This window comes from Gilliamella mensalis, assembly GCF_900103085.1.
GTDB classification, from domain to species: domain Bacteria; phylum Pseudomonadota; class Gammaproteobacteria; order Enterobacterales; family Orbaceae; genus Gilliamella; species Gilliamella mensalis.
Genome location: NZ_FMWR01000012.1, coordinates 1 through 57,671, shown reverse-complemented (window position 1 = coordinate 57,671; position 57,671 = coordinate 1). Strand labels below are relative to the sequence as shown.

The following is a 57,671-nucleotide window of genomic DNA, read 5'->3' as shown; positions in this document are numbered from 1 at the left end:
CGCCTTTTTGTAATTTACCATTAGAATCATAAATCTTAGAACGACCAAAGGCATCTAGAACCACTGTTTTATCATCATAAATTGCTGCAATGGTATTTTCATCACCCGCAACGAGCCATGGTCTAAATTTTCGCTTAAATAGATTCCTACCTTGACTATATTGCTGTGGTGGCGTAGTCACATGAAATACATCTTGCATTAATGTAAGCATAATATCAGTTTGTGAGGTTGCTTGCGTTATTTGAGCACTTTCTTTATTAGGCCATGACACAATCAATGGTACTTTTAATGATTCACGGTTAAAATCACTACCAGTGTTGCGCAGTGCTATTTTTTTTGCTTTATCAATTTTAATATCATTCGTACCAGTAATGATAATAACCGTCTCATCATAAGCCTTAGCTAATTTTAAATAAGCAATTAATGATGCAATATACTGATCTAATTTTTTAGCTTCAGATTGGAGGGTGGAAATCGAAACATTTCTATTTTTATCACCCAACGAATACTGGATGATAGAAAATAAAGGCGCATGATTATCAAGGCTATTTTGTGCTTCATGCCACTTCATCCAGTTTTCGGTTATTTGTTTATTAGACTGTCTTTTAGGCTCAGGGATTGAAAAGTTAGATAGCAACGCAGAACGATATAAAGGTTCTGCAAAACCACCTGTTGAAAATAACCCCAAATTGTAATGCTGTTTAGTCACAACCTCGAGCAATACAGACGGTTTATGTCCAACCAAAATACTATTGTAGTAATTTGGATCTAATCCATAAAACAATGAAAATTCATTCAAATATGACTGATTACTTGCACCATAATGATTAGTAAAGGTAATATTATTTTGAGAAAATGCCTTTAAATTCAACATATTCTTAGATAACAAGTTAGTATTCCATCCATCAATAACTATCATTAACACATTATTTTTTATTGATGACTGAACATAACTCATACGCCCCAGCGGATACTCAATTGCCATCGCAAAAGGATTTCCTTCCTGAGCAACACGATCGTGATAATCATTTTCTTTCATAAAACCGTAACGTTCAAGAAAATGGCGAGCAGTTAAAGGATAAGAAAGCGGAAGGCTTGAGCGTTGCATGGTAATGGGTCGATAAAAATTAGCATCAGCCCAGCTATGAATCAAATGCGAGGCAATAAAGCAAACAATAAAAAAAATCACTATTGGTTTTGCATAGCGTTTGCGTTTACTTAAGCTACGTAGTTTTTTCCAGCTCCAAACCGAAAATAAAATCTCAATTAATAAAATAAAGGGAATGGCAATAAATATCGTACTTAAATAAGAAACTTTTTGCGAAGAAAATACTTGCCAAATCGACAAATTCAGATGCATTCTAAAATGCGAAAAAACTTCAATATCAATAATCAGTAATGAAAGACCGACTGTTGCAAAAACAGTTGCAATAATTCTTTGCCATCGACACGAATGAATAAAAAAACTTAACGGAAAAAGTAAAATTAGATAAGCGACAAAAGTCAAATAACTAAAATGACCAATTGCACTGATAATTGCATAAAACCGCCCCATAAAAGTACGAGGCCAATCTGCAATAAGTAAATATTGACTACCAAGCAAAATTACAACAAAAATATTAAACAACGTAAACCAATGTCCCCAGCTAACAATTTGCAAGGTACGATCATCTTTGAAGTAAGTATTTTTGATTTTGAGCATGTTTAGTCGTTGATAATGGTGATAGTGAAGTTAAATAAACAATAGGGTTTGGCTTAGTTTACCTGATTTTAAAAAATCTTTCTGTAATTTTTTTATTCGTTAGCATAAAGATTTTGGTAATCTGTTGGCGATACATCGGATACTTGTTATAATTTCAAGATGAAATAAGCTAACAAAAAGACAATAATTTTGGCCATTACACAACTCAACGCACAACAGATCCAACCTGATTTATCTTATTTTTCTAAACACAGAAACACAACTAATACTTCAACAGTATTAGCGTCAGAAAAATCAGAACATTTACTTATGTGGCAACCTCGTGTCGCCTCTGCCTTGTCACTATTATGTCCCAACAAAAGAGTATGTTATAGTCCACGTTTTATGTTGCTTAAGGCATCTGAAAGCGAACTCTTTTTTGATTTATTCCAGCATGCCATTAAATGTGATTTACCTTCATCCCCACTGGGTTACAGTTATTTTTTTAGTGAAAACAAAATTACACTAACCGAAGCAAAAAGCAAACAAGATAATTTTGCAGCTCAAGATAATTGTTTATTTGCATCTTCTATTGATGCTGAAAAACTTTTTGGTTGTGTTAGACAACCAGAAAATGGTCCAATAAAATTACAAGCAGGACTGGTTCATCGTGCTAATGGTGGCGTTTTAATTTTAGGTCTTCGCTCTCTCCTTAGCCAACCATCGCTATGGACAAAGCTAAAGCAAATGGTAATAAAACAAGAATTTGAGTGGATTTCAGCTGATGAATCTCATCCTTTACCTTTATCTATTCCGCCTATGCCACTTGATTTACGTGTCATTTTGGTCGGGGATAGATTAAGTTTAGCCGAATTACAAGATTTCGAACCTGAATTTTATTCAACATCTATTTATACTGAATTTGAAAATGAATTACAGATCAAAGCACCCGAACAATTTGAACACTGGATTAACTATTTAAAATTTATTGCCCATAAACAGCAATTACCCGATATTGATACCTCAGCTTTTGCAAAAATTTACAAAGAAGCAACACGCTATACTGGTGATCAATATTACCTACCACTTTCGGTCGACTGGATTAATTCGCTATTAGTCAATGCGACTCATTTTATGAAAAATAGTGTAATTGACGAATCAGCGATCACAACGGCTATAAAACAAAAATCATGGCAAGAAAATTATTTGCACGAGCGACTACACGATGAGATTTTTAGCAATCAGATAATGATTAACACTAAAGATCAAGTCGTTGGTCAAATAAATGGCTTATCAGTCATTGAATACCCGGGACATCCAAGGGCTATCGGTGAACCAACACGTTTAAGTTGCCTTATCCATTTTGGCGATGGTGAGCTAATTGATATTGAACGCAAAACAGAATTAGCCGGCAACATTCATTCAAAAGGCATGATGATAATGCAAGCATTTATTATGTCGGAATTTGCGATTCATCACCAATTACCTTTTTCAACTTCTTTAGTATTTGAACAGTCCTACAACGAAATTGATGGTGACAGTGCTTCGCTGGCAGGGCTTTGTGCAATCATTAGCGCGTTATCCCAGCAACCTATCGATCAGCAATTAGCTATAACTGGTTCAGTGGATCAATTTGGTCATGTTCAAGCAATTGGTGGAGTGAATGAAAAAATTGAAGGATTTTTTGCTGTTTGTCAGCATCAAGGTTTAACAGGTGCACAAGGAGTAATCATACCCGCCACAAATCAGCGCCATTTAAGTTTAAGTGATGAAGTTATTGAAGCTATCGAACAACAGAAGTTTTCAATCTGGACAGTTGAACATATTGCCGATGCGCTTTATTTGCTCACGGGGATTCCTTATAAAGATAAAAGTAGTATCAACCTTTACCAATTAATTCATGCGCGTATGCAAGCGGCATTATTACAAGACAAAAAACAAGATAGTTGGCTAAGTAAATGGCAAAAATATTGCAAAAAGTAACAATACCCAATAAACTTTAGTCCAAAATTTTATTCATTATGGAATAAAAAAGGACGCTAGGTAACTTTTAATTTTTCAAAACATGTTTTAATTTACATAAAATAAAAGGTTTTTTTATGACATTTGAACGTAAATCATCGTACGATAAAGCTGATTTAATTAAATCAGGAAATAATGAACTATTTGGCCACGATGGACCACCATTACCATCTGATTTAATGTTAATGATGGATCGTGTTATCGATATGAATGAAAGCGGTGGTAATTTTGGCAAAGGTTTTGTCGAGGCAGAACTTGATATTAATTCTGATTTATGGTTTTTTAAATGTCATTTTAAAAACGATCCAGTTATGCCTGGCTGCCTTGGACTTGACGCTATGTGGCAACTAGTGGGATTTTATTTAGGTTGGATTGGCGGCAAAGGTAAAGGACGAGCTTTAGGTGTTGGTGAGGTTAAATTCACCGGACAAGTATTACCAACCAATAAAAAAGTGACTTATAAAATCCATTTTAAACGCGTAATTAATCGTAAATTGATTATGGGTATTGGTGATGGTGAAGTTTTTGTTGATGGAAAACTAATTTACCAAGCATCTGATTTAAAAGTAGGTTTATTCAAAGATACCAACGCTTTTTAATCACTACCTCTTGTCAGTCTTACTTAATATGAGTAAGACTGCGTTTAATTTCCAATTAATTGATAAATAAAACACAACGAAATATTCTCGCGTTATTTACTGTTATTTTGAATAAACGACGGTAATGAATATACATAAAACACAAAACTGATGCCTTATCATAAGTATCAGATATGGCAGCTACATTAATTATTCTAAAGAAACAACACTCCAATAACCAGCTTTAGTCGCACTACCTAAACGTTTTAATAATCCTTGCTCCTGAAGCTGTTTGAGATTACGTTCAATCGTTCTAGTGCTCACACCTAATTGTGCTGATAGATCGGTGATAGTTGCAGTTGAATCATTTTTTAGTATCTTTAATATATTTTTAGCTGTTTGAGTAATTTTAATTAAAGGATGAATATCTGTCTGATGTAACCAATCAAAAAACGACTGCATTAATATTGGTACACGATCAGCCTGAGGAGCCATATGAATAAGCTGATTTTTTCGATAGATCCCAACACCACAACTACGCCAATTCACTGAATATTCAACTAAACCTTTAGTAAGTAGCTTATGTGCTTGTTGAAAATGTTTTATATTGCCACTATTCCATTGTAGAAGTCTTTCATAAGCAAGTATTGCATTACGAACTTCCTGAACATCGCCACAGGAACTAAAACATGCTTACCATCCATAATAGCGGTAACTTGTTCTATGGATAAACTATTATGCTCAATTGCTAAAGATGCTTGAATAGTTCTGATACGGTTTTCTTTACGTAGTTGTGGTGATGCAAGCTTACCTGTTGTAGACCAATGCCCTAATAATTCACTTATTTCAGAAATAGAATTTACAATTGCAGGCGTAATATTATAAGGTGATGAATATTTGCTCATTATAAATATCCTTTCTTACTTTGAATTTTGCAGTAATTCATCTAAATAATCGCCCCACTTTTGTAACCATTCTCTACACTCATTATCATAACTATATAGAATAAGTACCTTCAATACCTTTACGTGAATGCCCTAATACAGCCGTAGCGACCTCACTCGGACATTGTAATCGAGATAATCCTGTGCGTACAATGCGTCGTAAATCATGAGGTGACCAATGTGGTATATTTAGCATTCCATTATCTCTTCATAAACACCAATTATATTCGGTTAATTTCTTTTGATATAGTGGTTTACATGTAATGGGGAATATGAATAAATAGACATAATTAGATCGATCATAGCTTGTATAGTAAAAGCTGTCGTTTCTTGTTCCTGTTTTTGAACACTCAACCCCTGTTTTCTTTAATATCGGTTAGTGCTTTATCATTAGGTTTCATCTTGAGTATGGCTTGGTAAGATAACACCTTTTGTTCGGTTGTTGACATAAAATTGCCTCTGCTACAAAACAATAATCGGTTATAATGGATCAGTCACATTAGTATGACCAGTTAGTTATACCACAAAAACCATTAATTCATACTTTTAGTCATACCAATAATTGCGTTTAAGTGTGATTTTATGAGAATTGATGATACTTAATAAGATAAGCATTAAATAATAACCAATTGAAATAAAACAATATATAGAAATATCACCATGATTAAAGACGAAAACTTAACTAACCACACACCAATGATGCAACAGTATTTAAAACTTAAAGCTGAAAACCCTGATATTTTGCTTTTTTATCGCATGGGTGATTTTTATGAGATGTTTTATGATGATGCCAAGCGTGCCTCGCAGCTTTTAGATATTTCGCTCACAAAGCGTGGCTCGTCAAATGGTGAACCGATTCCTATGGCGGGGGTGCCGTATCATGCGGTTGAAAGTTATTTAGCCAAGTTAATCTCACTGGGTGAATCGGTGGCTATTTGTGAACAAATAGGCGATCCAGCAACAACCAAAGGGCCAGTTGAACGTAAAGTTGTTCGTATTGTTACTCCGGGCACAGTCAGTGACGAATTATTACTAGAAGATCGCAAAGATAATTTACTTGCCTCAATCTGGCAACATAAAAACCATTATGGTTATGCCACACTTGATATTAGTTCTGGTCGCTTTTATGTTTTTGAATGTGATAACTTCGAAGCAATGCAAGCTGAACTGCAACGTACAAGCCCTGTTGAATTGCTATATCCCGAAGAATTTCAATCCATGCCATTAATTGAACATCGCCATGGTCTGCGCCGTCGTCCACAATGGGACTTTGATCTTGAAACGGCAAAACAACAGCTTAATTTGCAATTTGGCACCAATGATTTAGTTGGATTTGGTGTAGATACGTGCAATTATGCACTATGTGCAGCAGGTTGCTTATTACAATATGTTAAAGATACCCAGCGCACCGCTCTGCCCCATATACGTTCCATTATTAAGCAATCGACAATTGACTTTGTCGTGCTAGATGCTGCAACTCGCCGTAATTTGGAAATCACCGAAAACCTAACGGGTGGAACACAAAATACTGTTGCTGAAATTCTTGATAAAACCCAAACACCAATGGGTAGCCGAATGCTTAAACGTTGGTTGCACTCACCAATCCGTAATTTGGCAATATTACAAAATCGACAACAAGCGATTAGTGAATTACAAAATTATATTGATGATGTTAATCCGTTATTAAAGCAAATTGGTGATTTAGAACGTATTTTAGCAAGGCTGGCACTGCGTACCGCTCGTCCTCGTGATTTTGCCCGTTTGCGTGATGCTTATAATCTGCTACCGCAATTACAAAAACTATTGAGTTACCTAACCTCCCCCGCATTAATTGGCTTGCGTGCCAAGATAAATCAATTTGAAAACCTCGCCAATCTATTAACTCGCGCTATTGTCGAAGCACCCCCCGTAATTATTCGTGATGGTGGCGTGATCGCCAGCGGGTATAATGCAGAACTAGACGAATTGCGAAGTTTAGCTGATGGGGCAACCAATTATTTAGAACAGCTTGAAATCCGAGAGCGTGAAACACTTGGCATTGATACGTTAAAAGTCGGATTTAATGCAGTGCATGGTTACTATATTCAAATAAGTCGCGGACAAAGCCATTTAGCGCCAATTCATTATACTCGCCGTCAAACGCTGAAAAATGTTGAACGATATATCATCCCTGAGCTTAAAGAGTACGAAGATAAAGTACTCACCTCTAAAGGGCGAGCCTTAGCACTTGAAAAGCAACTTTACGAACAGCTTTTTGATCTATTAATGCCAGATCTAGCCGATATGCAAATCAGCGCTGAGGCTATTGCCGAACTTGATGTGCTTACCAATCTAGCGGAACGGGCATTAACCCTTAACTACCAAAAACCGACACTATCAACCAATTCCGGTATAGAAATTAAAGATGGACGACATGTGGTAATTGAGCAAGTTTTGCAAACACCATTTATTGCAAATTCATTATCACTATTGCCAAATAGGCGAATGTTAATTATTACTGGCCCAAATATGGGTGGTAAAAGTACCTATATGCGCCAAGCGGCCTTAATTGTACTACTGTCTTATATTGGTAGTTTTGTCCCTGCATCTAAAGCAGTAATTGGGCCTGTTGATCGCATTTTTACCCGAATTGGTGCCTCTGATGATTTGGCATCTGGTCGTTCTACCTTTATGGTCGAAATGACCGAAACGGCCAACATTATGCATAATGCTACAGAACAAAGCCTTGTTTTAATGGATGAAATAGGTCGAGGCACTTCAACGTATGATGGGCTTTCTTTAGCTTGGGCCTGTGCTGAGAATTTAGCCAATCAAATAAAATCAATGACGCTTTTTGCAACCCATTATTTTGAATTAACCCAGTTACCAGAACATATGCAAGGCGTTTATAACGTCCACTTTGATGCCATTGAACATGATAACAACGTTGCTTTTATTCATGAAGTTTCTGAAGGTGCTGCAAGTAAAAGTTTTGGTATTGCTGTGGCAGGGCTTGCAGGTGTACCTAAGGCTGTATTAAAACGAGCTAAACAAAAATTGAAAGAGCTTGAAATAATATCAAAACAGTCAGCTAACAGTGGCGTTGATAAATCGCAACTTTCTTTGATCGACAAGCCTGAACCGTCAGAGGTAGAAGAAGCGTTAAAACAGATCGATCCCGATGCTTTAACACCAAAACAAGCATTAGAGATGTTATATCAATTAAAAAAATTACTATGATTTTAATAACGCAATAACTGTTGTATCGCGTTATTATCCATCTAAAAAAATTCACAGGTGTTGATCAATAAAATACCGTCAGATAGTATTTTCTGGTGGTTAAATTTCAATACTTGATGTCTAAAATTTAACGCTACTCAACCATGCATTAAGTCCAATTTTTCTTCTTAGATGTTTTACCTATGCCCGGATTAAGACTGTTTGTGGGATCAAGCTCTTGATAGAATTTTTTCAGATCTGCATTGGCGTGATACAAATGCCCCACATTGTGCTCAGCAGGGTATTGCGCGCCACGCTGATCAAGCAATGCTAAAATATCCTCCTTAACTTTATCGCAATCTACTCCTTTTTTAGCAATATAATCTTGATGAAACACATAACAGAAAAAATGCCCATAATACATTTTGTAAATAAAGTTTTGATCAATGTTTTGTGGCAGTGTTTCAAACCAATCGGTATCATTACGCCTTAGTGCAATATCTAATGCAACAATATTTTCCACGGTTTTGCTATGTACATTTCGGTAAGAAGTTGCAGCCCCCGCTGCCGCAAAACGGTGTAACATTGCCGCTTCGGCTTCTTTTTCATTACACAAAAAATAATTACCATTTTTATTTTGAAAATAGTCTTTCAAAAAAGCCTCAGCTTCAGCAATCCCATCATCCGCCATTTTTAAAATAAGATGATGTTCATAACGATCACGATAATCACGCAATGACTTTGGTAAATGATTAGGTAAAAATTTGCAGGCGAAGATAGAAAACCTATCTGAAAAATTTTTAGGAAAGAATGGAATTTTCGCCGTAACACGATCAACAATGTTTTTAAAAACGAACATACGAGGCATCATATCAGTACCTAACTTTTTAATGGCTAAAAAGGTCGGTTTTCCATATATAGCGGCAATATCAAAAGCCACACGGTGCATATATTCGCCCGACACAGGCAAGGTTTTAAACTGCCCTAAAATATGGCGACGAATACCATTTAATTCTTCAATATTATTAGTGCCAATATAAAATACAACTGATTTTTTCTCTAACGGGAATGTATCAAGACGCACTGCAAAAACCATTAAGCGCCCTGCACTGCCTGATGCTTCGTAATGACGAGCGGGATCAGCATTAAAGCGAGCAGGCGTATTAGCATCAATTTCACGAACATGATCACAATAATGATGATCATGCCCTAAACCAGCATCTCGTCTAATATCTTTATCGGTATAGTTATGATTTTGTAAGTTCTGTAAAATCGTTTCTGGATCATCCCCCAGTTCAATCCCTAAATGATTCACTAAGCGCAATTGTCCTTGCTGGTCTAATTGTGCAAACACAGCCATTTGCGTATACGCAGGTCCGCGCTGAATAAGTGCCCCCCCTGAATTATTACAGACCCCTCCCATAACAGAAGCACCAATGCAAGATGAGCCAATGACCGAATGCGGTCCACGATGATATTTTTTTAATTCCTTTTCTAAACGAAAGAGTGTGCTACCTGGCAAGCAAACAACTTGCTCACCATTTTCAATCACTTTAATGCCATCTAATCGACGGGTACTGACAATAACAATAGGACGATCATAATCATTACCATCAGGCGTAGAGCCACCAGTTAACCCCGTATTGGCTGATTGAGTAATAACAATAATATCCGCTTCCACACAGGCTTTTAAAACCAGCCACTGCTCGACTAACGTCCCGGGTAAAACAACAGCTAACGCATCGCCTTCGCCAAAGCGAATCCCTTGGCGGTAAGGTAACGTGCGCGCTGGATCGGTTAAAGTGTGTTTAGCACCAACAATTTCTTGTAACTTCTTAATAAATATAGCTGATTTGTTGCTATTCATAGGGGGTCCTTTGCAATGTTAAATGGTACTGGTGATTTTATAATCAATACATCTTAATCGAATCACCTACAATTTACTATGCAATTTTTAGCCAGCAACGAGACTACAGGCGTTATATTTTATTAATATAAACAATTAAATATAAAAAAAAAGAAACTAATTTATGAATAAAAACAACAAAGATAGGTTTATACTATCAATCGTTAAAAAAGAATAGTCATCAATAGCAAACCTTTGAATTATTTATAAAATCATTGAAAACACAAAATAAAAAATTCAATAAAATCAAATATCTACCTGAGTGTTTTTTATGCATTTCTGTCTATCTTCTTGACTAAAAAAACTCCACGCTACAAATCGGCTTACTTTCTGCCCTTGAGCCATGGGCACAATTTTACTATCAGTCACCCTAACCGCTGCTAGCTGTTTTTTTATCAAATCCAATGAGGATTTTTTAGACACTAACGAAGTAAACCACAAACATTGATGTTTAAATGCGACACTTTCGTTAATCATATTAGTAATAAAAGTACTTTCACCACCTTGACACCACAGTTCGGCATGTTGTCCTCCAAAGTTAAGAACGGCTTTTTGATTTGGATTGGTTAACTTACCCAAATTGGTTAGTTTTTTTCGTGTACTTGCTAACGCATCTTGTGCCGAAGCATGGAAAGGCGGATTGCACAGTGTTAGCATGTAAAATTCGTTAGGTTTAATAATATGCTTAAAAATCGCCGTACTGTCTTTTTGCAAACGGCACTGCACTGCCCCATTCAACATACGATTAGATTGGCAAATTAACGATGCGGCTTTAATGGCGGTAGGATTAATATCGCTACCGACAAACGCCCAGCCATATTCAGCCCGTCCAATAATTGGGTAAATGACATTAGCGCCAATACCGATATCTAAAACACGAATTTGCTTACCTGCCGGAATGTTATTTTGATTGTCTTGCGCCAATAAATCGGCTAAATAGTGAATATAATCCGCTCGACCAGGAATGGGGGGGCATAAATAACCATCTGGAATATCCCAATAATTCACCTGATAAAACCTAAATAACAAGGCTTTATTTAACATTTTAACCGCCAGCGGATCGGCAAAATCGATCGACAAATTGCCATATAGATTCTGCTTTACATATAAAGACAGTTCAGGCAGTACTTTGATGAGGTTTGCAAAATCATAACCATTGTGATGTTTGTTTCGGCAATGTAATTGGGGCTTTTTTAATGAGGTTTGCACAATTGTCCTATTTTATCCAAAATCAAATAATCGCTATTATAACGGCTTAACAACAATATACGGAAACCAAACCTACAAATTAGTCAGAATTGCCATGAAGGTGAGTGTTTTTTTAATAAAAAACGCTCAGAAAGAACATTGATTTTANNTAAAATCAATGTTCTTTCTGACAGCTTTTTAGGGTGTTTTTATATAATAAAACTTCCCGATATAACTATTGTTACCTAATATCCATATTTCAAATACTTAACATTCGATAAATTAACAACACTTTGTTATAATCCCTCATCTCTTTAAAATCAAAAAATTCCACAATGAAAGCCCTTATACCTATTGTCATCTTAACCCTAATGCCTTTTAAGCTTTTTGCAGCGGGTTTTAACGGTCATGATTTATCACTCTTTTGGGGTATTCCTTTTGTGGGAATTTTGCTTTCAATTGCGCTAATGCCACTATTTTTATCGCGACTTTGGCATCATCATTATGGCAAAATTATTACTTTTTGGACAATGCTGTTGTTGCTGTTTGCTTTGTATGCATTTGGTTTACAAACTACCGTCAACCTTATCGCTCATGCAGTGATAGCCGAATATATTCCTTTTATTTTGTTACTGCTAGCACTGTTTACTGTGTCAGGCGGAATTTTAATTAAAAGCGATGTGCTTAGTACGCCCAAGCAGAACGTCACTTTACTAGCAATTGGTACGCTATTAGCGTCGTTCATGGGCACCACAGGCGCTGCCATGTTAATGATTCGACCGTTGCTCCGTGCCAATCGTAATCGAAATTGTTCTGTGCATACTGTTATCTTTTTTATTTTTTTAGTGGCTAATATTGGCGGAGGATTAACACCTCTGGGTGATCCACCGTTATTTATCGGTTTTTTGAAAGGGGTTAATTTTGGCTGGACTGTTATGCACATGCTATTGCCAGTGCTACTTAGCTCACTACTGTTATTAACAATTTACTACACTATTGATTGCCACTACTTTCGCTTGCAGTATGGTCATCGGCCTGCACTAACTTCGGCTTCAAAAACCAAAAATGTTAAAATTTATGGAAAAAACAATATTCTTTTATTAGCGGTGATTATTGCCTGTGTATTAATGTCTGGCATCTGGCATTCATCAGTTAGTTTTACAGTTTTAGGTACACATGTTGCTTTACCCAATTTAGTTCGCGATAGTTTGTTTATTATCATTACCCTCATTTCAATGCTAATCACTCCCAAACAGGTGCGCGCAGGTAACGAATTTAATTGGGAACCTATCATCGAAGTTGCCAAGTTATTTATTGGCATCTTTATTACTATCGTTCCGGTACTGGCTATTTTACGTGCAGGTAGCCATGGTGCATTAGCTCCAATCGTATCACTGGTAACCAATGAGCAAGGTGAGCCTATCAACAGCATGTACTTTTGGTTATCAGGTTTACTTTCTGGCTTTTTAGATAATGCACCAACCTATTTAGTCTTTTTTAATCTAGCTGCGGGCGATGCCACGACCTTAATGACCATGCAAGCAAAGACCTTATTGGCTATTTCAATAGGGTCGGTTTTTATGGGGGCACTTAGTTATATAGGTAACGCACCTAACCTTATGGTTAAAAACATTGCAATGCAAAATAAAATTAACATGCCAAGCTTTTTTGGCTATATGAAATGGTCGATATGCATTTTAATTCCAGTGTTTATTATCAATAACTTAGTGTTTTTTGTGCTCTGTTAACAAGCCCTCACTCAAATAATGTTGAAACCCAAAACGCACTGTTCTGTATTCACCAAAATTAAGTAACCCGTTACTTGATCCAATTTAGCCATGTCATGTAATTTTTATTATATAAGATTTAAATAACTAGCGTGGTTGATATTTTTAATTGTTACCATTTACTTTCCTAAGCATCGCAAGTCGTTTTACACTTTATGTATAAATCTTGGTATAATGTCGCATTTCTAACTTTACTTGAGAGTTATGTATGTTAAATCAGTTAAAAGCAATTATTCAGTATCTTCTTCCTAAACAGCTATTAACCGTTATATTTGGATGGCTAGCAAAAAAAGAGTTGGGTACATTGACTACATGGATGATTATCGGCTTTTGTAGACTATATAAAGTAGATTTGAGCGAGGCAAAAATTAGCGATGTTAAAGAATTTAAAACCTTTAATGACTTTTTTGCCCGTGAATTAAATGAGGATGCACGCCCGATTGATACTACCGATAGTGCCATTGTTATGCCGGCTGATGGAGTAATTAGTCAGTTTGGTATCATTCAAGATACCCAGCTATTACAGGCTAAAGGGCATTTTTATTCTTTAGAATCACTACTTGCTTGTCATCCTGATATGATCAAGTTTTTTAAAAATGGTTTATATGCCACAACTTACTTATCACCTAAAAATTATCACCGCTTTCATATGCCTTGCGATGGTATTTTACGTGAGATGATTTATGTGCCAGGTTCGTTATTTTCAGTCAATAAGGCGACAACTGAAAGCATTCCGAATATTTTTGCGCGTAATGAACGTGTAATATGCCTTTTTGAAACCGAGTTTGGACCAATGGCGCAAATTTTAGTTGGCGCAACTATTGTCGGTAGCATCGAAGTACAGTGGGAAGGTATCATTACTCCACCGCGTGAAGGTGTAATGAAACGCTGGACATATTCAGGTGAAATCAAACTACAAAAAGGGCAAGATATGGGATGCTTTAAATTAGGTTCGACCGTAATTACCCTATTTGCATCAAATGCAATTGAGTTTGAAAGCGATATTAAAGTAGGCGATGTTGTACGTGTAGGTCAAAAATTAGCTAATAGGATATAACGTTATGTGGATTCGTGGTTTCGTATGCTTTGCTGCTGTGTTGTTCTCTTCACTAACCTTTGCTGAAGAAACCACGCCCATCATTAATAATGAGGATGATCTTTCACAAGTTGTTCATCAATTGAGTGATCAAAATGATGAGCTTCGGCAAAATATGGAGTTACAAAAATCGCATTTAACCAGTATTGTTAACGAGCAAAACAATATCACCACACAGATTTCACACGTACAAAATACGCTGGCAACACTTGACGAGCAAGGCGAATGGTTAAGTTTTTCAACCGCTCTAGGTGAGACTTTGCGCCAACAGTTATTACGCTTACCCGAAAAGCCTAAATCGCAAGCACTGGATGCCGAAATTGCCGAAGCAAAAGCCCAACAACTAAATTATAGTAATATTTTAACTGCTTTAGATACTTATCCGACCTTAACAAGCCCACTTAATAACGTCAAAGAAGCAACATCATACCGCCGTTTAATTCGAGAACAAGCCGAATTACTTAAAACACTTATTTCAGGCACTGATACTACCATTTTAGAGTTAACCAAATTAAAAATTGCTAATAAACAATTAACTAATGCGATTGATGAAGTGAACGATGCCGCACATAGGTACTTCTTTTGGGTGGCGGATGTCAATCCAATATCCTTGAGTTACCCAATCAACTTAGCTAAAGATGTGGTTTATGTCATTTTTTCGATCGATACCCTTTCACAACTTTATAATGCCAGCACAGAAGTACTAAGTTCACCAAAACCATTATTTTTAATTATTTTATCATTAGTGTTTGTATTTACGCATTTTAAGATGCGTACTCAATATAATACCTTTTTAACTAAATCAGCCAGCCGCGTGGGTAAAGTCACGCAAGATAGTTATTCTTTAACCCTAAAAGTAGTTATCTTTTCATTAATTATGGCGTTACCAGTGCCAATTTTGTGGGCTGTGTTTGGTTATGCATTGCAAATTAATTGGGATTATCCTGTTGCCTATGCATTAGGTTATGGTGTAAATGCGGCAGCACCTATTTTATGGGTATTTATTATTTCAGCGCATTTTGCATCATCTAATGGGCTGTTTATTAGTCATTTTGGATGGTCTGAACGTAGCGTGCGCTCGGCAATGAGATATTATCAGCTTTCAATTTGGCTTGTAATTCCATTAGTAATGATAGTGATGAGCTTTGACAAGTATAACAATCGCCAATTTGCCGCCACAATTGGTCGTACGGCGTTTATTTTTCTCTGCTTTGCTTTAGTGTTTATGACTAACGCCATCCATCGTGCTGGAGTGCCTTTTTATATTGATAAAAAAGGATCGGGCGATAATTTATTAAGTCATATTTTGTGGTTTATCTTATTAAGTGCACCATGGCTCGCCATTATTGCTGCTTGTTTGGGCTATTTATCAACGGCACAAGTGCTATTAGGTCGCCTTGAAGCTTCGGTTATTATCTGGTTTGCACTGTTAGTTATTTATTTTATGATTCGGCGTTGGATGTGGATCCAAAAGCGCCGTATTGAATTTGAACGCACCAAACAACGCCGTTTAGAGCGTATGCAGCGGGCGAAATCACAGGAAGAAGATATTAACTCACTTAACGAAAGTGTCGATGAACCTGTTATTAATTTAGATGTCATTAGTGCCCAATCTTTACATTTAGTCAGATCCATTATTATGATGATTGCACTCATTACAATGATTTTGCTGTGGTCTGAACTGCATTCGGCTTTCGCATTTATGAATAATATTAAACTATGGGGAACCAGTGTCATTGTTAATGGTACCGAAATCGAACAATACATCACCCTTGGTGCAGTATGTATAGCCATTTTAGTGATGACAATTACCGTGCAACTCGTCAAAAATTTGCCGGCTTTGTTGGAGTTAGGCATTTTACAACATTTAGATTTAACCCCGGGAACAGGTTATGCGATATCGACGGTTTCAAAATATATTATCTTAATGATAGGCAGTATGATTGCGTTTTCGTTTATTGGTATCGACTGGTCAAAAATTCAATGGTTAATTGCCGCACTAGGTGTTGGGTTAGGTTTCGGTTTACAAGAAATTTTTGCTAATTTTATCTCTGGTTTAATCATTTTATTTGAAAAACCAGTGCGCATTGGCGATACAGTGACAATTCGTGATTTGACCGGTAATATCACCAAAATTAACACCCGTGCAATTACTATTGTTGATTGGGATCGTAAAGAAATTGTGATGCCCAATAAAGCCTTTATTACCGAACAATTAGTGAACTGGTCGTTGTCAGATTCAATCACTCGAATTGTATTAACTATTCCCGCAACTATCGATGCTGATAGTGATCTGGTTATCAAACTTTTACAACAAGCCTCAGACGAATGTGAATATGTGCTTAACGATCCTGAGCCACAAGTATTTTTGGTCGATATCCAAGAAGGCATCCAGTTGTTTGAATTGCGTGTTTTTGCCGCTGAAATGGGACACCGAATGGTACTGCGAAGCGCCATACATAAATTGATACTTGACGCTTATCGTAAACATCATTTAACGCTACCATTCCCACCATTGCAAACCAATTTAGAAGCACTGGGGCGCAAAAGTGGACGGCGTAGCTATACCATCGGCACGCTTTAGCCAAAGAATGTTTCTAGCCAAGGCACGCCAAACGCACCTGGTGCAAGCAATACAAATGCCCAAACTGGTGCAGAAGCAATATTGGCTAAATTAAATTTGGTAGCAGGCATGTGCATTGCGCCGGCTATCAATGGCACAATTGCGCGTAGTGGTCCAAAAAAACGACCAATAAATACCCCTAACGTTCCATAACGCTGAAAGAACTGCTCAGCGCGATAAACTAATTTAGGGTGCTTATTAAGCGGCCATGAAGCAATCACTTGTTGATGATAGTGTTTACCTAACCAGTAAGAAAGTAAATCGCCCAAAATAGCGCCCGCTGTAGCAATAATTAATACCGGTACAAACGATATTACCCCCCCACCAATTAAAGCCCCTATTCCTAATAAAATGGCGGTTGCAGGCACCAAAAGCGAGATGATGGCCAGTGATTCACCAAATGCTAATAAAAATATAATTGGTAATGCCCAAAGTTGATGATGCTCAATAAACTGCATGGTGGCCAGTGTTATTTCGTGTAATGACATAGGCTTAGTTTTTGAATTATGAATTGATTATGGTGAACTATTTTACCATAATATTGGTTGCTTAGCCTAAGCATGCTATCCATTGATAGAATCTTACACGGCGTTAACGTTTGTTAGGTTTATTCACGTTTGAGTTTGAGCTTGTGCTTATATAGTAGTTTTAATTACAACCCAATTAACAAGAGACAAATAATGGCGATCGGTATTGAATCAATTTTAGTACACAAATTTAAAAATAGTGAATTACAAAGTTCTCAATCTGATGTGATCGCTATCGAAAAGCCTGTTGCGTTAATTTATAACGGAATTTCGCATGTCGTGATGATGGCTACCCCCAAAGATTTACACTATTTTGCAATGGGATTTTCGTTAACTGAAAATATTATTCAATCGGTTAATGATATTTATGGCATTGATGTTATTGACACCCCCAAAGGCGTAGAAGTCCACCTTGAGCTTTCATCGCGACGTTTTAGTGAACTGAAAGAAAAACGCCGTAATTTAACAGGACGCACAGGTTGTGGTATCTGTGGTACTGAACAGATAGATCAAGTCTGCCAAGCCATTCCCTCTTTGCCAAGAATAAATCAAATTAAGTTAGCGGATTTTAGTGACAGCTTAAATGCCTTATCGCAAGTTCAACATGTGGGTCAACAAACGGGTTGCACTCATGCGGCTGTGTGGCTAGATTTGAAAGGACAGTTTATGGCGGGATTTGAAGATATCGGCCGGCATGTCGCATTAGATAAACTGCTTGGTTTTAGAGCTATGCAATTGCCAAATAATCCTAAATATCAACATGGTGTGGTGTTGGTATCAAGCCGCGCCAGCTACGAAATGGTGCAAAAAACGGCCAAATGTGGGGTGGAATTTTTGTTAGCGGTTTCGGCTGCAACCTCAATGGCCGTTGATTTGGCTAAACAGTGCCATTTAACTTTATTGGGATTTTTTAGAGGCGATAAAGGGGTAATCTATTCTGGCGATGATCGTCTATCTTAATGGCAATTTTAGGATTACCCTATATTAATTGGTCAAATTAATTTTCAACTTAATAAATTGAATAATAAAAATAAAAAAACTCATTATTTAATTGATTTTAAGATATCGCAATTCGTATCTTTCTTTATTAAACGAAAATCTTCATAATATACATCATATAGCATAAATTACTTTTTTTAATTATTTTATAAGTTTATTGTCTAACTGAACTAATTAATCGGTTAAAACTGTTTATTTATTCATCCTGTTTTACTTTGTAACATTTAATTTTTTGAAAGGATACTATCATGCATCAAACTTCTGATATTCAACAAGCCGCTAACTATATTCAAAAACACACGGACCAAAAACCAACTATTGGGATTATTCTAGGTTCAGGTTTAGGGCCTTTTGCCGATACACTTGAAGATGCGATTCATATCCCTTATGACACTATTCCACATTTTGCCAAATCAGCAGCGGTAGGTCATGCTAATGAATTAGTTATTGGCAAATGCGGTAACAAAACCGTCGTGGCAATGAAAGGACGCTTTCACTATTATGAAGGATTTTCATTAGATCAAGTAACTTTTCCTGTTCGTGTGATGAAGATGCTTGGCGTTGAAAAATTAATCATTACCAATGCATGTGGTGCAGTCAATACCAGTTTTAAACCGGGTGATTTAATGCTCATTACTGATCACATCAATCTTACTGCTAATAACCCGCTCATTGGACCAAATAATCCTGATTTAGGTGTGCGTTTTTTAGATGTGAGTGAACTTTATAACAAGCAATTGCGTTCAACCGTAATGGATGTAGCTAAAGAACTTAATATTAACTTACAACAAGGTGTTTATGCTTGGTGGACAGGTCCAACTTATGAAACACCCGCCGAAATTAGAATGATTCGCGTGTTAGGTGCTGATGCAGTGGGTATGTCAACCGTACCGGAAGCAATTATAGCGCACCATTCAGGCATTAAAACCATTGGCATTTCGTGCTTAACCAATATGGCTTGTGGCATTTTAGATCAACCATTAGGGCACGAAGAAGTCATTGAAACGGCAGAACGCGTTAAAGCAACCTTTTTACAACTTATTACAAAAACGATTGAACGTTTTTAAGCGATATATTTATATTTGATTTTCTATAAAAAGTTCACTTTATTTTAGGAATAAACAATGAACATAAAAAATAGATTAAAAATAATGATGTTTTTCCAATATTTTATTTGGGGAAGTTGGCTAGCCACTTTTGGTGCTTATCTATTTAATACATTACACTTTTCAGGTGTTGAAGTATCGATGATTTTTAGTACTAAAGGGTTAGCTGCATTAATTACACCATTTATTATTGGCATCATTGCCGATAAGTTTTTGCAAGCTAAATATCTTTATCTATTTTGTCATTCTGTTTGTGCTATTGCGCTTTTTTATGCCGCATCGGTAACTAATTCAGCCATTTTATTTTGGGTGATGTTAGCCAATGCGTTAGCATTTATGCCAACTATTGCCTTATCTAACTCAATTAGTTATCACTGCTTAGATACAGCAAACTTAGATACTGTCGCTGTCTTTCCTAAAATACGAGTATTTGGCACAGTAGGCTTTATTATCGCAATGTGGACTGTTAGCTTATGCAAATTCGAGTTGAGCAATGCTCAGCTTTATGTTGCTTGTGCTGCTTCAGTATTACTTGTGATTTATAGTGCAACATTACCCAATATAGCTGTATCTAGAAGTCAAAAACAGTCTTGGATTTCTTATTTAGGGTTAGATGCTTTTGTGTTATTCAAAAAACCAGTCATGGCAGTATTTTTTCTTTTTGCTATGTTACTTGGCGCAATATTACAAATTACTAATACTTTCGGTGGCGCTTTTTTGCATGATTTTGGTAAAATTCCAGAATTTAAAGATAGTTTGATTGTACATTACCCAGCTATCTTATTATCTGTTTCGCAAATGGCTGAAGTTGTCTTTATCTTGACTATCCCATTTTTTCTCAAAAAATTTGGCATCAAAAAAGTCATAATGATAAGCTTAATTGCCTGGACGCTAAGATTTGGTTTATTTGCATTTGGCGATCCAACACCTCTTGGATTTGTGCTGCTAATGCTTTCAATGATTGTCTATGGGTGTGCATTTGATTTCTTTAATATTTCAGGCTCTATTTTTATTGAAAAAGAGGTCAATTCAGATATTAGAGCCAGCGCTCAAGGGCTATTTATGACAATGGTTAATGGTATTGGCGCATATTTTGGCTCAATTTTAAGTGGTATTGTTGTTGACATGTGTACACATGATGGCAACAAAGATTGGCAAACAATTTGGCTAATTTTTGCATCATATGCACTTGTGTTAGGCATTGTTTTTTATTATTCATTTAATTATGACCATACTAACAGCAATTCAGCTGGATAATGACTAATCCATTTAAATTAATCGATTTTAAAATATTACTTATCGCTTAATTATTTAATTTAACTTGTTAAAAAGTTTTCAGGGTGTTTGAAATAACCACTCCTGAAGACTTTTATTGTGTTTTTGTGTCGATAATTTTCGACAATGTTATTTTTTAGTGTAATGAGATTTTGATATGAAAGATAATTTTTTAGGTGGTTTTCTGGTTTTTCTAGGCGCATGCAGTTTTGGTGTGCTATCTTCAATTGTAAAAACAGCTTATAAAGCGGGCTATACATTAGGAGAAGTTACAGGTATCCAGTGTTTTTTAGGTATGCTAATGTTGTGGAGTATTCATTTTATTGTTAAAGCTATACACAAACCCAAAGTATCTGCATCAACTAACACGCAATTAGCAACATCGACAACTCAAAGTCCTGAATCAACAAAGAAATGGAAAGTTTGCGTCGTTGGTCTCTTTCCTGGATTAGTAGGTATTTGTTATTATCAATGCGTTCAGTTAGTACCTGCATCAATTGCGATCATTTTATTAATGCAATATTTGTGGATTAGCATCATTATCGATTTTGTTATTTTTAAAAATAAACCTACGATTATTCAACTTGCAACAGTAATTGTAATTATATTGGGTAGTAGCTTGGCTGCTGGCATGTTTAACCAAGATATTACTTTAAATTTAAAAGGTTGTTTTTTTGGTTTTTTAGCTGCACTAATGTATTCGCTCTTTATTAGTACTAGCAGCAATATTGGTAATGAATTACCTAAACTTGAAAAAAGCGCATTGATGATTACTGGTGCATGTTTTATTACATTTTTAATTTTTCCACCTTTGTTTTTCTTCAAACTTGATATTAACGATAAACTGTATCAATTAGGATTTTTATTAGCATTACTTGGAACGGTATTGCCACCTTTTTTATTTTCAATTGGAATTCCTAAAATTGGTATTTCATTAAGTGCGATTCTTTCAGCTGCTGAATTACCTGTTGCTGTGACATGTTCGTTTTTTTATTTGCATGAAGCAGTCTATTTTACCCAATGGATTGGGGTGATTATCATATTACTCGCAATTGCTTTATCTAACTTAAAACATATCAAAAAAACTGCTTAATTGTAGATTATTGGGTAGGAGCAATCCCCTCCTACCTTTTTCTTTATTTTATTTTTGATAATTTCAGTTCAAAAGTAATTGAGGCTCACATTCACTCTATTTAAGTCAATCAAACTGACATTTACAAACAAATTTGGAATTTGTTCTGCTTAATTTTAAATATTCTTGAGTTATGTTCACATCGTTGAATCAATCTAATGCCCTAGAAGTTCATTATTAATTACTTACAAAATACTTAACAAAAAATGCTAATAACTTAGCGTATTTATTATTTAGCAAAAAGTGATATAAAGTATCCTTTTTATCTTAGTTGATAATAATCATTATCGAATTTTATTGGCTAAAATTGCAAAAGGAATAAAGTAATGATAATAAAGGTGTTGAAAATTAAATCTATCATCGCTATATCTATGGTCGTCTGATAAATATAGCTAACCTTATTAAGGTTTACTTAAAATTCAAATAATTCGATAATTCGCACTATTTTTAATAGCTTGAATAGTGTAAATAGCTTTAATAGTCAAATATATTAAAAATTATTATGGTACACTCATCAATCTTACTGCGCATTTATCAGTAAGATTTTAGGAAAAATTTTTACAAAAAAAATTAAATCTAGCAATATTATTGAACTTTCCAAAATTAAATGTGTCTTATAGAAATATAGCTACTGTGAAATAGTATTAGTTCACTATTTAAAATAGTTGGTTATTCGCTTATTGAGATGTTTTTCTAGTATTAAGTAAAACGTCTTGCTGTATTGATAACATCCCGTATTAGCCTTTAGACAAGACTTATAAGTAAATAAGACTATTTACAATCTAACTATTTTTCTGAAAGTAGCCGTTTCTAATGGTATTTTATGTTTTAAGCTTGTGTGCTTTGAAATTTAAATTAATTTGAATATCTAATGAAAATATCATTAACCATTTGAATTTTTGTTTATTTTTATATTTAAGCATTATGTTAACCTGAAACATTTTACATAAAAAAGTAATATTCGTTTTCTTCATTGGAGGCCTTATTACCTTTTTATCTTAATTAAAAAGGAAATTACAGAATGAAGACATATAAAAAACCTTTATTTACCTTAGTACATAGTAACGATTCAATACCTGAGCACAGAACACTTGCTTATTTAGATCCAACATTAAATTATTATACTGATCATATTGATGAGATTATCGCTTTGCGTGTTAAGGAACTTAAATTACACCATTCTGAATATAGAGAGTATCATGATATGCACAAGGGCAATAATAAAGGCGGGTTTTCTTTTATCTTTCATGAGATATTTGAGTCAGAACACCATAAAAAACAAATTGGCATGTTAAAAGACGACATCGCCATTGCCAAAGAGTCAAATAAAGTAAAGGAATTAATAAATACTCGGATAAAAGAAATCGCTAATGTTTATCCTGAATTACAATTTAATTTTAATGATATGCAAGTTTTACCGACAAAAGTAAAAGAGTACCTTTTTGCTCCACCTTTAATCTTAACTGAAGATAATGCAATTATGCTTTGGGATGATTAAAAAAGATGTTTTTAACAATAATTAATAAAAGCCATAATTTACAGGGGTCATCCCTGTAAATTATTTTTAGTTTAAGTCATTTCTTCTTATAGTAATGGTTAATTAATGATAAGTTTACTTAACGATTAACTATTAAAAGCACTTTCACCATGGCTGTTTATATCTAGACCTTCTCGTTCATGTTCTTCCGAAACACGCAAGCCAACACATATATCAGCAATTTTATAAGCTATATAAGCCACCACAGCAGTCCAAATCACGCAAGTAACAACGCTCATCAATTGTATTCCTACTTGAGTTGCCATTGTGATACCTTCCCCATAGCCAACACCTCCTAATGATTCTGCTGCAAATATACCAGTTAATATACAGCCCACAATACCACATACGCCATGTACGCCAAATACATCACAGGTATCATCAACTTTTAGAATTCTTTTGAGTGTTGATACGCCCCAAACACCAGCCAAACCACAAATAAACCCAATTAACATAGCTCCACCTACACCAACAAGCCCAGCAGCTGGTGTTACACCAACTAATCCCGCTATGACACCTGATGCAGAACCAAGGCATGATGGCTTGCCTCGTAAAAACCATTCAGCTAATGTCCATGCTAAAACTGCAGCTGCAGTTGCAGCAACTGTATTAATGAAAGCTAAACCTGCGATCTCATCAGCATGTGTTGATGAGCCTGCGTTAAAACCAAACCAACCAATATAAAGAATTGCTGCGCCAAGATAAACATAAGGCAAGTTAAATGGTTTTAGTGGTTCACGATTATAACCAATACGATTTTTAATTAAATAAGCGCCGACTATTCCAGCAATCGCAGCGTTAATATGCACAACTGTCCCCCCCGCAAAATCGAGCGCGCCTTCATCACCTAAAATTCCGCCACCCCACACCATGTGTGCCATGGGAATATACGAAAATGTAAACCATAACACCATAAAGATTAATACAGCAGAAAAGCGCATCCGTTCGGCAAAGGCACCAGGAATTAAACAACAGGTAATACAAGCAAATGATCCTTGGAATGCCACCCAAATGAGTTCATAAATCGATTCTGAAACATCGGTAATCCCAATACCCGTTAATAAAAAGTTGTTAAAATTGCCATAAAACCAGTTACCTTCACCAAAAGCAAGTGAATAGCCATAAGCAATCCATAACACAGCAATAAGCGAAAAGGTTACCAGCACTTGTGTTAACATCGATAACACGTTTTTAGCACGCAATAAACCACCATAAAATAAAGCAATACCAGGTACAGACATAAAGAGCACTAAAGCAGTGCAGATCATCATAAATGCATTATCTGCTTTATCAACTATGGTGATCTGACTTGCAAAGGCTGGATATGAAAACAAAGCAACTAAAGGCAAAATAATTTTTTTCAACATAGTTATATCCTTTACAATAAATCAAAGCGCTGAGTCATCGGTTTCACCTGTACGTATGCGCACGACATGCTCAAGTGAGGTAACAAAAATTTTGCCATCGCCAATTTTGCCCGTATGTGCTGCTTTAGCCACGGTACTAATGACCTCGTCAAGTTGATCATCACTAATGGCTAAATCAATTTTAACTTTAGGTAGAAAATTGACATTATATTCGGCACCACGGTACAGTTCAGCATGACCTTTTTGTCGTCCAAAACCTTTGACCTCCGTGACAGTTAATCCAGTAACACCTATATCGGATAAGGCCTCTCGAACTTCTTCTAATTTGAAAGGCTTTATAACTACAGTGACTAATTTCATCCTTCGCTCCTAATAAATATGAGATACAAGGTAAACATTGCAAAGAGTGTGCCAAGAAATGATAACTCGAATTAAAGCTAGTTATTCAAGATGAATTTATGAGAAAAGATAAAAGGTAGCCGTTATAAAATTTAAGTTCAGTCGTTTAGTTTGACAGATGAAAGAGCAAAATAATGACGGATTGCTTTGATATATTGTTATTTAGTCGCGCACTAATTTGGTGCCAATGCGTAATATTAGTGCCTAACCATTGTAATCAGTTAATATGCGTTAGAATGTCACCATTAACTTGCGATACTCGTCATAAGCAAAGTGATCTGTCATGCCGCTAATATAATCTTGTAGTAAGCGACATCGGTAATAAAATTCCATGCAAGCAAAATTTGCTTCATCTGATGACTTCAGTTTGCTAACTGCGTGCTCATAAGCAACGCAATGTTTTGAAGATAATTTATGATATAAGCGCGTTTCAATAAGATAGTCCTTGTGATATTTGTCCTCAACCAATTTTAAAAAATCATCGGTAGGCATATCAAGCAGTGGGCTATAAATATCGAGCAATCCGCTAATAATTCGGTATCCTTGAAGTTCGATATTTTCGACCGACTCATGATTAAACACATGTTTAAAGCCAACTGTCTTAAAAATATTAAGTAATTTATATTCTGCGCCATTATCTTCAAGTAAGGCATGATTAAACGAGCCACAGTAAATGGCTTCAATATTTTCAATAACGCGCTCAGCTGCATGTGGTACCAATCTAGCTATCGTATTAACACGCAGATACATAAAAAACTGATCGATACCAATTGCATCAAATTCATTCTGTGTTAGGTTTTCATAAGGGCGTTTAACCACTGTGTCAAACAAATCACCTTTTTTAATTGGACCCCATGCTTCTGCTAGATAAGTGTAAAGCTGTTTTACTGTTAGAATTTTCTTTTCAACAGCATCTTCCAGATCAGCAATACAGTATGAGATATCGTCAGCTGCTTCCATAATATAGGTTAATGGATAACGATGAAACGGTTTAATATCAAGCTGTTTAGACAGTTCTTTTACAAATAGCTCTTCTGATAAATAATAGCCCGGTTTTTTCATTAAGTAAGAAAATTCAGCGGGCACCTGACTGGACCAATAAGCTGGTTTAGAATATTTAAGAATCGAGGCAATTTGTGAATAAGTTAAATTTAGACGTAAGATGGTATGAACTAAACGAATTGCTTGCGCGTTACCTTCAAAATTTGATAGATCTTGGCGAATTTTGGTTTTAATTTCTTTTATTTTGTCATCATCGTTATCATGGATTTCTAGCGCTGGATAATCTGTTGATTTACCAAGACCTAAGCGCTGTGTAAACCATTTATTGATAGCGGCCTCACCAAAATGACCAAATGGAGGATTACCAATATCGTGCATTAAACAAGCCATTTCAACTAAACTTTCTATCGCCATGACATAATTATCAAGCCCATATTTTTTTAATTTCCCAGCTTTAACTAGGCGATAGATGATTTCTTTGACAATGTATCGCCCGACTTGTTGTACTTCCATAGAGTGAGTAAGCCGCGTTCTAACCACTGAATTACGTTCTAATGGAAAAACTTGCGTTTTTTGTTGTAGACGACGGATGGCGGCTGAGTTTATGATGCGCCCACGATCACTTTCAAAACAACGTACTATGGAGTACTCATCAGACAGTGGTTCACGCTGTTTGCTAGCGTAACGCTTATAATTTATTTTTTTGCCAAAATCGATCATGCCATATCCTTAATTTAATCGCCTTAATTGGTTTAACTAACTAAATTACTGTAATTTTTGTTTTGCCCATGCAACACTTTTTTGATAATAATTAGGCAATAACGGTAATAGTTCATCTAATGCTTTCAATAATCTGTTAGATTGGTTATGTGTTATGTTTAAATGCCCAACTTTACGTCCTATGCGGACTTCTTTTTCATACCAATGTAAGTGCACTAAATCAATGGCTAACCAATTGAAATTCAAATCTGTACCAATTAAATTAACCATAACTGAGGTAGTAAATACATCAGGCTTAGGTAGTGGCAGTCCCAATATTGCGCGAAGGTGTAGTTCAAATTGGCTTATAGAGGCACCATTTTGTGTCCAATGACCGCTATTATGTACTCGAGGTGCAAGCTCGTTGATCAGTAACTCGTCACCAACAATAAAGCACTCCATTGCCATTACGCCAATATAATTCAATTTATGCATAATAGCAGACAGCATCTGTTCCGCGCGTGTTTGCAATATTGGGGCTTCGCTTGGCTTAGCAACACTTATTTTTAAGATACCATCTTGGTGTAAGTTATTGGTAAGCGGATAAAATACCATTTCACCTTTTGTATTACGGGCTCCGACTAATGACATCTCTTTTTCAAATGGAATGGCCTGTTCAACAATTGCGTTCTGGTAAATATCATCCGGTACAATTATTGGATCGTTCATTGCTATACGCCATTGTCCTTTTCCGTCATATCCGCCAGTTCTACGTTTAACAATTAATAGATTACCAAGTTCACTAAATAGCTTTGACCAATCTTGAGATTGATTTAGCACAAACCATTTAGCTGTAGGTAAACCAAGCTCATCCAACAGCTGTTTTTGCGTTAAACGGTCAGCAATAACCGGAAAAACATCTCGATTAATAAAATGAGGATGCTTAGCTAAAATTTGTGTAAAGGGGGTATCTGACCATCGTTCAATTTCAGCTGTTATTACCGACTGTTGATATGGAATGTCTTTCGGATGAACATCGAGTCCAACTGGGTAGACTTTTATACCTAATGGTTCGCCAGCTTGCTTAAGCATTCGTCCTAATTGTCCGTTACCAAGTACACAAACGGATTTAAGTTTCATATTATGCATTCACTCTTGGATCAGGATGATTTAATACATCATCAGTTTGAGTTAGTCGCCATGTTGATAAGCGTTGATAAACCGTTTTATCATGTAAAGCGAGGATCTGTGCAGCAAGCAATGCTGCATTAGCTGCGCCTGATTTACCTATTGCTAAACAGCCAACTGGAATCCCTTTCGGCATTTGTACAATAGAATAGAGGCTATCTACCCCACTTAGTGCAGCACTTTGTACAGGAACACCTAACACAGGAACGAGTGTTTTAGCCGCTAACATGCCAGGTAAATGAGCCGCACCACCGGCACCAGCGATGATCACATTAAAACCTTTTTGCTTAGCATCTTCAGCAAAGCGAAATAACTTATCCGGTGTACGGTGAGCTGAAATGATTTCAACATGGTAGGAAATAGTCAATGCATCAAGGACATCTGCAGCGTGTTGCATGGTAGCCCAATCACTTTTAGACCCCATTACAATGGCAATTTTAGGTTGAGTATGCATAACAAATATTTGAATAATTAAAATGGGATGTATGTAAAGTATACACTAAAATTTAGGGGATTGGGATAGTAAGGTTTTTATCTCTTGGCAATAAAAACACTTAATGTTGTTAGCTATTAGAATAAAGTAAATAATCAAGGTTATACCGCCGACTAGTACCGGCGGTAATGTAAAAGTTAAGCTTTTACTGCAACCATAATTGTAATTTCGACCTGATACTTCTTGTTAGGTGAGCCATTAAGACACTTTAATAAAATCAGCACGCAATTTTTTTATTTCATCCCGAAGTACACCCGCTTTTTCAAATTCAAGATTTTTAGCCGCTTCATACATCATTGCTTCAAGCTCTTTCACTTTTTCCTGTACATCTTTAACAGATACATACTGATACGGTTTACCTGGTTCAAACGCTTGTACTTTAGCTGTTGATTTCTTGGTACTTAAACCAGCTTCTAATACATCTTTAATTTCTTTGCGTACTGATTTCGGCGTGATGCCATGTGCTGCATTAAAGTCTTCTTGTTTTTGACGACGGCGAGCAGTTTCGTCAATTGTTTTTTGCATAGCAGGGGTAATTCTATCAGCATATAATATCGCTTTACCATTCACGTTTCGAGCGGCCCGCCCTACGGTTTGAATTAGGGAACTTTCAGAACGCAAAAAACCTTCGCGATCAGCATCTAATATTGCTATTAGAGAAACTTCAGGTATATCTAAACCTTCTCGTAGTAAGTTAATCCCTACAAGCACATCGACTTTTCCTAAACGTAAATCTCGAATAATTTCCATTCGTTCGACCGTGTTGATATCTGAATGCAAATATTTGACTTTAACATCATGTTCTGACAAATAATCAGTTAAATTTTCTGCCATACGTTTAGTGAGTGTGGTCACCAATACACGCTCGTCACTATTCATGCGAATTTTGATTTCAGATAACAGATCATCAACCTGTGTAGCTACCGGCCGAATTTCAATAATAGGATCTAATAGTCCGGTAGGTCTAACCACTTGTTCAATAATTTCGTTACCTGATTTCTCAATTTCGTATTTGGCAGGTGTTGCTGACACATAAATGGTTTGTGGCATAATTTTTTCAAATTCTGAAAACTTTAAAGGTCTATTATCTAACGCTGATGGTAAACGAAAACCGTATTCAACCAGATTAAGTTTACGTGAACGGTCACCGTTATACATTGCCCCAAGTTGTGGAATAGCTACATGCGATTCATCAATAAATAATAATCCGTCTGGCGGTAAGTAATCAAATAACGTTGCTGGCGGATCGCCTGGATTACGCTGAGCCAAAAAGCGCGAGTAGTTTTCGATCCCTGAGCAATAACCCAGTTCGGTCATCATTTCAATATCAAAAAGTGTTCGCTGAGTTAAACGTTGTTCTTCTAGTAGGCGATTATTATCTAACAATACTTTTTGACGTTCTTTAAGCTCTTGTTTAATTTGCGCAATGGCATTTTCCATAATGTTTCTTGGCGTTACATAGTGCGTTTTTGGATAGATTGTGATCCGCGATACTTCATTTACGCTATTACCTGTAAGTGGATCGAACATGACGATACGATCGACTTCATCATCAAATAACTCTACACGCACAGCAAGTTCATCTGAATCAGCAGGAAAGATGTCTATTACATCCCCCCGAACACGAAATGTACCACGGCTAAAGTTTATTTCATTACGCGTGTATTGCAATTCGGCCAAGCGCGTTAAGATTGAACGCTGATCAGTTATAGTGCCTTTTGTTAAATGCAATATCATCGACATATAGGTTTCTGGTGCGCCTAAACCATAAATGGCCGATACCGAAGCTACAATTACCACATCGCGCCGTTCTAGTAGCGATTTAGTGGCTGAAAGACGCATCTGTTCTATATGCTCATTAATTGAGGCATCTTTTTCAATAAATGTATCGGTTGAAGGTACATAAGATTCGGGCTGATAGTAATCATAATAAGATACGAAATATTCAACCGCATTTTCAGGGAAAAAAGCCTTCATTTCGCCATATAACTGAGCGGCTAATGTTTTATTAGGCGCTAAAATAATTGTCGGTCGATTATGCTTAGCAATGACATTTGCCATGGTAAAGGTTTTACCTGATCCTGTTACACCCAATAACGTTTGATGAGCAATCCCATCTTCAAGATTTTGATTAATTTTTTTTATTGCTTCAGGTTGATCACCCGCAGGCTTAAATTCGGAACATAATTTAAATTTTTTCATTACATCTCAACCTAATATTTTACCTATTAATAAAAATTATCCCCAAAAGGACTTGACCTTTAGAAATCTTCTATTTTTCGTTCAGTTGCCTTTCTAAATTATAAAAAAGACAGTTAATTTACGGCTTGATTTATAGTAACATATTGATATAAAACAAAAATTAATTTAATGATTAAGTTGCAATCAAATCAAGAAAAATCCAGATATAGACTGAGGTTAGCACTTTTTTCAATAAACTACTCACAGAGTTATCCACAGGTAACGGGGATAACTTCATAAGTATAGCCTTTATAAACTTTTTTCAATTATCAAGATAAATTTTCAAAAAAAAATTCCTTTTGTTTCGACGTTTATTTCTATTGTTAATTCAACATTTAATAGATTTAACTAATCATTTAACTTAACTCTTCAACTTGATATTGATAGCTACCATCACAGTTGCGGACAAATATTAATCGATGAGTGATGCATTTTGGTGCGTCTTCTGCATGATGAGATACAAATAGCAACTGCGTATGCCCTTCTCTAATTAAACGATCTATCCAACATTTTACTAATTCTCGATTAAGATGATCGAGTCCTTGCAAGGGCTCATCTAAAATAAGCAACGTTGGATGTTTGACCAAAGCTCTGGCAATCAACACTAATCGTTGTTGTCCCCAAGAGAGTGATTGAAAAGGTTTATCCGCTTGCGCTTGCAAACCTAATAACTGTAGCCATTCATCTGCCAATTTAGCTTGTCTATCACTGGTAGTTTGATAGATACCAATCGAATCAAAATAGCCAGACAATAGCACTGTTTTAACACTAGAACTAACGCGGTAATCCAAATGTAAACTACTACTGACATAACCAATATGGCGTTTAATATCCCAAATCGTTTCACCCGAACCACGTTTATGACCAAATAAAGTAAGCTCATTGCTATACCCTTGTGGGTGATCACCAGTGATTAAACTTAATAATGTTGATTTCCCAGCACCATTAGGTCCAATAATGTGCCAATTTTGTTTGGCTTTGACTTGCCATGTTAATCCATTAATTATTGCTTTATCATCATAATAAACATAGCCATTATTTAATGTGACTCGATCTAATTGATCCACTAATTGCGTGGGTGATTCGTCTGCTTCTGGTAATGGCTTATTAAGAATATTTTCTAAATTTGCTAATTGCTTAATTGTTGCATCGTTTAATATTGTGTTCTTTGTATCAATTTTCAATAGTTGGCAATCAGCTAATATACCAATATTTTCGATAAAATCAGGAATTTCATTAAATCGATTTAAAACAAGGACCATAGTGATACCCTGCTTAGCAAGGTCCGCAAGTATTTTTGCTAAATTTGCACGAGATGCCACATCTAAACCATCAAAAGGCTCATCTAATATCAGAAAATCAGGATGCTGCATCAAAACTCGGCAGATTAAGGCTTTACGTGTTTCACCGGTTGACAGATATTTGAAGCGTTTGGTTAATAGGTGTTTAATTCCAAGCTGTGTTGCTAATTGTTGACAAAGCACTTGATTAAAATTATTTTCTTGAATGATTTGCTCAGTGGTTAATCCAGTATCATTTTCACCTTCGCTTAGCAGGTCTGTATTATTACGCTTCCATTCATCATCAATCAGTTTTTGTAACTGTTCAAACGATATATGAGCTATGGATTTAAATTGATTAATAACGTTGCCAGATAATAATGTTTGCTCACCAGCCAACGCTTTAACTAGTATAGATTTACCACTACCATTACGCCCCACAAAAGCGACATGCCCCCCTTGCTTGATTACCAACGATTCAATGATAAAACCTTGGTAATCACTAATTTTAAACTGTGCGTTTTTTATTTGTAGCATGATAACCTCATATTGCTAAACTAATGTTGCAACAATAATATGTTGTGGATTAATACATAACTTAGTTTGTTTACCTACAGTTAGAGTGGCTTGTTCAACTTCTTTGGCTAATTTGCTAGCATAAAGTACGATGCCAGAAGATAATGAAAAAGCAATTTCACTCCATTTACCATCTGTTGTGATCTTTTCAACGGTAACCGACAAGAGATTTTCATTCGCATTCTCTTTTGTATTTACCCATTCAATCAGAGGGGTTTTAATTAGCAACAAGACTGTTTTATCAGTACTCAACTTTAACCGTTCAATACTTGGCTGAGTTATGTACGCTGTTAACTCAGTTTGGTTATCACTGAGCAGTACAGTAATAAAACCAGCAACATCACTTGTGTGAATTTGCTTAACTGTGCCATATAACTGATTTCGAGCACTAGTTTGCAATGACAATCTTGCAGTGGTTTTCAAAATATCATCTAATGGGACTTTGTCATCACTCAGTATGTTAAATGCATTTTGTTGCAACTGAGTTAATAGATCATAAAGTTGAATGAACCTAACAGCATAAGCACTGAGCTTTGTGCCTCCACCATTTTTGCCACCAATTACGGTAATTAAAAAAGGATTAGGTGCTAATTTGTTAATTTCATTGATAGCATCCCACGCTGTTTTATAACTAACGCCAATTTGCTTGGCAGCCTGACTTAATGATCCGGTTTGTTCAATTGCTTTTAACAGCGCAATACGCCGTGGATCAGTAAATAACTGTTGTTGAATATTCAATGTCAATAAAATTTCAGGAGACAACATAATTTAACACCATGCAGGACCAACCAATTGGGAGGAGATAAGAGTGTTTATTGTAGACGCTTTTTAGCATTACATCAAAATATGCAACAAATCTTATTGATTACTCCGTGTCATCAGTTTAATTGTACTTTATAAATAAATTTTGCTAATATCGATATGTTTTTTTTTACATAGCGATTGTTAGGCAATTTATCAAATTAATGGAAATATCCCATTTATAGCCAAATATCTACAAAAACATGAATCATCAAAACTAACTTACTAGTATTGTGAGAAAAAATGAAAAAATTGATTGGAATAGTTGGAGCTTTAGTAATGATAACGATGGCTTTTTCAGCAACAGCAACTAAAAAATTGACTGTTTTTGCCGCCTCGTCATTAACTAATGTAATGCAAGATATTGCGACGGTCTATAAAGCTCAACATCAAGATGCTGACATTGTATTTTCATTTGCTTCATCATCAGTATTAGCAAAACAAATTGAACAAGGTGCCCCTGCCGATATCTTTATGTCAGCTGATCAAAAATGGATGACTTACCTTATTGAGCATAATATAGCGAAAAATAAACAAGACCTATTAAAAAATGCATTAGTTCTTATTGCCCCAAAAAGTTCATCATTAGATAACGTCTTAATTAATACCAATACCAATTGGCAAGCGATTTTACCTAAAGACGAAAGAATCGCTATTGGTGATCCAGATCACGTTCCCGTGGGGCTTTATGCAAAACAATCTCTCATTAATTTAGGCGTATTTGACAAATTATCACCACAATTTGCCCCTGCTAGCAATGTGCGGGATGCTTTGATGTTAGTTGAGCGTAACGAAGCCATCCTTGGCATTGTCTACAGCACCGATGCCAAAATAAGCGATAAAGTGAAAATTGTAGGGACTTTCCCTGCAGATACATTTAGGTCTATTGAATACCCAATCACGTTATTAAACTTAAAAGCAAATGATTTTTATCAATATTTAAACTCACCACAAGCTAAAACCATTTTTGAGAAATATGGATTTATAACTAAGTAACTTAACAAGTGAGTGATCTGATACAAATATGTTATTAACCGAATTTGAATGGCAAACATTACTACTTAGTTTAAAAATAGCCACTGCAGCAATTGGCTTTAGTTTACCAATAGGTATTTTAACCGCTTGGATATTGGCACGCTGTCAATTTTTTGGTAAATCGCTATTTGATAGCATTGTGCATCTTCCTCTTGTTTTGCCACCGGTAGTATTAGGTTATGTATTATTAATAACAATGGGTCGACGAGGTGCGATTGGTGAGTGGTTAAGTCAAAATTTAAATATCAGTTTTAGCTTTAATTGGCAAGGTGCAGCTTTAGCTTCAGCAGTGGTTGCATTTCCACTCATGGTACGTTCTATTCGCTTAGCCATTGAATCGATTGATATACGACTTGAACATGTGGCTCGCACCCTTGGTGCCCATAAATGGCGAGTATTTCTAACTATCACTTTACCTTTAGCCTTTCCGGGTATTTTAATGGGAATTGTGCTAGGCTTTGCACGTTGTTTAGGAGAATTTGGTGCAACAATTACATTTGTATCAAATATTCAAGGAGAAACCCGCACTTTACCGCTTGCAATGTACACGTTGCTACAAATCCCTAATGGTGAAAACAGCGCCTTACGGCTATGTATCATTTCGATTGTACTGTCAATCATTGCACTTTTTTTATCAGAATTGTTAAATCGATGGCATAAAAAGAAGCTAGTAGGATAATCAATATGTTAAAAATACAGGTTAGCAAACAACTTGCTTCGTTTTCGTTCCAATTCAATCATGCGATAGATTGCCAAGGTATTACCGCTATTTTAGGCGTTTCAGGATCGGGAAAATCAACGCTAATCAACCTTATTAATGGATTAATTAAACCCGACCAAGGTTATATCAAACTCAATAACACACCACTGGTTGATTGCGATAAACGCCTATTTGTTGCCCCAGAAAATCGGCAAATTAGTACTGTATTTCAAGATCCATTACTCTTTCCTCATTATAAAGTAATTAAAAACCTAACTTATGGAACTAAACACCTCAATCCTTCAAAATTTGAGGAAATCGTGAATATGCTTAATATTCATCCATTATTAAATCGCTATCCCGCGATGTTATCGGGTGGTGAAAAACAGCGGGTGGCAATCGGTCGAGCACTATTAACTAATCCTTTATTACTATTGATGGACGAGCCGCTTTCTGCCCTTGATATGCCCAGAAAAAAAGAGTTATTAACATATATTGATAAGTTAGCCAATGAGTTAAATATACCGATTATTTATGTAACACATAATATTAATGAAGTTAAAAAGATAGCCCATAATGTGGCCATTTTAGATCAAGGCAAGCTGATTGAGTTTGATAAAGTCGAGCATGTTTTACAAAGTGATTATTTAAAAGAATGGTTATAAAGAGCTAAAGTATTACTATTTTGTGCTTGTTTAATATATGTCACGCCATCATGCCATGCACCGAGCACAATACGAGTTGCACGGTTACCTTCAATTTGAAAGTGGTGTGTTGCAGGTTTGTGCGTATGTCCGTGTATTATAATATCCGCATTATATTCGACCATCATTTCAACCACCGCTTGTTGATTGACATCCATAATAGATTCAGATTTAATTTGATTATGCAGGCTACTTTTTTGCCGTAACTTAGCTGCAATGTTAAGCCGAACAGAGCGTGGAAGTAATAAAAACAGTTTTTGCAACCATTTATTATGCATAAATTTTCGAAATTTTTGATATTGAGGATCGTCAGTACACAATAAATCGCCATGTAAAAAAACAATATTCTTATCTTGATTAAGCAAACAATTAATCTCGGGCAATAAAACCATATCGCACTGCTTAGCGTACTTTTTTCCTAACAAAAAATCACGGTTGCCATGGACAAAATATTTTTTGATATTACGTTGTGATAAAGCTTGTAATGCCTGCGCAACTTGGTAATGTAAGTTTGTTCTCACATCATCCCCTACCCAATAGTCAAACAAATCACCTAAAATGTAAAGTTCACAATTATCGGGGAGAGTATGTAAAAAAGACAGAAAGCCTGCGGTTATACTCATATAACCATCAGGCTCATTATCTGCTAGATGAATATCAGCGATAAAATAACGAACAGGATTACTCAACCGTAACACTCGTAATAATGACATCTTCTACAGGAACATCTGAATGCATACCACTACGCCCTGTTTTAACTACTTTGATTTTATCAACCACATCAAGCCCATCAATAACTTGCGCAAAAACACAATAGCCATAGCCATTCACATCAGCGGAGCGGAAGTTAAGATAATCATTATCAACCACATTGATAAAAAATTGCGCTGTTGCAGAGTGTGGATCTGATGTGCGTGCCATCGCTAAAGTGCCACGATCATTTTTTAGTCCGTTATCCGCTTCATTTTTTATTGGTGATTTTGTTTTTTTCTGTTTCATACCGGGTTCAAACCCGCCACCTTGAATCATGAAATTATTAATAACACGATGGAAGATTGTGTTGTTGTAAAAACCGTCTTTGCAATATTCAACAAAATTTTTAACGGTTTCTGGCGCCTTATCGTCAAAAGTTTTGATTTTAATATCACCTAAATTAGTGTGAAATATAATCATAACAGATTCCTTTTTTTATTTAATATACATATTTCGAGCAAAAGTAAGCTTTAATCAATTTGACTTACTTACTAAATTTTTCACATGCTTCAAGGGTGTTACTCATTAACATAGCAACAGTCATTGGACCAACACCGCCAGGAACTGGAGTAATCCATCCCGCACGTTTAACAGCTGTTTCGAATTCGACATCCCCAGCAAGCTTACCATTCGGTAAACGATTGATACCCACATCGATAACAATTGCCCCCGGTTTAATCCATTCACCTTTGACATAATTGGGAATGCCAACGCCAGCAATAACAATATCAGCATTACTCACGTGTTTCGCTAAATCGACGGTACGGCTATGAGTAATGGTTGTTGTACAACCTAATAACAATAATTCTAATGCCATTGGACGACCTACAATGCTTGAAGCCCCTACCACTGTTGCATTTAAGCCTGATAGATTTATACCCGTGGATTGTAGCATTTTGACCACTCCATAAGGAGTACATGGCCGTAAAATCGGATCGCGTTGTAATAAGTGACCAATATTGTAAGGGTGAAAACCATCAACATCTTTACTTGGATCGATACGTTCAAGAACCTTGGTTTTATCAATATTATCAGGTAAAGGGAGTTGCACTAAAATACCATGCACATCTGCGCGTTGATTTAGTTCATCAATTAATGCCAATAATTCATCAGTGGTCGATGATGGGAGGTCATACGCAAATGAAATAAAACCCACATCATCACAAGCTTTTTGCTTATTGTTGACATAGATTTTTGATGCGGGATCTGCCCCAACTTGAATTACTGCAAGCCCTGGAACAGATAGACCTTTTTCAATACGTGAATTCACTTTATTAGCAATGTCAGTTCGTATTTGTTGTGCTAATGCTTTTCCATCAATTATATGTGCAGTCATAAGCTTCCGTTTAGCTATTTTAATAGAGGTATCATTTTCGCAAAAGTTTTTATTAATGTCTATTTAGTTGTGAATTGTTTGATTAAGTTGAGTTAATATTTGTTCATATTGTTCATCAATACTTGTAATGACTGAACAAATATGAGCATCAAAAGCTTTTAATTTAGATTTTTGAGCTTTCCACTCATTTTTGGAGATTTGTTTGATTCCGCCCAAATTTTTAAAAAAATCAAGATGTAAAATACTACCACCTACAACATTATAAAAAACACGTTGGCCGATATCTTCGCCATCTTTTTTTAGATTATTGAAATTTTGGTAAGAAAACCGTGTATTGCCATTTTCTGTAATAAGTGAAGCATGTAGCAATCTGACTAAACGTTTATATAATTTGTTTAATTCAATTTTTAACGTATTATCATTGTTCAAGTGATTTTTTATTGCTTTTTCAAAATTTTCTTTAACTTCAGCTAAAAAATTTAACGATTGCTGTTCTAAAAGAGGTAACTGCTGGCGTAAATCTTGTTGAAATAGAACCAATTTTTTTTGTAATGGCGGATTAAGTGTTACTGACTGTTTATTAAAGATCACATTACCATTTGGCATAATAGTTAAATCATTTTTATTATTAAACACACGCACACTTTCGTTGCTAATTGTAATGTCATAACTAGGTTTAACCTTACACTCTTTTTTAGCAGCAAATACGGTGATAGGAAGCAATAAAGCAATCAATAACAATTTTTTGAACATATTCGTATCCAGTTAGTTAATTAATGAAGATTATAACGCCTACCAAACAATAAACATAATAAAGTTGAATATTTGCATGTAATTAAAAAAATAAACAAACCAAAACTAACATATGCTATATAGTTAATATTTAGTAAAATATGATTGACTGGATTATATAATCCATATAAAAAATACAAAAATCAACAATCGTCTTGAAGTTTTTTATGGGAATAAAGTTACTTTTTTTGGTAACAGAAAGGTATAATTCAGTTAAATTTTTTTGGGGCATTTTGTTTTTGATGGTAAAACCGGCTAGTAGGTGGTATACGCTCAATTTTAAACTTGCTGCTATACTAATGCTCTAAATACTAAATTGTGAAAAAACGAACATCCAAGTCCAAGCTTCTAAACGTAAAGTCTGATTGACTTTTCAAGTCCGCTTTCAATAGGTATAATCTATTTAATTAACTAAGTATAACAACTTTTTTTTAATTAAAAGTAACGTATAGTACTTATACTATATAAAACAACTTATGTGAGGTGATAATGTATACTGTAATTTTTGGTCGTCAAGGTTGTCCTTATTGCGTTCGCGCTAAAGAACTGGCAGAAAAGCTTTCTCAAGAACGTGATGATTTTTCTTATCGTTATGTCGATATTAATGAAGAAGGCATTACTAAAGAAGACCTTTCTAAAAGTGTTGGCAAACCTGTTGAAACTGTGCCGCAAATCTTTATTGATGAAAAACCGATCGGTGGCTGCACTGATTTTGAGGCCTATGCGAAAGAGCATTTAGGGCTTTATAAATAAAGCTTCCCCAAATTTTAAGCCAAAAAAGCCACATATAAGTGGCTTTTTTGTTTTATGTTATTGTCGTTATCGTCCTGGCAACTTTTTCCAAGTAACTTCGTTACGTAAATAAGTTGGCTCTACATATTCTACATTAACCAGATCATCTTTTTTGTATTTATCCTTGGCAATAACAATAAGATCTTGAGCATGAGGCAATAAGATATCACTTTGTTTTATATGATTAATCATATCAGGATAAGTTTGCCACCCCGTACCTGCACAATAATGATTTTGACTGATATGCTTCACTTTTTCGATTACTTTTTCAGGCTTAAGAACACACTCAGCAATAACCGCTTGCCATTGCTCATTAACGTAATGGTATTGACCTAAATAAACTTCGTTCATTCTAGCATCAATTGCGGCAATTACGTTTGTTGCTTGCGTTGTTCGATAAACACCTTGAGCCAAGGTCATCAGCGTTGATACACCTATCATTGGTTTATCAATACCTAATGCTAAACCTTGTGCTACACCAATGCCGATTCGAACCCCCGTAAAACTGCCTGGACCTTGACCAAAAGCGATTGCATCAACTTGCGTAAGTGAACAGTCTGATTGTTTAAGAAGTCTATCAACCATCGGTAATATTTGTTTAGTATGATCACGAGCCGATAAAATAAAATCGTGAGTGATTTCGTTACGGTAAAGTAAAGCAACCGAACAAGCTTCCGTTGAAGTATCAATGGCTAAAATAGTACTCATGTTTTTTCCAAAATATTTTATCTATTATCATTTAGCTTTTAGTTATTAAAAAATTTATAACTTTATTTATATCCCGTGTTCTTGGTGATGGTGGTAAACTATTAATAAATGTTGCGCCGTAAGGTCGCATCACCAAACGATTATCACAGATGATAACCGCACCACGATCTTTGTGATGACGAATTAATCGCCCAACTCCCTGCTTTAAGGTGATAACTGCTTCAGGTAATTGTACCTCGTAAAATGCATCACCACCCTGCATTTGACAATCCTCCATACGGGCTTTAATTAAAGGATCGTCTGGAGATGTAAATGGTAATTTATCTATAATAACACATGACAAGGTATCCCCCCTAACGTCAATACCTTCCCAAAAGCTGCTCGTAGCAATAAGTAGCGCATTGCCCGTATGAATAAACTGCTCAAGCAATTTAACTTTACTGGTTTCACCTTGTACTAATACTGGTAATTTGGTTAATTCTCGAAACTGTTTAGCTAGTGCATTCATCATTGCATATGAAGTACACAAAAAGAAACAACGACCATTATTAGCTTCAATAACAGGCAATAATATATTGGCTAATTTTTCAGCATTACCTTGTTCATTTGGCGATGGAATGTAACGTGGAACACACAAAATTGTCTGATTAATATAATCAAATGGGCTTTCTAAAATAAGTGAATCAGCATCAGCTAATCCTAAACGTTTGGTAAAATAATCTAACTGATTATTGACCGATAGCGTTGCTGAAGTAAAAATCCAACTCCCTTTGCGCTGCGTTAATAATTCGGTAAATTTATCGGCAACAGACAATGGCGTTAGCGCAAAAACAAAATAGTTATAACTACTTTCATACCAGTAACTAAAACCAGTTACATTTGTCTCCTGCAACCGTTTTAATAGCGTACTATATTGATTGATCCGTTCAAAACAGTTATCTAAGGTTGTCGAACGCCCAGCGGCCAATAGCAATACGTCGTGACAAAAATTTAAAGCTTCTAAAAGATAGGATAGCTCTTTTTTTATCGCTTCTTGGTTAAACAAAAAACGTAAGTTACCTTTTGGAGGTTGTTGGTTAATCACTAGACGCAAGTCTTGAGTACATTTTTGTAATTTATCTGCACATTGCTGTAGCTGTGATATATCCTTAACCTCGGTACGGTAACAAAGATTTATTTCTTTTGCTAGATCAAATAGCTGTCGACTACTTAGCTGTTGCCCAAAATAATGACAAGCAAGATCGGGGAGTTGATGTGCTTCATCAAAAATCATTACATCAGCTTGAGGAATAAGTTCACCAAAACCGGTATCTTTCACAACAACATCAGCTAAAAATAGATGATGATTAACAACAACAATATCAGCATTTAACGCCCGTTTACGCGCCTTTACCACATAACAATCAGTATAATGTTCGCAGTCGCTACCCAAACAATTATCATTGGTACTGGTTAATATTGGCCAAATTGGATTATCTTCTGTTACTGTAGTGCATTTGCTTGTATCACCATCTTTAGTCTTAATTGACCAATTTTTAACACGAGCTAAATCAACACGTAATTCTTTATCAAGATCGCCGGCAGCTGCGTATTGATGATACAGTCGTTCTAAACAAAGATAATTGGATCGACCTTTAAGTAAAGATATCTTACCTGTATAATTCAATGCTTTTTTAATAATAGGCAGATCTTTGCTGAATAACTGTTCTTGTAAATTTTTAGAGCCAGTTGAAAGGATTACTTTTTTATCACTACGTAATGCAGGGACTAAATAAGCAAAAGTTTTACCAGTGCCGGTTCCAGCTTCAATAACCAGAGAATTTTGTTTTTTTATGGATTCTGCGACTTTGCTTGCCATGTTTCGTTGTGGCTCTCTTGCCACAAATCCATCAATAGCTTTAGCTAGCAAGCCATTATCTGCAAAATCATCAATCACTTAAAATGCACCTAATAAAAGAGATAAGTTCAATACAACCATGAAATTTAGAAGTTAATTTTGGAATTACATAATATTATGAAAATAGCAAATCACTAATTGAAATAATGGATTATTGTTATAATAACGTCGAATCACTAATAACCTTTAAACTGATGATACTATAACAATAAATAGGTAAAAAAGATATATAAGAATACTTGTAGATAAAAAAGCAGAAGAACAATAAAGTGTATAAATATAATTAATTAGTCAAAAAATTTACACTTAATAAGTAATAAAAATGACATAAATATTATGATTTGTTAACAATAAACTTCATTCACGTTACTTTGTAAATTTTACTATTAAATAAATTAAAGAATGCTACAGATATTTTTTCTTTAAACATCAATCGAAAATAAGATGGGATTGCTGGGAAATTTTAGTTGTGTAATGCTCAATATAGTATCATCTGGAACATTGGAATCCTAGTACCATTTATTATAGAGCCAATAAATGATTATATTTTTCGCTAATAGCATTCTTCGTTCACCTACTGCAATATTGAGCACGTCGTGATTGGGATATTTATATTTATATTTATATTTATCACTATTATTTAGTAGCTTTAACGTTTTAGACCTAATATGTTCCTGTCACCAAAGTCAGCTTTATACTGATCATTAATAATATATTCAGTTACAGGAACATGTTTAAAAATATGAAAACAGATCTTATTTTTATTATTTTCAATCAAATAAATAATGTCCACACCAGCAGATAAAGCATAATTATCATTAAAACACAAAAGGATATACAATACCTGCTCATTATTCAAAAAATCACATGACAATAATTCATTTTTTATTAATAAATTTATTAAAATCAATTACATCATTGTTCCTTAACGTTTTTTGAAGGCTTTATGTTTTAAATAGAGCAAGTAATATTTAAAGGCAGAAAAATATTTATGCTCACTAGCCAGTAATTTTGCATACCTTCTTGTGGTTGATGGTGCATTCTCATTAGCTAGTAATAATTTATCATTTGCCCAAGGTGAAGACGCTATATAACGCTGATAAAGTGGTGTTAAATATAGTTTATACCAAGGTTTATTGCCTGTGACATAATGAATAATTACAGTATCATTGCCGATTAGATTATCTTCTTTTCCACCTACAGTCAGCGCAGTAAGATAATTAAAGCGTTTAGGTAAGAATACTGTTTTACCCTGCATTAAAATATTTAGCACATCTTGATCGGCAAATTTATAGACTTTACCACTATTAATCATCGCAAAAGCTTTTTCAGTGAGGTTATTTTGCACCCACATATCCGTATTAATATAAATCATTCCTGCATTGAAGTATTCACCATATGGGATATCACAATCAGAACATTGTTTTTCTTGAGTTTTTTTTACATCTGGCACAACCGCAGCATATTTATTGCTTAAATCAATCTTAATTAATTCATTAAGATTACTTGTACATAACACATCACAGTCTAAATATAAAACTCGAGAAGTGGTTTTATTTAATATCTGTGGCACAACAAATCGCAAACAAGTTGATGCCGAAACATGTAATACCAAAGTATCAGGATTAATCGCAAAATTCTCGCTAATTTCGTAACAAATTATGGTAATATTTTCTATACTAAATTGATTAAATGTTATAATTTTCTCGTTAGAGACATTATTAGCAAATAAATGGAATACCAAATTTTTATCGGGATTATTCAAAATTACTGAAGACATCGCAATGCCAGCTGGCATTGCATAATTATCATCAAAGCAAAATGCGATATGTGTGGTAGGTAGAGATTCTACGACGTTATTAAATAATATTTTAGTTTTGCTGATAAAAAGATTTTCTTTCATTTGTACCAATGACTCGGCTATGTTAAAAAATTGAATCATTGTAACATACGTTAAATTAAACAATGAAGTAATAATCAATTTTATATTGACATATCGATTTTGTAATGACTAAATAACATGGTTAAGTTTTTAAAGAGCATTAGAAATGAATAATAGAATTAACATCGCATATTGTACAGATTCAAATTATCTTGAGCATGTAGGTGTATCCATTACCTCCATTATGCTAAATAATATGCAAAATAATATTCATTTCCATGTTTTTTTATATGATGTGTCACCAAAAGAACAACATAAACTGCAAGAAATCAGTCCATTAATCACAGTTTATCCGATTTCTATAGATGAGTTAAATAAATATTCAGATCCTCAAAATAGTAAAATAAAACATATCAACCGATCGATGTATATCCGCCTATCTGTTCCAAGGCTATTACATGGTAAAATTGATAAATTTATTTATTTAGATGCTGATACTTTATGCTTTTCTGACATATCAACGATTTTAAATATAAATATAGATTCCGTCGTTTGTGCTGTAACGCAAGATTCATTAGATAGCGAAAATATGGCCAAAAATCAAAAAAGGCTAGAACTGACTTCTCAAAGTTACTTCAACTCTGGTTTTTTATACATTAATGTTAATAATTGGATGATTTTTGATACAGAAAATAAAGCAAATAAAATTTTAATGTCAGCAAGAAAAAAACATTTAATATATCCGGATCAAGATGCACTAAATATAGTTCTGCAGCATCAAGTTTTATTTATAGATCCTAGTTGGAATTATTTGTTTACTTGGATGGACGATAAACAAAAAGAAACATTTTTTTATAATAAAGAATCTTTACCCTATATCATTCACTTTACTGGCGCCAGAAAAATGTGGTATCAAGAACATACAGGACTTGCCCAAAATATCTATCGTTTTTATAAACACTTCACACCATGGTCCAATAGTCCACTTAAAAGTTATAAACCCAAAATGCGCGTTAATGATTATCGTATTTATGCCAAAAACAGCATCAAAGAGAAAAAATTCATCGCTGGCTTAAAATATTATTTACTTTATTTAGCCTATAAATTAAAAAATTAGATCTATCTAACTTAGATATATTTACCAATTTCCCCTATTAGATTATCTTGAACCGTGCTTGATAATAAGGGTATGTTAAATAATATTTAAGTTGTTTTGCTTTAAATCCATCAAAGTTATTCCTATTCTTTTGATAAATTTTTATAATTTTTCTATTTCTAATTTTAATTGTTCGAGCATAATACCAATATCAAGATTCGCTATCGGATCACCAAGTCCGGTACCTAAATGATCATTAGTAAATATTTGTATTGCATTAGTGTAATTTGGTCCCCACACATAATTATTAATAAACTTATTATCAATAATTCGATTATTATAAACACATAGCATTTTTTTATTATAAATAGAAGCAATATGCACAATTGAAGTGTCCACAGAAATCACCAAATTTGAAAACTTCACTAAAGCAACACTTTGAAAAAAAGTAGGTAATGGATTGATAATAATATTTTTTTTAGCTTTAATATGAGAGATTTTATTAGTTTCACCCACGACAATTGTTATGCAATTATCATATTGTGATAAAAAGGATAAAGTTGTATCAATTTGAGAATTAGAAAAGCTTCTAGCCTCATTTGAACCATAAGGATTAAAAATAATGATATTTTTATTCGAAGCAAGCAACGAACTTATAAAATCTTTAGCCGAAAGCTCAGCTTCGGTTGGAATATTAACAAAGTACCTTATAGGCGTGGGCTGAATACCCATAAATTCAAGTATTTTCTGACTTCTCTTTGAAATATGAGATTTGTATTCGTGATAATAAATTGAGGTGTCATACAATTTATATTTATCTTGATTAAAACCAATTGTATGTAACGGATTGATAGCTTGAATTATTTGAGCGCGCCTTACACTATTTTGGCCTTTATCAACAAGATCAATTGCGACATCAATCCTTATACTATGTAATTGTTCTTTTATCTGTTTTATGTTTTTATTCCTATCGTAGAATAAAACCCCATCAACAGAAATAAATTTATCAAAAAGAAAGGCTATTCTTTTTTCTACTAAGACATAAACCTGAAAGCCATTTTCTCGAAGAGCATTAATTAAATAGGAAGTAACTATTGCATCGCCAATTCCTTGATCATTCATAAGAATTGCTACGGAACGATACTTTTCTAGAAAAAATGCAGACCTTACCTTTTTTTTTCGATTTAATAAAGCTAATTTAATAGCCAATTTAAACGGTTTTACCTTTAAATTTCTCTGCCTATTCAAGTATTTAATACATTCTAGTACTTTATTAATCATATGTCTTTTAATATCCTATCATGCAAAATATATTTATATCTAAATTTTAAAAATTCTTCATCATATTAATTTGTAAAATTTCCTTGATATAACTTTGCATATAATCCATTCATTGATAATAATTCTTGATGATTACCTTGCTCAATAATCTTGCCACTATCAATGACAAGTATTTTATCCGCATTTTCAATTGTTGATAACCGATGAGCAATAACTATTGATGTCCGTCCTATTTGTAGCACATCTAAAGCTTTTTGGATTGCTTGTTCTGATTCAGTATCTAAGGCTGAAGTGGCTTCATCAAGTACTAATATCGGTGTATCTCGTAATAAAGCTCTTGCTATTGCAATACGTTGTCGTTGACCGCCAGATAATAACACACCACTTTCACCCACTATCGTATCAAATCCATTTTCAAGCCCTACAATAAAATCATACGCATACGCTTTTTTAGCAGCTTCTTCTATTTCATTTCGAGAATATTCACCAACTTTCCCGTAAGCGATATTATTTGCAACAGTATCATTAAACAAATGTACATTTTGTGAAACTAATCCAATTTGATTACGCAAACTATATAAAGTTAAATCTTGAATGTTATTACTATCAATTAAAATTTCACCTTCACTTATATCATAAAAACGCGTAAGCAAACTTGCGATAGTTGTTTTCCCTGATCCCGAGCGCCCAACTAATGCAACTGTCTTACATGGCTCTACCAAAAAGCTAATATCTTTCAATGCTGGCTCTTGTCTATTTTCATAAGTAAAGCTGACATGCTTAAATTCAATATTGCCTTTAACTCTCTCAATATTGATTTTTCCATTATCTTTTTCGATTGGCTGTTCAAAAATAGCAAACAAAGTTTGACAAGCCGCCATCCCTTTCTGAAATTCGGCATTAACACTAGTTAAACTTTTTATTGGTTGCATTAATGCAACTAAAGAAGAAAAAACGACCGTAAACTGCCCGGGACTAATACTCAAATCAGGGTTACTCGCCATAAATAAGACAAAAGCGATAGCAAACGAAATGATAAGTTGAACAATAGGCGTTGATAATGCAGAAATAGACACTAATCTCATACCATCGCGACGAAATTTATTATTCACTTTATCAAAGTTTTTTGACTCTTCATCTTGGGCGCCAAAAAGAATAATTTCTCGATGGCCTTTTAGCATTTGTTCAACGGACATGGTGACATTACCCATTGAATTTTGCATATTTTTAGCTAGTCTTCTAAATTTTATAGAAATAAAAGAGATTAATCCAATAACAATTGGCGTAATGATAATCAACGATAAAGACAACTGCCAGCTATTGCTGAACATTGTATAAAATAACCCACAAATAAAAGCTGATTCACGTACTATTGTTATCAAAGCATCGGATGATGATGAAGCGACTTGATCAGTATCATAGGTAATGCGAGACAATAATCTTCCTGTAGAGTTTTGGTCATAATAACTTACCGGAGCATCGACAAAATGACTAAAAAGGCGCTGACGAATATTAAGTACGATTTTGGTAGAAATCAAAGATAAAAAGAAAGAATATCCATAATTAGCGATACCACGGAGTAATACAAGCCCAAAAATATAAAAAGGTGCCATCATTAAAAAATGCTGATCATTTTCAACAAAACCTTTATCAAGTAAAGGTTGTAACAACGCAATAAGCGAAGTGTCTGCAAATGCACTAAAAACAAGCAATATGACTGAAAAAAACAGAATCAATTTGTGTTTAGCAATATAAGGCCATAATTTAGAAAAAGTTTGCCACGTTGATGAGTCTCGATCAATATTATTGTTTATTGATTGATTAGTATTTTTTTTCATAATTTATTTTTTTAATTAAGCGTTAAATTGTAATTGATGCATTTTGGCATAAAGACCATTTTGTAATAATAATGCTTTATGAGTGCCTTCTTCAATGATGTTACCTTCATCAATAACTAAAATACGATCTGCTCGTTCAATTGTTGATAATCGATGGGCAATAATAATAGAAGTTCGGTTTTTTTGTAAATGCTCTATAGCTTGTTGGACAAACCGTTCGGATTCATTATCTAACGCAGAGGTAGCCTCATCAAGAATTAAAATAGGGTTATCACGTAAAAGAACTCTTGCAATAGCAATTCTTTGTCGTTGTCCACCTGATAATAAAACACCATTATCACCAATTTCTGTATCCAAGCCATTTTCTAATTTTTCGATAAACTCCATCGCATTAGCTTGTTTAGCTGCATTAATAATATCTTCTCGAGAGTACTGATTTTTAGCACCATAAATTATGTTATCCGCTATAGTTCCATTAAATAAATGGACTTTTTGTGAAACATAACCAATTTGCTTCCGCAATGAAGCAAGAGTGTAATCCTTGATATCAATACTATCTACCAGTATTTTCCCCTTTTGTACATCATAAAACCTAGGTATCAGGCTTGCTATTGTTGATTTTCCTGCACCAGAACGCCCCACTAAAGCTACTGTTTCACCTTTTTTAATTTTAAAGCTAATATTATTTAAAGATGGCGCTGTTCTTGTTGGATATGTGTATGTTACTTGATGAAATTCAATACTACCTTCAGCCCTTTTTAAATCAATAGTTCCGTTATCTTCTTCAACTGCCGAATTTAAAAGTCCAAAAAGCGACTCACAAGCAACAGAGCCTTTTTGTAATTCAAGATGAACACTTGTTAGCTCTCTCAAAGGACGCATTACCGCAACCATAGCCGAAAAAACCACAGTAAAAGACCCCGGAGTGATATCCAATGCTTGGCTTGCAACAAGAAATAAAATTAATCCTAAAGCCAATGTAGCAACTAATTGAATTATCGGCGTTGATAATCCCGAAACAAGTACGATTTTTAAGATACTTTTCCTAAAAAGTTTATTAATTGAATAAAAATTATCTTTTTCATATTTTTGAGCATTAAAAATTAAAATTTCTTTATGCCCCTTCAGCATTTCATCTGCTGCTGTTGTAATATTGCCTATGCCTTTTTGCATAGAAACAAGTGTATTCCGAAACTTCTTTGCGATAAATTGAGCTATAAAAATAACTAATGGTACAACCACAATTAACACTAAAGCCAATTTCCAATTACCATAAAACATAACGACACATAAACCAATAGCATAAGCAATCTCTCTTACTAAAATAATAAGCGCATCCGATGAAGCTTTTGATAGTAGTTGAGTATTATAAGTGATTACAGTAACAAGTTCTCCAACAGGGTTTTTATCAAAAAAACTGATAGGACTTTTGACTAAGTGATTGAAAATCATCTGTCTAAATTTAGTAACCACTTTACCAGATAACCAAGAAAGGCAATAAGTAGAACAGTAGTTTGATAATCCGCGTAGTGCAATTAACCCAATAATGCTAATCGAAAAAAGAATTAATAACTCATAATTTTTATCCATTAACCCATTATCTAATAAAGGTTTTGTTAGTGAGATAAGAGTTGCATCAGTTGCTGCATTTAACAAAAGTGCAATAATTGCAACAATTAATGCTTTTTTATGCGGATAAATAAACGGCCACAACTGTTTAATGGTATTTAATGAGCTATATTTATTGGACATAAGGGATACAAGAAGTTAATTAGAACATCAATTATACTATATCTAATCGATGAATTTAAAATTTAATTACAATTCTTTTTCAACTAGAAAAAAATTGTTTTATCTATATAATACATAATCAGATCAAAATAAGTTTTTATTCTTCACAGTATTCGAAGGCACAACTCAATAATGAATAATTAAATAACAATTAATTTTATTAAAGGATGATGCAACAGGAAACAAGCAATGTATTTTAATGCAAATAATATTATAAAAAAAAGAATAAGATTTGAAAATAGTCAGATCGTTAATCCATTAAACATTGCATATGGCATTGATAAAAACTTTTTTTTAGGTTGCGCTGTTTCTATCACATCTATTTTATTAGCTAATCCTAATCTGAATTTTAGTTTTCATATATTCACAAATTACATTAACGATGATTTTGAAAAGAAATTAGAGCAGCTTGCTTATAGATATAATACGGATATAAGCATTTATTTAGTGGATGACAATAATTTATCCAACCTCCCAACAACAAAAAACTGGACAATTGCAACCTACTTTCGATTTATAGTTGCTGATTTTTTTTATGAAAAAACAGATAAAATACTCTATCTGGATGCCGATATTATATGTAAAGGATCACTGCAAGAATTATTTACATTACAATTCGATAATAATATTGCCTTTGTAGTTACTGAAAAAGATCCAGCGTGGTGGGATAAATGTGCGATCCGACTCAATGAACATAAATTATCATCAGGTTACTTTAATGCTGGTTTTTTACTAATTAATCTAAAAAAATGGAAAGAATTTAATATAAATAGTAAAGCGTTAGAGTTGCTCTCTGACTCCAACCTGTCACAAAAATTCACACATCTAGATCAAGATGTATTAAACTTGTTATTGCTCGAAAAAGTTAAATATCTTGATAGAAAATACAATCAACAAGTTAGTATTAATTATGAACTAAAATATAAAACAAAATTAGCATGTTACGCCCCTATCATGGCTCAAACAATATTAATTCATTATATTGGTCCAACTAAACCATGGCATAATTGGGCTGAAAATTATGAATGTTCTCAATATTTCCTTAACGCAAAATCATGTTCTCCTTGGGAATCAACGCCTTTATTGCCAGCAACCACATCCATGCAAATGAGATATTGTGCAAAACATAGGCTACATCAGAAAAAATTGTTTTCTGGCTTAATTTGCTATCTTAAATATTGTTTTAAAAAAATAATACATACTCTAATTCCAATTAAATAGTCTGCTATTCTTCTAACTTAGCGTTATAAAATCTCGAATAATGTAGATTGTTTTTTTACCCCCTCTTCTAAAATAGAACACCTAGCGAAACATTAAATAACCCAATAATGATTAAACAAAAACAATCAAAACACAAAATAGAATTTTACTAATTTTTGTACTAATAATAAGGAAATTTAAATAAATCTTTTACCAATAAAAAATCAATACTCACTATAGCATCTAAAAATAAGTTTTATTTTTAACAAAAATTTCGTTTTTTTTGTAAAAAAATGTATTTTTGATAGAATAAGATACTTCAACCAATTTACTAACTGCAAATAATATGATTCCAAATAATTTAACGTGTCTTCAAAATATTCTTATTCCAAATAAAACTTTTGGTTCAAATCCATCAAAATATTTGCACTCACATTTAATTAGTTATTCTAGTGATGAAATCATCATTTTTGCTGGTGGAATCGTATCTTTTGACTCATATTATAATGCTTTATCATTGCCCGTTTGGAAAGAACAATGTGGATTAGATCGTGTTGAATTTCGCGCAAGAGGAAAGGGTAAAGCTATTATTAAGTTATTTATTGCTACAATAGGAACAGATTACGAACTTGCGAGTGCAACAGTTGAGTTAAATAATTCCGAGCAATTTATTTTTGAATGTGATTTATCAAAAATAGAAAATAGAGGATTGATATATACTACTATTTCTCCAATAGACGATAAAGTCGTGTTTAATGGTGGCGGATGGTATACTTATGAACAGCCAAAAAGGGATGTGGTCCTTGGTATAAGTGTTACACATTTTAATCGTAAAAAATATGTATTGCCTGCTATTGAAAGAGTAAAGAAAAACATACTAGATAACAAATATTTTTCTAGTAAAATTCTTTTTACAATAGTAGATAATTCTAAAAATATTACAAAAGAAGAAGCTAATGGTGTAAATGTCATTCCTAATGAAAATACTGGTGGTTCAGGCGGTTTTATGCGTGGTTTGCTTCATTACGAAACTAATACCAATGCAACACATGTTTTATTCATGGATGATGACGCATCTTGTGAAACAGAAAGTATATTAAGAGCCTATTGGATTTTATCTTATGCTTTAAAAGACAATTCAGTAGTGAGTGGATCTTTATTCATGGATGATAGACCTGATTTCCTTATTGAAAAAGGCGCACAGTTTGATGCAATTTGTAAACCAAATTGCTACAATTACAATGTTGCAGATCGTCATAGTATGTTAGTATCAGAACTAGGATATCATCCGAAGGCAAATTATGGAGCATGGTGGTTTTTTGCTTTCCCAATTAAGTCCATAAAAAATTATACTTTTCCGTTTTTTGTTAGAGGAGACGATATATTTTTTGGTATTTCTAATGATTTTAACTATATATCTCCAATTGGAATTGCTTGCTATGGGGAGAATTTTGCAACTAAATCATGCCCGTTAAATATGTACTTGGATACACGGAATCATATAATAAATTCCTTTTATCTAAAAAACCCTATCAAAAAAATACTTAAAACGTATAAACTTTTTTATTTGGATGCGCTTTATTCTCATAAATATGAAACAGTATTAGCTATTAGACTAGCGCTTCACCATGTTTTGGGAGATATCGATTTTTGGTTTAATAATTATGATTTAAGTGAAGTTAGGAAAGAAATTAATAGTTTTGTGAAAGTAGAAAAATTTCATGATATAAATATGGATTCAATAAATCCAGTATTTACTTATAAACGCAGAAGAAAAATTGTTAAAAAATTAACATTTAATGGTCTTTTGCTTCCTATGAAAAGCAAAATAGCTTATCAAGATTTTAATTATTGTGCTAACTATGATCATATCTTTAGATTTAAAAATATTCTTTATTATAAACCAAACAATAATACAGGCTATATCGCGAGAGTTTCACGTGTAAAATTCTTTAAATTATTATTTTGTCTTTATATTGATGTTTTCAAAATGAAACGGAACTACAAAGCTAATTTAACAAAATACGAAAATAACTTTGGAAAACTAACATCTAGAGATTTTTGGATTAAAATTTTAAAAATATAGATATGTTTAAAACATTAATTTATTATAGGATACTCCTGCCATTTTAAATGGCAGGAGTATTTTTTAATAGATTGTTTTTACAAAATCTAAAGCTTTTTCGATCACATGATGCATATCATAATATTTATATTCAGCTAATCTGCCACCAAAATAAATTTGCTTTTCTTTGTCTGCTAGGTCTTTATATTTTCTATATAATGTGGCATTTTTATCGTCATTAATTGGATAATAGGCTTCATCTCCAATTTGCCAGTCACGCGGGTATTCCTTTGTGATAATAGTATGTTCTGTTTCGACATAATCAAAATGCTTATGCTCTATAATTCGAGTATAAGGTATATCGTATTGAGTATAATTAATTACAGCATTTCCTTGATAATTTGACTCATTAATTGTTTCGTTTTCAAAATGTAAAGATCTATATTCTAGAGCACCATATTGATAATCATAAAATTTATCGATCGGACCTGTGTAAATAATCTTATTTGCTAATTCCAGATTTTTGTGTTTATTTTCAAAAAAGTCTGTATTTAATTTTACCTCAATACCTTCAAGCATTCTCTCAATTATTTGTGTATAACCTCCAATTGGAATACCTTGATATCTATCATTGAAGTAGTTGTTATCAAAAGTGAATCGAACGGGTAAACGATTAATTATAAATGGAGGAAGTTCAGTTGCTTTTCTTCCCCACTGCTTTTCTGTATACCCTTTGATTAATATTTCATAAATATCTTTTCCGATTAGCGATATTGCTTGTTCTTCAAGATTTTTTGGATTTTCAATATGATATAATTTTTTTTGCTCTTCAATTTTTGCTTGCGCTTCTTTAGGCGTTTTTACTCCCCATAATTGATAAAAAGTATTCATATTAAATGGTAGATTGAATAATTTATTCTTATAATTTGCTATAGGTGAATTGGTAAAACGATTAAACTGTGCAAAGCTATTTATATAATCCCATACTGTTTTATTATTAGTATGAAAAATATGAGCGCCATACTTATGAACTTGAATGCCCTGATTATCTTCAGTAAATATGTTTCCTGCTAGATGATCTCGTTTTTCAATTACAAGTATGTTATACCCTTTTTTCTTTAATTCATGAGCACATATAGAGCCAAATAGACCACTGCCAACAATCAAATAGTCATACTTCATAATTTTCCCACTTTTAACTAAAAAAATTTGCAAAATGATAGCATGTTTTTAACATAAAAATGCAAATATTTAATTGCAGAAATTTTCAGAAAGAAAAATATGTACAGTAATGTATTATTCAATATTGGTTTAGATTATTCCATGCAATAAATTAATAATTTGTAATTTTAACAGCAGAATGTTATACATGTACACTTTGTCTACATTGTTTGGAATTATAATTTTAATGAATGTAAATATGCCGCTAATTTCAATTATTATGCCTGTATATAACTCTAGTTTATTTGTATTAGATACATTAGCCTCTTTACAAGCTCAATCTTATAAAAATTATGAGATTATTATTATTAATGATGGTTCTACTGATAATTCAATTGAGATACTAAAAGAATATCAAAGAGGACATAATAATATCATTTTATATAGTCAAGAAAATAGTGGCGTATCTATGGCTAGAAATAAAGGTATTGCATTAGCTCATGGTGAATTTTTAACATTTATTGATAGTGATGATACGTATTCGCCTAATTTTTTGGAAAAAATGGTGTTGAGACAAAATGAAAAAAATGCTGATTTAGTTTACTGTGGATATAATAGAATTAGCTCTACGGGTAAACGAATAATAATGCCTTGCTCATTTAGAGAAGGAAGTATTTTGGATTCTTATTTACAACGAAACGGATACTTTCATTTTTCTGGTATGCTGATCCGTAAAACTATTTTAATTGATAATTTTATTTATTTTGAAAAGGAGCGTATGATTTCTGAAGATCTTTTATTTACGGTTAAACTACTTAATAAATCAGATTGTTATTGTGTTAAAGAACATCTATTTAATTACGTTCAGCGTTCAGGTTCTATTATGTCTTGTTCATGGTCAAAAGATAAATGGCTTTCCGATATTGAAGGACGACAGCAAATTCTATGTTACTTAATTAATAATTACCATAAAAAGGATAAACAGGAAATCTTAAAATTAGCTTCTGCGTGTGTTTTTCAACGCGAAATTTCATATATGATCGATTGTATAAAAAAATTAAAATATAAAGAGATAAATAACTACTTATTAAATACAAATTTTAATGAGAAAGAACAACTTTTTGATGAAGGAAGACTTAATAATAAAGACAAAAAAAAATTTTTAATTATTAAAAAAAATAACCATATAATCTGGTTTTTCTATACACTCTACTATCGTTTTCTTCGATTCAATTTGAAATAATATATATCATTATTTAGTAATATTAATTACTAAAGTTAATTGTCGTTTATCTATCAACGTTTTAAAAAATATAGTGGTAATACTAACCACTATATTTATCAGTCAATTAGACACCATTATCAATATCTTTTTCACCAAGATTTTATATCTTCCAACATTGAAGAAATAATATTATCGGCAGCATTTTCTATTGATAATAAAGTATCAACTACAATATCTTGATTTTTCCTATTAGGATCAGGTTCTCCACGTTTAAACATATAAGCTAGCTCCCTAGCTTGCTCAACTGTACGAACCCTATTTGTGCCGCTTGCAATTAACTCTCCATTTATTGTAAATGGGGAATGATCTTCACGTTCAATAAATATCAGTGGTTTTTTCATCAACTGATATTCTAATAACCAACTGATCCCATCCATAATTAATATATCTGAAGACTGAAATAGTGTGCCATAAGGACCATTTCTATAAACATAAGTGTTATCTAATTGATTCCATTCATCAAAAAATTCTTGTATATTTTTTTTAAGTGCTTCGTCAGTTATTGCTTCCAATACTGTCACCAATGCAGGATGTGGACTAAATACAAATTCGATTGACTTATCTTCTTTTGCCCAATTTAACATATAGTTATATATATCTAGAAAAACACTAAAATTACTCCAATTTTTATCAACACTATGGTGTGAAGCCCATAATACTCTAAACTTTTTTTCTTTTGTTTCTGAAACAATTGGCCATATTGGTGCGGCATTTTTTAATGCTTTTACTTTAGGATGCCCTGTTACAAACACATTAAGACCATTTAGCTTGTCATGTTGCTCTTGCTCTATTTTTGTTTGCTGGTTAGCAACAAAAAGCTTCCAGCAAGAAGTATGATAGTAACTTGATAAATGATTAAAGCCTAACTGAACAAAATTCATAATTTCATAGGGAATCAAACATAGTTTTGCAAATCTTAAATTATCGGTACTAAAAGCAGGAGGAATATCATTATCCCATTGTGATTGTCTAAAAATAATATTAGGAGCCAATGTTTTGATGATAGTTAAATCATCATATGAATTAATATTATTTAATCTTAAATGTGGTACACCTAAATCTGACAAAATATTATGTACATATTCTTCATCTTTAAATACTTGGCTTCCTGGATATCGCCTATTTATAGATGCAACAATAACATTAAATTTTTGATGAGTAAGCATCAATTTATATACAGAGAAAGTACCATCCCATGATTCAATATTATGTACTAAGAATAAACATGTAATCTTGGTATCTTTATTGATTAATCTATTTGTTGAAATAAGATTAACGGTTTGTTTTAAATTAAAAATATCATTATGTAAAGAAATGTTTTTTTCAGTTAATATATTTACAGCATTATTTAACCCATTAATTAATTTATAATTATTACTTACTAAATCTAACTTTTCTTCTAACTCTTTAATTTTGCATTCTAAAAAAAATTTGTGTTGTAATAGTTGATTAATTTTTTCATTTTCATCTTTTTTTATACTATAAAAATTCTCTATAAAATCAGATAATTGTAGGCTATATCTATCTAACTTGGCATTTGTTTCTAAAACTCCATGCTTGATTTTTTTATTATCAACATAAATTTTAGAAAAAAACCAATTTCTAAATCCCATGCATTCCCCCCCAATGATCCTCGCCAAAATATTAGACAGTGTCCATCTCTATCATTTTATCGTTTTGGTAATATTGTTGTTCATATTGTTCAGGTGA

At 33.8% G+C, this 57,671-nt stretch carries 45 protein-coding genes and 1 pseudogene (1 of these 46 running past the window's edge); 19 read left to right on the top strand and 27 right to left on the bottom strand.

From position 1 onward, the window contains the following. Window positions 1-1,702, bottom strand: the 5' portion of a protein-coding gene (locus BQ5209_RS06720; RefSeq protein WP_085247774.1) for a DUF3413 domain-containing protein. The gene continues 71 nt to the left of window position 1, outside the view; the window shows 1,702 of its 1,773 coding nt (coding positions 1-1,702); it begins with the start codon at window positions 1,700-1,702; its stop codon lies beyond the left edge, outside the window. A gap of 336 nt (window positions 1,703-2,038) precedes the next feature. Between BQ5209_RS06720 and BQ5209_RS06715 the strand changes: the two genes are divergently transcribed. Continuing rightward, the gene (locus tag BQ5209_RS06715; RefSeq protein WP_370737831.1) at window positions 2,039-3,664 is read left to right on the top strand and encodes an AAA family ATPase; all 1,626 of its coding nucleotides are present in this window, start codon (window positions 2,039-2,041) and stop codon (window positions 3,662-3,664) included. A 116-nt stretch (window positions 3,665-3,780) separates the two neighbouring features. Beyond that, window positions 3,781-4,302, top strand: coding sequence for a bifunctional 3-hydroxydecanoyl-ACP dehydratase/trans-2-decenoyl-ACP isomerase (gene fabA, locus BQ5209_RS06710; RefSeq protein ID WP_085247773.1), 522 nt, complete (start codon window positions 3,781-3,783; stop codon window positions 4,300-4,302). Between the two features lie 189 nt (window positions 4,303-4,491). Here fabA and BQ5209_RS10805 read toward each other — a convergent pair whose 3' ends face one another. From BQ5209_RS10805 to BQ5209_RS11010, 3 genes and pseudogenes are all read right to left on the bottom strand, one after another. Further along, window positions 4,492-4,830, bottom strand: coding sequence for an HTH domain-containing protein (locus tag BQ5209_RS10805; protein WP_244168452.1), 339 nt, complete (start codon window positions 4,828-4,830; stop codon window positions 4,492-4,494). Window positions 4,831-4,883: 53 nt separating this feature from the next. Continuing rightward, window positions 4,884-5,186 carry a hypothetical protein gene (locus BQ5209_RS10800; protein WP_208609970.1) on the bottom strand — a complete coding sequence of 101 codons (303 nt, stop codon included), beginning with the start codon at window positions 5,184-5,186 and terminating at the stop codon, window positions 4,884-4,886. A gap of 15 nt (window positions 5,187-5,201) precedes the next feature. Further along, a pseudogene (locus BQ5209_RS11010) lies at window positions 5,202-5,406 on the bottom strand (tyrosine-type recombinase/integrase); the annotation flags it as partial. A 479-nt stretch (window positions 5,407-5,885) separates the two neighbouring features. Here BQ5209_RS11010 and mutS point away from each other — a divergent pair. Beyond that, a complete protein-coding gene (mutS, locus tag BQ5209_RS06700) occupies window positions 5,886-8,444 on the top strand; it encodes a DNA mismatch repair protein MutS (RefSeq protein ID WP_085247772.1) in 2,559 nt (852 codons plus the stop codon). Window positions 8,445-8,592: 148 nt separating this feature from the next. Here the strand turns inward: mutS and dld are convergent, their stop codons facing one another. Both dld and rlmF read right to left on the bottom strand, forming a co-directional pair. After that, window positions 8,593-10,290 carry a D-lactate dehydrogenase gene (gene dld / locus BQ5209_RS06695; protein WP_085247771.1) on the bottom strand — a complete coding sequence of 566 codons (1,698 nt, stop codon included), beginning with the start codon at window positions 10,288-10,290 and terminating at the stop codon, window positions 8,593-8,595. 285 nt (window positions 10,291-10,575) lie between these two features. Beyond that, window positions 10,576-11,538: a 23S rRNA (adenine(1618)-N(6))-methyltransferase RlmF gene (rlmF, locus tag BQ5209_RS06690; protein ID WP_208609968.1), complete on the bottom strand. Its 963-nt coding sequence runs from the start codon at window positions 11,536-11,538 to the stop codon at window positions 10,576-10,578. Between the two features lie 314 nt (window positions 11,539-11,852). Here rlmF and BQ5209_RS06685 point away from each other — a divergent pair, with 314 nt between their 5' ends. The 3 genes from BQ5209_RS06685 to mscM all read left to right on the top strand — a co-directional run bounded on the left by BQ5209_RS06685 (window position 11,853) and on the right by mscM (window position 16,984). Next, a complete protein-coding gene (locus tag BQ5209_RS06685; RefSeq protein WP_085247769.1) occupies window positions 11,853-13,265 on the top strand; it encodes a sodium:proton antiporter in 1,413 nt (470 codons plus the stop codon). 247 nt (window positions 13,266-13,512) lie between these two features. After that, a complete protein-coding gene (gene asd / locus BQ5209_RS06680; protein ID WP_085247768.1) occupies window positions 13,513-14,361 on the top strand; it encodes an archaetidylserine decarboxylase in 849 nt (282 codons plus the stop codon). A gap of 4 nt (window positions 14,362-14,365) precedes the next feature. After that, window positions 14,366-16,984 carry a miniconductance mechanosensitive channel MscM gene (gene mscM, locus BQ5209_RS06675; protein WP_085247767.1) on the top strand — a complete coding sequence of 873 codons (2,619 nt, stop codon included), beginning with the start codon at window positions 14,366-14,368 and terminating at the stop codon, window positions 16,982-16,984. Here the strand turns inward: mscM and BQ5209_RS06670 are convergent. Continuing rightward, window positions 16,981-17,511 carry a DedA family protein gene (locus tag BQ5209_RS06670; RefSeq protein ID WP_085247766.1) on the bottom strand — a complete coding sequence of 177 codons (531 nt, stop codon included), beginning with the start codon at window positions 17,509-17,511 and terminating at the stop codon, window positions 16,981-16,983. The genes mscM and BQ5209_RS06670 overlap by 4 nt on opposite strands. Window positions 17,512-17,703: 192 nt before the next feature. Here BQ5209_RS06670 and fdhD point away from each other — a divergent pair, with 192 nt between their 5' ends. The 5 genes from fdhD (at window position 17,704) to BQ5209_RS06645 (ending at window position 23,560) form a co-directional block, all read left to right on the top strand. Continuing rightward, entirely contained in the window at window positions 17,704-18,510 is an 807-nt protein-coding gene (fdhD, locus tag BQ5209_RS06665) for a formate dehydrogenase accessory sulfurtransferase FdhD (protein WP_085247765.1), read from the top strand. 287 nt (window positions 18,511-18,797) lie between these two features. Continuing rightward, window positions 18,798-19,616 carry a purine-nucleoside phosphorylase gene (locus BQ5209_RS06660; protein WP_085247764.1) on the top strand — a complete coding sequence of 273 codons (819 nt, stop codon included), beginning with the start codon at window positions 18,798-18,800 and terminating at the stop codon, window positions 19,614-19,616. 57 nt (window positions 19,617-19,673) lie between these two features. After that, window positions 19,674-20,912 (top strand): nucleoside permease, encoded by a 1,239-nt coding sequence (locus BQ5209_RS06655; protein ID WP_085247763.1) that lies wholly within the window; start codon window positions 19,674-19,676, stop codon window positions 20,910-20,912. Window positions 20,913-21,087: 175 nt separating this feature from the next. Continuing rightward, complete coding sequence (locus tag BQ5209_RS06650) at window positions 21,088-22,023, top strand: EamA family transporter (protein WP_085247762.1); 936 nt, start codon at window positions 21,088-21,090, stop codon at window positions 22,021-22,023. A gap of 1,060 nt (window positions 22,024-23,083) precedes the next feature. Next, window positions 23,084-23,560, top strand: a complete 477-nt coding sequence (locus BQ5209_RS06645; protein ID WP_085247761.1) for a hypothetical protein — start codon at window positions 23,084-23,086, stop codon at window positions 23,558-23,560. A 125-nt stretch (window positions 23,561-23,685) separates the two neighbouring features. Here the strand turns inward: BQ5209_RS06645 and amtB are convergent, their stop codons facing one another. From amtB to BQ5209_RS06605, 8 genes are all read right to left on the bottom strand, one after another. Beyond that, complete coding sequence (gene amtB, locus BQ5209_RS06640; protein ID WP_085247760.1) at window positions 23,686-24,966, bottom strand: ammonium transporter AmtB; 1,281 nt, start codon at window positions 24,964-24,966, stop codon at window positions 23,686-23,688. 21 nt (window positions 24,967-24,987) lie between these two features. Continuing rightward, entirely contained in the window at window positions 24,988-25,326 is a 339-nt protein-coding gene (gene glnK / locus BQ5209_RS06635) for a P-II family nitrogen regulator (RefSeq protein ID WP_085247759.1), read from the bottom strand. Between the two features lie 270 nt (window positions 25,327-25,596). After that, the gene (gene dgt / locus BQ5209_RS06630) at window positions 25,597-27,087 is read right to left on the bottom strand and encodes a dGTPase (RefSeq protein WP_085247758.1); all 1,491 of its coding nucleotides are present in this window, start codon (window positions 27,085-27,087) and stop codon (window positions 25,597-25,599) included. A 45-nt stretch (window positions 27,088-27,132) separates the two neighbouring features. Beyond that, window positions 27,133-28,206, bottom strand: a complete 1,074-nt coding sequence (gene purK / locus BQ5209_RS06625) for a 5-(carboxyamino)imidazole ribonucleotide synthase (RefSeq protein ID WP_085247836.1) — start codon at window positions 28,204-28,206, stop codon at window positions 27,133-27,135. Window position 28,207: 1 nt separating this feature from the next. Beyond that, window positions 28,208-28,708, bottom strand: a complete 501-nt coding sequence (purE, locus tag BQ5209_RS06620) for a 5-(carboxyamino)imidazole ribonucleotide mutase (RefSeq protein ID WP_085247757.1) — start codon at window positions 28,706-28,708, stop codon at window positions 28,208-28,210. 237 nt (window positions 28,709-28,945) lie between these two features. After that, a complete protein-coding gene (gene uvrB, locus BQ5209_RS06615; RefSeq protein ID WP_085247756.1) occupies window positions 28,946-30,949 on the bottom strand; it encodes an excinuclease ABC subunit UvrB in 2,004 nt (667 codons plus the stop codon). Window positions 30,950-31,344: 395 nt separating this feature from the next. Further along, window positions 31,345-32,805, bottom strand: a complete 1,461-nt coding sequence (gene modF, locus BQ5209_RS06610; protein ID WP_085247755.1) for a molybdate ABC transporter ATP-binding protein ModF — start codon at window positions 32,803-32,805, stop codon at window positions 31,345-31,347. Between the two features lie 15 nt (window positions 32,806-32,820). Further along, the gene (locus BQ5209_RS06605) at window positions 32,821-33,609 is read right to left on the bottom strand and encodes a TOBE domain-containing protein (protein WP_085247754.1); all 789 of its coding nucleotides are present in this window, start codon (window positions 33,607-33,609) and stop codon (window positions 32,821-32,823) included. A gap of 279 nt (window positions 33,610-33,888) precedes the next feature. On the opposite strand from BQ5209_RS06605, the gene modA reads away from it, so the two are divergent. From modA to modC, 3 genes are read left to right on the top strand one after another with little or no spacing between them, the layout of a single operon-like run. Beyond that, a complete protein-coding gene (gene modA, locus BQ5209_RS06600; protein ID WP_085247753.1) occupies window positions 33,889-34,641 on the top strand; it encodes a molybdate ABC transporter substrate-binding protein in 753 nt (250 codons plus the stop codon). A gap of 28 nt (window positions 34,642-34,669) precedes the next feature. Then, window positions 34,670-35,359, top strand: coding sequence for a molybdate ABC transporter permease subunit (modB, locus tag BQ5209_RS06595; RefSeq protein WP_085247752.1), 690 nt, complete (start codon window positions 34,670-34,672; stop codon window positions 35,357-35,359). Between the two features lie 5 nt (window positions 35,360-35,364). Beyond that, complete coding sequence (gene modC / locus BQ5209_RS06590; RefSeq protein ID WP_085247751.1) at window positions 35,365-36,045, top strand: molybdenum ABC transporter ATP-binding protein; 681 nt, start codon at window positions 35,365-35,367, stop codon at window positions 36,043-36,045. Here modC and BQ5209_RS06585 read toward each other — a convergent pair. From BQ5209_RS06585 to BQ5209_RS06570, 4 genes are all read right to left on the bottom strand, one after another. After that, on the bottom strand, window positions 36,024-36,797 hold the full coding sequence (locus BQ5209_RS06585; RefSeq protein WP_143421865.1) for a UDP-2,3-diacylglucosamine diphosphatase: 774 nt from the start codon (window positions 36,795-36,797) through the stop codon (window positions 36,024-36,026). The two genes, modC and BQ5209_RS06585, sit on opposite strands and share 22 nt — an antisense overlap. After that, a complete protein-coding gene (ppiB, locus tag BQ5209_RS06580) occupies window positions 36,766-37,257 on the bottom strand; it encodes a peptidylprolyl isomerase B (protein ID WP_085247749.1) in 492 nt (163 codons plus the stop codon). The genes BQ5209_RS06585 and ppiB overlap by 32 nt, the downstream gene beginning before the upstream one ends. A 64-nt stretch (window positions 37,258-37,321) precedes the next feature. After that, window positions 37,322-38,173, bottom strand: a complete 852-nt coding sequence (gene folD / locus BQ5209_RS06575; protein ID WP_085247748.1) for a bifunctional methylenetetrahydrofolate dehydrogenase/methenyltetrahydrofolate cyclohydrolase FolD — start codon at window positions 38,171-38,173, stop codon at window positions 37,322-37,324. Window positions 38,174-38,236: 63 nt separating this feature from the next. Beyond that, on the bottom strand, window positions 38,237-38,926 hold the full coding sequence (locus BQ5209_RS06570) for a DUF2884 family protein (RefSeq protein ID WP_085247747.1): 690 nt from the start codon (window positions 38,924-38,926) through the stop codon (window positions 38,237-38,239). 528 nt (window positions 38,927-39,454) lie between these two features. Between BQ5209_RS06570 and BQ5209_RS06565 the strand changes: the two genes are divergently transcribed. Beyond that, on the top strand, window positions 39,455-39,718 hold the full coding sequence (locus BQ5209_RS06565; protein WP_085247746.1) for a GrxA family glutaredoxin: 264 nt from the start codon (window positions 39,455-39,457) through the stop codon (window positions 39,716-39,718). A gap of 66 nt (window positions 39,719-39,784) precedes the next feature. On the opposite strand, the gene tsaB is transcribed toward BQ5209_RS06565, so the two are convergent. From tsaB to BQ5209_RS06545, 3 genes are all read right to left on the bottom strand, one after another. Then, complete coding sequence (tsaB, locus tag BQ5209_RS06560; protein WP_085247745.1) at window positions 39,785-40,465, bottom strand: tRNA (adenosine(37)-N6)-threonylcarbamoyltransferase complex dimerization subunit type 1 TsaB; 681 nt, start codon at window positions 40,463-40,465, stop codon at window positions 39,785-39,787. Between the two features lie 31 nt (window positions 40,466-40,496). After that, window positions 40,497-42,401, bottom strand: coding sequence for a DNA repair helicase YoaA (yoaA, locus tag BQ5209_RS06555; protein ID WP_085247744.1), 1,905 nt, complete (start codon window positions 42,399-42,401; stop codon window positions 40,497-40,499). 886 nt (window positions 42,402-43,287) lie between these two features. Then, window positions 43,288-44,265: a glycosyltransferase family 8 protein gene (locus BQ5209_RS06545; protein WP_167370323.1), complete on the bottom strand. Its 978-nt coding sequence runs from the start codon at window positions 44,263-44,265 to the stop codon at window positions 43,288-43,290. A gap of 145 nt (window positions 44,266-44,410) precedes the next feature. Between BQ5209_RS06545 and BQ5209_RS06540 the strand changes: the two genes are divergently transcribed. Beyond that, window positions 44,411-45,361: a glycosyltransferase family 8 protein gene (locus BQ5209_RS06540; RefSeq protein ID WP_085247741.1), complete on the top strand. Its 951-nt coding sequence runs from the start codon at window positions 44,411-44,413 to the stop codon at window positions 45,359-45,361. Window positions 45,362-45,502: 141 nt separating this feature from the next. On the opposite strand, the gene BQ5209_RS06535 is transcribed toward BQ5209_RS06540, so the two are convergent. The 3 genes from BQ5209_RS06535 to msbA (BQ5209_RS06525) form a co-directional block, all read right to left on the bottom strand. Beyond that, window positions 45,503-46,621 (bottom strand): glycosyltransferase family 9 protein, encoded by a 1,119-nt coding sequence (locus BQ5209_RS06535; protein ID WP_085247740.1) that lies wholly within the window; start codon window positions 46,619-46,621, stop codon window positions 45,503-45,505. 65 nt (window positions 46,622-46,686) lie between these two features. Then, entirely contained in the window at window positions 46,687-48,459 is a 1,773-nt protein-coding gene (gene msbA / locus BQ5209_RS06530) for a lipid A ABC transporter ATP-binding protein/permease MsbA (RefSeq protein ID WP_085247739.1), read from the bottom strand. 15 nt (window positions 48,460-48,474) lie between these two features. After that, window positions 48,475-50,211, bottom strand: coding sequence for a lipid A export permease/ATP-binding protein MsbA (gene msbA, locus BQ5209_RS06525; protein ID WP_085247738.1), 1,737 nt, complete (start codon window positions 50,209-50,211; stop codon window positions 48,475-48,477). Between the two features lie 228 nt (window positions 50,212-50,439). Here msbA (BQ5209_RS06525) and waaO point away from each other — a divergent pair, with 228 nt between their 5' ends. Both waaO and BQ5209_RS06515 read left to right on the top strand, forming a co-directional pair. Next, window positions 50,440-51,471 carry a lipopolysaccharide 3-alpha-galactosyltransferase gene (gene waaO / locus BQ5209_RS06520; protein WP_085247737.1) on the top strand — a complete coding sequence of 344 codons (1,032 nt, stop codon included), beginning with the start codon at window positions 50,440-50,442 and terminating at the stop codon, window positions 51,469-51,471. A 325-nt stretch (window positions 51,472-51,796) separates the two neighbouring features. Next, window positions 51,797-53,536, top strand: a complete 1,740-nt coding sequence (locus tag BQ5209_RS06515; RefSeq protein ID WP_085247736.1) for a glycosyltransferase — start codon at window positions 51,797-51,799, stop codon at window positions 53,534-53,536. A 63-nt stretch (window positions 53,537-53,599) separates the two neighbouring features. Here the strand turns inward: BQ5209_RS06515 and glf are convergent, their stop codons facing one another. Beyond that, complete coding sequence (gene glf, locus BQ5209_RS06510) at window positions 53,600-54,697, bottom strand: UDP-galactopyranose mutase (RefSeq protein ID WP_085247735.1); 1,098 nt, start codon at window positions 54,695-54,697, stop codon at window positions 53,600-53,602. Window positions 54,698-54,935: 238 nt separating this feature from the next. Here glf and BQ5209_RS06505 point away from each other — a divergent pair, with 238 nt between their 5' ends. Beyond that, complete coding sequence (locus tag BQ5209_RS06505; protein WP_167370322.1) at window positions 54,936-55,919, top strand: glycosyltransferase family 2 protein; 984 nt, start codon at window positions 54,936-54,938, stop codon at window positions 55,917-55,919. Between the two features lie 131 nt (window positions 55,920-56,050). Here BQ5209_RS06505 and BQ5209_RS06500 read toward each other — a convergent pair whose 3' ends face one another. Continuing rightward, window positions 56,051-57,574: a hypothetical protein gene (locus BQ5209_RS06500; RefSeq protein WP_085247733.1), complete on the bottom strand. Its 1,524-nt coding sequence runs from the start codon at window positions 57,572-57,574 to the stop codon at window positions 56,051-56,053. Window positions 57,575-57,671: the final 97 nt, after the last annotated feature.

What these genes read in the sequence shown, in the direction of transcription:
- fabA (WP_085247773.1), top strand. Translation starts at nt 3,781, where the DNA reads ATGACATTTGAACGTAAATCATCGTACGATAAAGCTGATTTAATTAAA.
- BQ5209_RS10800 (WP_208609970.1), bottom strand. Translation starts at nt 5,186, where the DNA reads ATGAGCAAATATTCATCACCTTATAATATTACGCCTGCAATTGTAAAT.
- mutS (WP_085247772.1), top strand. Translation starts at nt 5,886, where the DNA reads ATGATTAAAGACGAAAACTTAACTAACCACACACCAATGATGCAACAG.
- dld (WP_085247771.1), bottom strand. Translation starts at nt 10,290, where the DNA reads ATGAATAGCAACAAATCAGCTATATTTATTAAGAAGTTACAAGAAATT.
- BQ5209_RS06685 (WP_085247769.1), top strand. Translation starts at nt 11,853, where the DNA reads ATGAAAGCCCTTATACCTATTGTCATCTTAACCCTAATGCCTTTTAAG.
- asd (WP_085247768.1), top strand. Translation starts at nt 13,513, where the DNA reads ATGTTAAATCAGTTAAAAGCAATTATTCAGTATCTTCTTCCTAAACAG.
- mscM (WP_085247767.1), top strand. Translation starts at nt 14,366, where the DNA reads ATGTGGATTCGTGGTTTCGTATGCTTTGCTGCTGTGTTGTTCTCTTCA.
- BQ5209_RS06670 (WP_085247766.1), bottom strand. Translation starts at nt 17,511, where the DNA reads ATGTCATTACACGAAATAACACTGGCCACCATGCAGTTTATTGAGCAT.
- fdhD (WP_085247765.1), top strand. Translation starts at nt 17,704, where the DNA reads ATGGCGATCGGTATTGAATCAATTTTAGTACACAAATTTAAAAATAGT.
- BQ5209_RS06660 (WP_085247764.1), top strand. Translation starts at nt 18,798, where the DNA reads ATGCATCAAACTTCTGATATTCAACAAGCCGCTAACTATATTCAAAAA.
- BQ5209_RS06655 (WP_085247763.1), top strand. Translation starts at nt 19,674, where the DNA reads ATGAACATAAAAAATAGATTAAAAATAATGATGTTTTTCCAATATTTT.
- BQ5209_RS06650 (WP_085247762.1), top strand. Translation starts at nt 21,088, where the DNA reads ATGAAAGATAATTTTTTAGGTGGTTTTCTGGTTTTTCTAGGCGCATGC.
- BQ5209_RS06645 (WP_085247761.1), top strand. Translation starts at nt 23,084, where the DNA reads ATGAAGACATATAAAAAACCTTTATTTACCTTAGTACATAGTAACGAT.
- amtB (WP_085247760.1), bottom strand. Translation starts at nt 24,966, where the DNA reads ATGTTGAAAAAAATTATTTTGCCTTTAGTTGCTTTGTTTTCATATCCA.
- glnK (WP_085247759.1), bottom strand. Translation starts at nt 25,326, where the DNA reads ATGAAATTAGTCACTGTAGTTATAAAGCCTTTCAAATTAGAAGAAGTT.
- dgt (WP_085247758.1), bottom strand. Translation starts at nt 27,087, where the DNA reads ATGATCGATTTTGGCAAAAAAATAAATTATAAGCGTTACGCTAGCAAA.
- purK (WP_085247836.1), bottom strand. Translation starts at nt 28,206, where the DNA reads ATGAAACTTAAATCCGTTTGTGTACTTGGTAACGGACAATTAGGACGA.
- purE (WP_085247757.1), bottom strand. Translation starts at nt 28,708, where the DNA reads ATGCATACTCAACCTAAAATTGCCATTGTAATGGGGTCTAAAAGTGAT.
- uvrB (WP_085247756.1), bottom strand. Translation starts at nt 30,949, where the DNA reads ATGAAAAAATTTAAATTATGTTCCGAATTTAAGCCTGCGGGTGATCAA.
- modF (WP_085247755.1), bottom strand. Translation starts at nt 32,805, where the DNA reads ATGCTACAAATAAAAAACGCACAGTTTAAAATTAGTGATTACCAAGGT.
- BQ5209_RS06605 (WP_085247754.1), bottom strand. Translation starts at nt 33,609, where the DNA reads ATGTTGTCTCCTGAAATTTTATTGACATTGAATATTCAACAACAGTTA.
- modA (WP_085247753.1), top strand. Translation starts at nt 33,889, where the DNA reads ATGAAAAAATTGATTGGAATAGTTGGAGCTTTAGTAATGATAACGATG.
- modB (WP_085247752.1), top strand. Translation starts at nt 34,670, where the DNA reads ATGTTATTAACCGAATTTGAATGGCAAACATTACTACTTAGTTTAAAA.
- modC (WP_085247751.1), top strand. Translation starts at nt 35,365, where the DNA reads ATGTTAAAAATACAGGTTAGCAAACAACTTGCTTCGTTTTCGTTCCAA.
- BQ5209_RS06585 (WP_143421865.1), bottom strand. Translation starts at nt 36,797, where the DNA reads ATGTCATTATTACGAGTGTTACGGTTGAGTAATCCTGTTCGTTATTTT.
- ppiB (WP_085247749.1), bottom strand. Translation starts at nt 37,257, where the DNA reads ATGATTATATTTCACACTAATTTAGGTGATATTAAAATCAAAACTTTT.
- folD (WP_085247748.1), bottom strand. Translation starts at nt 38,173, where the DNA reads ATGACTGCACATATAATTGATGGAAAAGCATTAGCACAACAAATACGA.
- BQ5209_RS06570 (WP_085247747.1), bottom strand. Translation starts at nt 38,926, where the DNA reads ATGTTCAAAAAATTGTTATTGATTGCTTTATTGCTTCCTATCACCGTA.
- BQ5209_RS06565 (WP_085247746.1), top strand. Translation starts at nt 39,455, where the DNA reads ATGTATACTGTAATTTTTGGTCGTCAAGGTTGTCCTTATTGCGTTCGC.
- tsaB (WP_085247745.1), bottom strand. Translation starts at nt 40,465, where the DNA reads ATGAGTACTATTTTAGCCATTGATACTTCAACGGAAGCTTGTTCGGTT.
- BQ5209_RS06545 (WP_167370323.1), bottom strand. Translation starts at nt 44,265, where the DNA reads ATGAAAGAAAATCTTTTTATCAGCAAAACTAAAATATTATTTAATAAC.
- BQ5209_RS06540 (WP_085247741.1), top strand. Translation starts at nt 44,411, where the DNA reads ATGAATAATAGAATTAACATCGCATATTGTACAGATTCAAATTATCTT.
- BQ5209_RS06535 (WP_085247740.1), bottom strand. Translation starts at nt 46,621, where the DNA reads ATGATTAATAAAGTACTAGAATGTATTAAATACTTGAATAGGCAGAGA.
- msbA (WP_085247739.1), bottom strand. Translation starts at nt 48,459, where the DNA reads ATGAAAAAAAATACTAATCAATCAATAAACAATAATATTGATCGAGAC.
- msbA (WP_085247738.1), bottom strand. Translation starts at nt 50,211, where the DNA reads ATGTCCAATAAATATAGCTCATTAAATACCATTAAACAGTTGTGGCCG.
- waaO (WP_085247737.1), top strand. Translation starts at nt 50,440, where the DNA reads ATGTATTTTAATGCAAATAATATTATAAAAAAAAGAATAAGATTTGAA.
- BQ5209_RS06515 (WP_085247736.1), top strand. Translation starts at nt 51,797, where the DNA reads ATGATTCCAAATAATTTAACGTGTCTTCAAAATATTCTTATTCCAAAT.
- glf (WP_085247735.1), bottom strand. Translation starts at nt 54,697, where the DNA reads ATGAAGTATGACTATTTGATTGTTGGCAGTGGTCTATTTGGCTCTATA.
- BQ5209_RS06505 (WP_167370322.1), top strand. Translation starts at nt 54,936, where the DNA reads ATGCCGCTAATTTCAATTATTATGCCTGTATATAACTCTAGTTTATTT.
- BQ5209_RS06500 (WP_085247733.1), bottom strand. Translation starts at nt 57,574, where the DNA reads ATGGGATTTAGAAATTGGTTTTTTTCTAAAATTTATGTTGATAATAAA.